The organism is Streptomyces sp. NBC_01454, from assembly GCF_036227565.1.
GTDB lineage: Bacteria > Actinomycetota > Actinomycetes > Streptomycetales > Streptomycetaceae > Streptomyces.
This window is the reverse complement of sequence record NZ_CP109460.1, coordinates 901855-957841: the sequence shown is the minus strand read 5'-3', so window position 1 is coordinate 957841 and position 55987 is coordinate 901855. Positions and strand designations below refer to the sequence as shown.

Here is a 55987-nt window from a genome sequence, read left to right as displayed (position 1 = left end):
TGCTGGCCGGGCGCCTGCTGGGGGTGGCCGTAGCCCTGCGCGCCGTACGGGGCGCCGCCTTGCTGCGGGCCCGGGTACGGAGCCTGGCCCGGCGCCTGTTGCGGCGGCAGCTGCTGCTGCGGAGCGGACTGGTGCGGCATCTGCTGCGGGGGCTGCTGGGTGGCCTGTTGCTGCGCCGCCTGCTGGGGCGCCGGCTGCTGTGGTGCCTGCTGGTGGCCCGGCTGGGGCGCCTGGTGCGGGGCCGGGGGCTGTTGTCCCGGGTGGGTGTGCTCCGTCCAGCGGGACCCGTCCCACCAGCGCAGTTGGTGGGGGGTGCCCTGTGGGTCGGCGTACCAACCCGCAGGGATGTTCGCATTCGTCATACGAGGCACACTATCGCCCGGTGTCAGGGCAGCCTCCAGTCGACGGGCTGGGCGCCCTGCCGTGCCAGCAGGTCGTTCACCCGGCTGAAGGGCCGTGAGCCGAAGAAGCCCCGGTCGGCGGACATGGGGGAGGGGTGCGAGGACTCGACGGCCGGCAGGTCGCCGAGCAGCGGCCGCAGATTGCGGGCATCGCGCCCCCACAGCACCGAGACCAGCGGGCGCCCGCGGGCCACCAGCGCGCGGATGGCCTGTTCGGTGACCTCTTCCCAGCCCTTGCCGCGGTGCGCGGCCGGTTTGCGGGGCGCCGTCGTCAGCGCTCTGTTCAGCAGGAGTACGCCCTGGCGCGTCCACGGGGTCAGATCGCCGTTCGACGGCCGGGGCAGTCCGAGGTCGGAGTGCAGCTCGCGGAAGATGTTCTCCAGGCTCGGCGGCAGCGGACGCACCTCCGGCGCCACGGAGAAGCTGAGCCCGACCGCATGCCCCGGTGTGGGGTAGGGGTCCTGCCCGACGATGAGCACCCGCACCTCGTCGAAGGGCTGTTGGAAGGCGCGCAGCACATCGGCGCCGGCCGGCAGATAGCTCCGTCCCGCGGCGATCTCCGCCCGCAGGAAGTCGCCCATCGCGGCGATCCGGTCGGCGACGGGCTCAAGTTCCTTGGCCCAGCCTGGTTCGACAATTTCTTGGAGAGGTCGTGCAGCCACGGGATCACCCTACTGGCCCGGACCCGCTCCCCTTCAACCAATGGCCCGGACTCCGGCGGCCCGCCCTACGCGGTCCCCAACTGCCACTCCCTCCCACCTCGTTGTCCGGCACCCGGATCGCCCCTCCCGTCCGCCTCTTCTCAGGCCACGGCGGCCGCCCGTACGCACAGCACATCCGGCAGATGGGAGGCGAGCTGCTGCCAGCTGTCGCCGTCGTCCGCGCTGGCGTAGACCTCGCCGTTGCGGTTGCCGAAATACACCCCGGCGGGATCGCTGTCATCGACGCAGAGGGCGTCCCTGAGCACCGTGCCGTAGTGGTCCTCCTGCGGCAGGCCGTCGCTCAGGGGCTCCCAGCTTCCGCCGGCGTCACAGGTGCGGTAGACCCGGCAGTGGTGCCCGGCCGGCACCCGGTCGATGTCGGCGGTGATCGGGAAGAGGTAGGCGACACCTCCCGTGTGCGGATGCGCGGCCACGGCGAAGCCGAAGTCGGAGGGCAGTCCGCCGCCGATGTCCTGCCACGTCGCACCCGCGTCATCGCTGCGGTAGACGCCCCAGTGGTTCTGCAGATACAGCCGGTCGCGGTCGACCGGGTCCGGTGCGATCTTGTGGACACACTGGCCGAACTCCGGATGCTGATCCGGCAGGAAGACCGCCTTCACGCCCTTGTTCGACGGCGTCCAGCTGGCGCCCCCGTCGAGGGTGCGGAAGACCCCGGCGGTCGAGACGGCGACGGTGACCGCGTCGGCGTCGCGCGGGTCGGTGAGCACCGTGTGGACGGCGAGCCCGCCGCCGCCCGGCACCCACTTCTCCCGGCTCGGGTGGTCCCACAGCTCCCGGACGAGGTCGAAGGTCTCGCCGCCGTCCTCGGAGCGGAACAGGCCGCCGGGCTCGGTGCCCGCGTAGACCACGTCGGGGGCGGCGGGGCCGGCCGGATGCAGCTGCCACACCCGCTCCAGCGAAGTCCCGGTGTACTCCGGGTACTTCACCGCGGGGCGGGCGGGTTCCTGCCAGGTCTCGCCCAGATCGTCGGAGTGGAACACCGACGGGCCCCAGTGGGCGCTGTCGGCCCCGGCCAGCAGCCGGGGCGTCGCACGCCGGGTGTCGATGCCGAGGGAGTACACCGCCTGGGCGGGGAAATGCGGTGCGCTCAGCTCCCAGCTGCCGTGCCGTCGACGGCCGAGGAAGAGCCCCTTGCGGGTGCCCACCGCGAGGAGTACGTCAGTCATGCCGGAACACCTCCGGGACGCCGTTGTCTCAGACAGAGGCAAGTCTGCACCCGACCACTGACAATGGCGCCCCGGTGTATGTCCGGGCAGGTCACACGGTGCGCCACCCGCTCCCCGCACGCCCTTCCGGCGCTCTCAGGCGGCCCGGAGGTACTGCGGCGGCACGGTGATCGGCGCACCCAGCTCCCGCGCCGCCTGCCGCGCGAAGCTGGGGTTGCGCAGGAGTTCCCGGCCGAGCAGCACGGCGTCGGCCTGGCCGTCCGTGAGGATCTTCTCGGCCTGCCGCGGCTCGGTGATCAGACCGACCGCGCCCACCGCCAGACCGCTCTCCTTCTTCACCCGCTCCGCGAACGGCACCTGGTAGCCGGGCCCGGTGGCGATCTTCGCGTCCGGTGCGTTGCCGCCCGTGGAGGTGTCCAGCAGATCGATGCCGCGCTCGCGCAGGTCACGGGCGAAGCGCACGGTGTCGTCGGCGGTCCAGCCCATGCGCGGGTCGCTCTCGTCCTCGGTGAGCCAGTCGGTCGCCGAGATCCGGAAGAAGACCGGCAGTTCGTCGGGCCACACCTCGCGCACGGCGTCCACGACCTCCCGTGCGAAGCGGGTCCGGTTCTCGTACGAACCGCCGTACCCGTCGGTGCGCCGGTTGGTGAACGGCGAGAGGAACTCATTGATCAGATAGCCGTGCGCACCGTGGATCTCGATCACCTCGAAGCCCGCGGCCAGCGCCCGTCGCGCGGTGGCGGCGAACTGCGCGACGATCTCCCCGATCTGCGCGACGGACAGCTCCGCGGGGGCCTGGTAGCCCTCGTCGAACGGCACCGGGCTCGGCCCGACCGGCTCCCAGCCGTGGCGCTGACCGGGGAGGATCGGCCCGCCACGGTTCACCCAGCCGCGCTCGGTGGACGCCTTCCGCCCGGCATGGGCGAGCTGGATCCCCGGCACCGTCCCCTGCTCCTTGAGGAAGCCGGTGATGCGCCGGAACGCCTCGGTCTGGGTGTCGTTCCACAGCCCGAGGTCGTACGGGCTGATGCGCCCCTCGGGGCTCACCGCGGTCGCCTCGACGAGGATCAGTCCGGTGCCGCCCACCGCTCGTGCGGCCAGATGCTGGAAGTGCCAGTCCCCGGGCGCGCCCGTGTCCGGACCCTCGGGGGCCGCGGAGTACTGGCACATGGGCGCCATCCAGAGACGGTTCGGGACGGTCAGCGAGCGGAGGGAGAGGGGCTCGAACAGTGCGCTCACAGCAGACTCCTGTGCCTGGGAAGGAGTGGGTCCGGTCGGATCCAGGACTCATACGATAAACGTCGTACTACGGTGGATGTCAAACTACGACGCTTCTCGTACAATGAACGCGCGGGCGGCAGACCAGGCCGAACCGAGCCCCGCAGAGTGAGTCAGGAGCCGTCATGCCGACCGATACGACCTCCGCGCGTGCCCCGTCGGGCCCCCGGTCGCTGGAGCATCCGGACCGGGCGGACATCCGGCTGGCCGAGGTGCTGCACGCGCTGGCCGACCCGATGCGCCTGCGGATCGTCCGCGCGCTGGCGGCCGCCGAGGGCGAGCTGAACTGCGCGGACATCGAACTCCCGGTCAGCAAGTCGACCTGCACCCACCACTTCCGGGTGCTGCGCGAGCACGGCGTCATCCATCAGCTCTACCGGGGCACGGCCAAGATGAACGGGCTGCGCCGGCAGGATCTGGAGGAGCTCTTCCCCGGTCTGATCGACGGCGTGCTGCGGGCGGCGGATCTCCAGGCCGGCCGCCTCGGCGAGGAGTGAGCGGACCCGTTCGGTGAGCCGCGGCTGACCGCCCGAGGCCCGGCCGGCGGCTCAACCCGTCGTGTGCGCCGCCTCCAACAGCCCCGCCCAGTCCGGCAGCTTGACCGTGCCACGCCCCAGGCCGTGACCCCACGCGGCCTCGGCGGCCTCGATCGCCAGCCACCCCGGCCAGGGGACCGGCCGCTGCCCCGCCCGTACCAGCGCCGCCACCGGATCCCCGGGCGTGCGGCCCCGCGCCAGCATCGGGGCGTCCGCCAGCAGTGACCCCGCGGTCTCCTTCGCGCACGGCCGGTTGGTGCCGATCACGCCCGTGGGGCCGCGCTTGATCCAGCCCGCCACGTAGACACCGGGGAGCGGCGCCCCGTCCCGCAGCACCCGGCCGGCCAGATGCGGAACCGTCCCGGTGGTCTGGTCGAACGGCAGACCCGGCTGCGGCGTCCCCCGGTAGCCGACCGAACGCAGCACCAACTGCCCCTCGATCTCCTCGAATTCACCGGTTCCCGCGACCCCGCCACGGCCGTCCGGCGCGGTCCGCTCGAACCGCACCCCGCGCACCCCCGAGGCGTCCCCGAGCACCTCGGCCGGCCGCAGGAAGAACCGCAGATGAATGCGGCGCCCGGCCCGGGGCGCGGATCCCGCGTCCGCCGCTGCGGCCGCCGTGCGCTCCGCCCAGCCGCGCAGCACCTCGACGTTCCGCCGCGCCGCTGCGGGCAGCGCGCCCGGATCCCGGTAGGCCGGATCCAGCGCCAGCTCCCCGGGCCGGACGCATACGTCCGTATCCGGCAGAGAGCCCAGCTCCCGCAGTTCCTTGGTGGTGAACTTGGCCTGCGAGGGGCCCCGTCTGCCGACCATCCAGACGTCCTCGACGCGGCTGTCCGCGAGGGCGCCGAGCGGGCCCTGCGGCATATCGGTGGCAGCGAGCTCCGCGGCGCCGCGCGAGAGCATCCGGGTCACGTCCACCGCCACGTTCCCCACACCGATCACGACCGCGGACCGCGCCGCGAGGGTGAAGCGGATCGCGGCCGCATCCGGATGCGCGCTGTACCAGGCGACGAACTCGGTCGCCGGATGGCTGCCGGGCAGCTCCTCACCGGGGATGCCGAGCTGCCGGTCGGTGGCGGCGCCCACGCAGAAGACCACCGCATCGAAGATCTCCCGCAGCTCCTCGACCCCCAGCCCGGGCGCCCCCGCCTGGACATTGCCCAGGAAGTGCACCCTGGGGTGCTCCAGGACCGTCCGCAGAGTGTTCTGCAGAGATTTGATCTTCTCGTGGTCCGGCGCGACGCCGTAGCGGACCAGGCCGTACGGGCAGGGCAGCCGGTCCAGGACGTAGACCTCGAGGTCCGGTACGGCCTGCTGCTCGATCAGGGACTGGGCGGTGTAGACGCCGCTGGGTCCGGAACCGATCACTGCGACACGAAGCACGGGTGGCCCCTTCCGCGGGATACCCCCAGGGTCGCACCGGCGGGCGCGCGACGGGAGATGCGCTATCGGGGTTGCTCCCGGTGGGATGAGCGTGCCGCGCTACTGGGCCGGGTGGGCTGGAGGCTAGGTTTTCAATGTGTCGGAAAGTGACTTTTATACCGTTAATCACCGATATGAAGCCCAGGGCGCGCCACTGGAGTGGCCCACATGGGAGGTGCGGGCGCACGGCTCCGCCGCGCCCGCCGTCGAGTCCGCCACCTCGTACGATCCGGCCGGCTCCGGCGGCCCCGGGTGCCCGCCGCCGCGGCTCGACCCGCTGGGCCCGTGGTGCAGCGCCCGGCTGACCTTCGCCGACGGCGCCCGGATCGATGTCCTGGTGACGGTCTCCGACGAACATCTCACCGTCGAGGACGTACGGGCCGACCCGCCGCTGACCCTGGCCGGCCTCGCCGCCCTGGCCCGCTGGATCGAAGGCCCCCTGGACGACACCTTCCGGGCGGCCACCGGCCGGCCGCAGAAGGCCCGGTCCGCACCCCGGCAGCCCGGCCCGGCGGCCGTCCCGGCGGCGGGGGACGGGGCCGGCGGGACGCTGCCGGCCGGGCCGGACGCGGGGTCGGCGGCCGGCGCGGCGCCCCGGCCGGCGTCGGGCCCGCGGCCCCTGTCGCCGCACCAGCCGGCGCCTTTGCAGCAGCCGGTGGACGCCCTGCTGCCGGACCGCGCGCCGGACCCCGTGGGTGCCGGGGCGGGGGAGGGCCCGGCACCCGCCGTGAGGGAGGCGGTGGCACCCCCGGAGACGCCGGCGGTGGCGACGGGCACGGTGACCGGCGACGACGTGGCCGACCCGACCACCACGGGCGCCGGCTGCCTCACCGGGGTGTCGGCCGACACCCCCTCCGACGCCTCCTCCGACACCTCCGACGCCTCCTCCGACACGGTGGCCGCATCGCCCGCCGGGGCGCCTGCCGGACCGGCCCCCACGCCGTCCGCGGCCGCGTCCTCCACCCCTGCGCCCGCGGTCTCCACGCCGCCCGCCGAGCCGGCGCGCTCCGCCGTCCTCTCCCGGTCGCGGTCCGGTGAGCGCCGCAGGATCGCCGCGGACGCCTACCGTCAGGCGCAGCAAGAAGGGCACGATCCCGTACTGGCCGTCATGCTGGCCACCGGCCGTAACCGCCGGAGGTCGCTGCGGCTGATCGCCGGCGCCCGCGACAAGGGCCTTCTGACGCCACGTCACAACAAGCGCTAGCGGAGCAACGCCCGCCCGCTCAACCGGCCGTCCGGCAAACCGGTCGGGGCATGCGTAACCGCCGCGATCCGCCCTGCCCGCCGCCCGCCGCCGGCGCTCACCATCGACCGGCTAGCCGCGTACCGGCCCCCGCGGGTGCGTCACCGGGGGTGGTTCCTCCTCCGGAGGGAGCCCCAACTCCCAAGCCAGTCCATACCGTTGGAACAACTCGGCGCGCAGGAGGCCGCGCGGCATCGGCGCTCCCGGCAGCAGCATCGGCACCACCGCGCCCATCAGCAGAGCCCTCAGCAGCGGATAGTCGGTATCGGGAGCCGGTGATCCGTACGCCACGACCGTCTCGCGCAGCAGGTGCGCCAGCCGTTGCTGCTCGGGGCACTGGATGAACCCCTCGGCCGTCAGAATTCCCGCCATATGTGTCCGCATCAGCAACGGGCGGTCGTGGGCGAGACCCAGGACGGCGTCGACGGCCCGGGCCAACCGCTCGCGTCCGGCGTCCGGTCCGCTCGGTCGCGGCTCCCGTTCCAGCGCCTCCCGCAGGGTCAGATGCATCAGCCGGTGCACGGCCGACTGGAAGAGTTGATGCTTGCCGGGGAAGTAGTAGGAGATCAACCCCCGTGCGGTTCCCGCCCGTTGGGCGATGTCGCTGAGTGTCGTGGCCTCGAAGCCACGCTCGCCCACCAGCTCGACGGTCGCCTGTAGCAGCCGCTCGCGGGAGCGCCGCCGCAATTGTTCATTGACCGAGGCGCTGCGGGGGGACATCCTGTACTCCTGCGTTGACTGGCTGCGAGCCAATATACTCAGGACGACTTCGGATATCTGTCCAGGCAGAAATCCGGTCAAGCTGCCCGGTTCGGGCGACGCGGGGGATCGCCCGAATCGGGCGTGGGCAAGGTGAAGGTAGCCTTCTCGATCTGCGTTGTCGCAGGTCGAGAAGGCCGGCTGAGCAATGCGCCCGCTCCGAGGAACCCGCCCCGCCAGGCGGATGCCGACCGTTCACCGGGCGCTGCCCGCACCCTTCCTGACGCGAAACGACCGGTGCGCCGCGCACCCCGGCACGGGCCCCGCCCGGTCCACCTGCCGGGCCGGGCCGCCCCCGCGGGCTCAGCCGACCGGCACCGCCGTGGCGTTCTGCCGCTCCATGGAGCCCGACCAGACGCGTCGCGGCGGACGGCCGACGAACTTCCCGAAGAGCAGCGCCGCCGCGGTGGCCGCGAGCACCCCGGGCACCATCTCGTAGATCCCCGACTGCAGCGGCCCGAGGAGCGGGTCGATCTGCTTCCACAGGACGACGGTGACCGCCCCCGTCACGATGCCCGCCATCGCCCCGGCCCGCGTCATCCGCGGCCAGTACAGCGACAGCAGGATCACCGGGCCGAAGGCGGCGCCGAATCCCGCCCAGGCGTACGCGACGATGTCCAGCACGGCGCCGCCGCTGAGCGCGATGACGTAGGCGACCACGGCGACGGCCACCACGGTCGCGCGGGCCGTCAGCACCAGCGCCGCGTCCGAGGCCTGCCGTCTGACGAACGCCCGGAAGAAGTCCTCGGTGAGCGCCATCGCCGAGACCAGCAGCTGGCTGTCCGCGGTGGACTTGATCGCGGCGAGTACGCCCAGCAGCAGGAGTCCGGCGATCCAGGGATTGACCAGCTGGGTGCAGAGCGCGATGAAGACCGTCTCGGGATTCTCCAGCGGCTGGTCGAGCGCGGCGATCCCCACCAGGCCCACGAGCGAGGCCCCGGCCAGACAGACGACCACCCAACTCACGCCGATCCGGCGGGCCTTGGGGATCTCGCGGGTGCTGCGGATGCTCATGAAGCGGACCAGGATGTGGGGCTGGCCGAAATAGCCCAGGCCCCAGGCGAGCAGGGAGATGACCGCCACGATGCCGAGCGGGTGCCCGGACGTCCAACGGCTGCCGTCGAAACCGGCCTTGGCCCCCATGTCCAGCAGTGCGGCGCTCTTGTGCGTGAGCAGCCCGTGCAGCGCACCGAACCCGCCCAGCAGCCCGACGCCGATCGCCGGGAGGGCCACCGCCGCGCCGAACATCACCGTGGCCTGCACCGAGTGCGTCAGGCTCACCGCCCGGAAACCGCCCAGGACGGTGTAGACGACGATCACCACGGCGAAGACGGTGAGCGCGAATTCGAAGCCGCCGCCGAAGATGCTCTCGAACAGCACCCCTCCGGCCAGGAGACCGCTCGCCACATAGACGGTGAAGAACACCACGGTGACGGTCGCCGAGAGCAGCCGCAGCATCCGGCTGCCGTCCTCGAACCGCTCCTCCAGATAGGCCGACAGTGTCTTGGCGTCCCCGGCCAGCTCGGTGTACGTCCGCAGCCTCGGGGCGACCAGCAGCCAGTTGAGATACGTGCCGAGGGCCAGACCGACGGCTATCCACGTCGCGCCGATGCCGGCCGCGTACACGGCACCCGGCAGGCCCAGGAACAGCCAGCCGGACATATCGCTGGCCCCGGCGGACAGCGCCGCGACCGTGGCGCTCAAACGGCGCCCGCCCAGCGCGAAATCGGAGAACGTCAAGGTGTCCTGATACGTCCAGAAGCCCACCGCCACCATGGCGAGCAGGAATATCCCAAATGTGATCATGACCGGTACGATCAGGTGTGTCACCACTGCTCCCTCGATGCAGGCGCTGCCATGTCGTGCACGGGCCCCCGATGGGGGATCCCACGAGGAAGTCCCGGGGCGGGAAGGCTCCGGCGCGAGCAGACGATACGGATCCACCGCCGGGAGCGGCACCCCTTTGGCAGATGTCCGTGGCAATCGCCGTTTCGCCGTCCCCGCAGGCCCGGGGCGGGTGCGGGGTTCAGGACCCTACCGTGGAATGGCCCTGTGGAGCGCCAACTCCTCCTGGGTGACCACGACTTGAGACGCGGGCCGACGTGCGCGGCCCGGCCCCGGGACGGCCCGTGCCGGACACGGGCGCCGGCGGGGGAGGGGTGCGCCTGCCGGGCGGGCGCCCCGGTATACCGCGCGCAGACGCAGACGCAGACGCAGACGCAGACGCAGACGCAGACGCAGACGCAGACGGTGGCGATGGCGATGGCGATGGCGATGGCGATTGCGTGGGCAAAGCTCTTTGCCTGACCGGCAAAGGGGGCGATCACGCCGCGCCGGGCCCGCAGCGACAGCCGCCGCCCGCTTCAGGAGGCAGCGTCACCCGTCCGGCCATAGCGTGAAGAGACGGGCCGAAGCTTCCCCGCAATCACAAGGGGTGATGGGCAATGACCGAGTTCGCAGAGCGCCGGCCGCGGAACACCGGTGACCTGGGGCGGACGACCATCGCCGACGGCGTGGTCGAGAAGATCGCCTACCTGGCGGCCGGTGACGTGGCAGGGGTGCACGCCCTGGGCAGCGGGCTCTCGCGCTCGGTGGGCGCCCTGCGCAAGCGCGTACCCGGCGGCGGGACGACCACCACGCACGGCGTGAAGGTCGAAGTGGGCGAGAAGCAGACGGCGGTGGATCTGGACATCGTCGTCGAGTACGGCGAGGTCATCCCCCAGGTGGCCAAGGCCGTGCGCGAGAACGTCATTTCCGCGGTGGAGCGGATGACCGGACTCGAAGTCGTGGAGGTCAACATCGCGGTCAGCGACGTGCGGCTGCCCGACGAGGAAGAGGAAACGCCGGACCGGGTGCAGTAGCCGTCCGGCCAGTAGCCGTCCGGCCGGGCCGGAACCTCGCGGGGGCGAGGCGCCGGCCCGGCCGGACGGCGACCGTGCTGGTGTGCCCGCCCCTCACGCCCCCGGTCCCGGTAGGCGGGCCACCTCGGGGGATTCGGTGTCCAGCGGTACCGACCAGGAGCTGACCAGACCCAGCTGGACGCCCTGCCGCGGCAGCACCGCGTCCAGGAGCCAGTCGGTGGCCACCCGCACGCGGTTGTCCGGCATCGCCATCAGGTGGTAGCCGCGGGTGACCAGGCCGGCGAGCGGGCCGGAGAGCGGGATGTGCAGGGGGTTGGCCGCGGCCTGGATCCCGCCCAGGTCGACCATGAAGCCCAGATCGTGGTGCCGGTAGGCGCGGGGCGTGCCCCGGCCGCAGGACGCCGCCACATTGCGCGCGGCGGCCTTGCCCTGCCGCTGGGCGTGCTGGGCCGTCATCGGCGTCACCTCACCGGGCCGGGTCAGGTCCGGGACGGCCGCGGCATCACCGCAGGCGAACACCTCCGGCCGGCCGGGCACGTTCAGGAATGCGTCGACGCACAGCCGCCCCTTGTCGGTGGGCAGCCCCAGCGAGTCGACCAGGGGGTCGGGCCGCACACCCACACACCACAGCAGGGAACGGGTGGCGACGAACTCGCCGTCGTCGAGCAGCACTCCGTCCGAGGTCGCCTCCTTGACGGAGGTGCCGGTGCGGACGTCGACGCCACGGGCGCGCAGCACCCGCTCGGCAGTGCGCGACAGCCGCTCGTCGAGCTCCGGGAGCAGCCGGTCGGCGATGTCCAGCAGCAGCCAGCGGGGGCGGGGGCCGTGCCGCAGCCCGGTGTTCTGGCGGGCCAGCGCATCGGTGAACCGCACGCCCTGGGCGGTGACTTCGGTACCGGTGTAGCCAGCGCCCACCACCACGAAGGTGGTGCGGGCGGACCGCTCGGCCGGGTCCTCGGCCGCGCCGGCCAGTTCCGTCTGCCGGGTGAGGTGATCGCGGAGGAACAGCGCTTCGGGCATCCCGCGGAAGCCGTGGGCGTGCTCGGCGACGCCGGGCACGGGCAGCAGCTTGTTGACGCTGCCGACGGTCAGGACCAGCCGGTCGTAGGACAGGGTGCCCTTGTGGTCCTCGGGGTCGGTGTAGTGCACCTGACGGGCGTCGAGGTCCAGGTCATGGGCGGCTCCCAGGACGAGGCGGACGCCCGGGAGGGTGCCGGTGAGCGAGACCGAGATCCGGCGGGGTTCCAGGATCCCGGTCGCCACTTCCGGCAGCAGCGGCACATACAGAAAGTAGTCATTCGGGTTGAGGAGCACGATCTCGGCGGCTCCTTTGGCCTGCCGGGAGAGCGTGCGGGCACACTCGTAGCCGGCGAATCCGGCTCCTACGATCACGATCCGAGGGCGACGTCGCTTCACGTGGGCTCCTGCGGTCGAGGAGGGTGCGCATGGTGCGCCGGGTGACCGCCGGGGCCTTGTGCGCGCGGCGATCCGCGTAGCCGCTCCGGCGGGGTCGATGCCTTGTCGGCTATCCCGCGTGCGGCCGGGTACACATGGATGCCGCTCTTCTCCTTCTGACGGGAACGGAGCCTCGGCGGTGCGCCGACGGCTGCCGGCACGCACCCGGCCCCGCGTCCTGCCGGCGCTACCTCTCGCGGTCCCCGTCCCCCGCATTGTCCCGGGCGATATGCACCGCCGCCTCCTCCGCCGAGGCGGCCCCGCCGTCGATGCCCACGTCGCGGGCGGCGATGTCATTGCTGCCGCCGCGCCAGAATCCCTCGTCGGAGCCCACCAGCCGGCCGGCCCGTTCCTCGCCGCATTCGAGATCCGTCGGTTCCCCCACCCCGTCGGGCAGGTCACCGATCCCGTCGCCGTCCGGTGCGCACACTTCCGGCACCTCCACCGACAGCCGGTGGTCGAGCGTCTCGCGGTCGTGCAGCTCCCGTGCGGTGGTTCCCTCGTGATTCACCACGAAGGGCCGCTCCGGGGGCGAATAGCCGGTGTCCAGGGTCGCATCGAGGTCCGGCTCGTCCAGGGCGTCTTCCATGTCGAGTTCGTTGGGGTTGTCCCGGGGATCGGACCTGGGCGGCTGGTAGACCTCATCGCCCATCGTCTCGTCGGACATAACCGCCCTCCCTCTTCCCGTCCACGTGCCCGGCCGCGGGGTGCGGCAGGTGCCGTACCACCAATTGTCCGCCTCCTGGCGCCGCGCGGCAGCGCCAGGAGGCGGAGCGGGGCCGGAGCTCAGGAACGCTGGTGTTCCGTGTGGATCCCGACGGCCTCCGCGATGCTCTGCACATTGCCGAACCGCTCGTGTGCGGGCAGCCGCTCGGCCATCGTGACCAGCCGGTCCGGGGCGTTGTTGCGCCGGAGGGTCTCGATCACCGCGTTCCGGTCGGCGGGGTACAGGCTGCGCCCGAGGTGCCGGGCGAGTTCGGAGCGCAGCCCGACGTCCTCCTCGGTCATCCCCCTCGGTGTGCCGCCCCGGAAGTCGCTCTCGGGCGACCACGCCGCCACCGGCTGGTCCTCGCCGGCCGGCTGGAGTTCGTGCTCCTCCTCCAGCCACAGGGAGCGCTCGGACGTCAATTGCCCCCGCAGTTGCCGCTTCATCACGTCGTCCCGGGCGGGGCCGGTCTTGTCCGTTCCGTGTTCCATGACCATGGGTGCCTCCGGCTCTACGGGTCGTACCGACCCGACGTGTTCCTCCCAGTTTCCCTGGTCCCCCAGCCCTAACAACCCGGCAGCCCTCGTTTCAACCATGCACACGAAAAGAGCGTGAACGGGCACGGAGTGTGAGGGCAGACGCATATGCCCGCATGCATACGCCTTTCCGGAACGGGAATTCGTAGGACAGTCGGCTGCTTACCGGCGACGGCTGCCTTCCGGAGACTGCCGGGCAGGCACGGACGCCGGCCACCGCGGCGCGACGAGCGCGCACCGCACCCCACGGGGAAAATCGCACCCATCGCACCCATCGCACCCCACAGGAGAATCCGCGGAATCCGAGGAAGCCAAGGAGGCAGCGCCATGCGACTCTCGCTCCTGCAACCGGTCATCGACCGGCCCGGCCCCTGGGCGTCCGTCTATGCCGATGTCTCGTACGGCACGGAGGACGCCGGAAGACAACTGGAGTTGACGGCGACGGCCACCACGGCGCAGTTGTTCGCCCTCGGCGCGGATGAGGCCACCTGTGGTGCGGTGCACGAGGCCCTGCTCACCCGCCGCGGCGACCCCGGGGCGCACGCCGGGCGGGCGCTGTTCGCCGCCCACGGAGCCCTCGTCCTCGACACCCCGCTCCCCGGCCCCCCTGCCGTCCCCTTCGCGGCATGGGGGCCGGTGCCCAGAGTCACCCCCTTGCTGGCGGCGATCGGCGACGACCCCGTCTGCCTCGTGGTCCGCCTGGGCCGGGCGGGAGCGGACTTCGCCGTACTCGGCGAACGGGCCGCCTCCGCCGACGGGAGCGCCCCCGGGGAACGGCCCGCACGGCACTTTTGCACCGCCGTGGACCACGGCGAACAGCGCGCCGAGGAGATCGCCGACACGGTGCGCAGGGAGTTCGAGAGCAGTGGCGCCGAGGCCGTCGTCCTGATCGGTGAGGAGCACGAACGGCGGCTGGTGCACGGCGCACTGCCCGAGCCGCTGCGCGCCCTGACCTACGAGAGCGAGCACGGCGGCCGGACGCCCGATGCCGAGAGCGATCTGGTGGAGCGCGACATCGCCCAGGTCAGGGCCGCCCAGGAGAGTGCCCATATCGCGCAGGTGGCGGACCGCTACCGCGCGGGCGCCGGCCCCGGCCGCAAGGACGTCCCGCACTCGGCGGCCGGTATCCCCGCCCTGGTCGAGGCGGCGCGGGAACACCGGATCGACACCCTGCTGGTCAGCCCGCACGGCGCGGACAGCGCCCGGCAGGTCTGGGTGGGCTCCGATGCCGACCAACTCGCCGTCCGGGGAATGGAGTTGCCCCAGCTGGGCGAGCTGCGTCCGGCCGCCGCACGGGCGGATGACGCCCTGGTGCGGTCGGCGGCCGCGCACGGCGCCGACATCGTGGTGGTCCTGGACCCCGAGCGGGCACCGGCCGGGGGGCTCGGCGCCATCCTGCGCTGAACGGACGCGGCGCGGGGGCACCTCATGCGGCCGCCCGCCGACCGGACTCCGGTCGGCGGGCGGCCGCATGACGGTGGATCGGTGGCCTCAGCCCTGTGCCTCGGCCGCCACCGGCTTCGGGATCAGGAACGACGTGGCAATGGCCGCCGCCAGGATGACCACCCCCGCGATCATGCCGGCGGTGTAGCCCCCGGACGACGCCGGGTCCGCCGGGGTGGCCGCCGTCTTGACCGCGTAGAGCACCGCGAAGCTCAGCCCCGCGCCGAGGTTGAAGGCACCCGCGTTCAGGCCGGGCAGAAAGCCCGGGTTCTCGCCGGGGGAGAGGACGATGCCCAGCCCGTTGAGGACGATGTTCGCCACGCCCGCGTAGGCGATGCCCACCATGACGGACGTCGCCACCAGCAGGAGCTGCGAGTGGCTGTGCATCGTGAGCAGCATCAGCACGACCGTGGCCGCCGAACCGGCCAGTCCCAGCCGCAGCACCCGGCCGTAGCCGAAGGTGGCGGCGAGCCGCCCGGCCAGCGGACCCATGGCCAGTCCGGCGAGCGCGTACGGGGACAGCGTCCACCAGGCGGACTGCTCCGCGCTCATCCCGAGGCCGGCCTGCGCGTCCTGGGCGAAGGCCGGGATCAGACCGTTCATGACGGCGAAGACGCCGGTCATGGTGAGCACGGTGGTCAGCAGGGTCGCCCAGGTCGCCCGCTGCTTGAGGTGCCGGGTGGCGACCAGCGGGTGCCCGCTGCGGTTCTCGGTCCGCCAGAACAGGGCGAACGCGGCCGCGGCGACCACGAGAAGGGCGGCGATCAGCGGCCAGTTGGCGGCGGCGAGCTTGCCCGCCTCGTTGAGCGCGGTGAGCAGCGAGCCGACCGAGAGCACGAGCAGCGCGACACCGGGCCAGTCCATCCGGCCGGCGACGGCTGCCTTGGACTCCGGGGTGAGCGTGGCGACCAGGACGGCGGCGACGGCCGCGACCACCGCCATCGCCCAGAAGACCGAGCCGAAGCCGTGACGGTCGGCGAGGTAGCCGCCGGCGAGGGAGTCGACACCGGCGATACCGCCGTTGACCGCGGTGATCACGCCGAGCAGGGTGCCGTAGCGCTTGGGCTCCCGCACCTCCACCCGCAGCATGATCAGACACAGCGGGACGACCGGACCGCTGATGCCCTGGATCACGCGCCCGGCGAACAGCATCGGCACGCTGGTCGCCAGCGCCGCGACGACACATCCGACGACCATCAGGCCGAGCATGCCGGTCAGCACCCGGCGGCGGCCGATGACATCGCCCAGCCGCGGCAGGAACAGCGAGAACAGCGCCGCCGAGGTGAAGAACGCGGTCTGGGTCAGGCCGATCTCCGCCGAGCTGGCGCCGAGGGAGTCCTCGATGTGCTTCAGCGCGGGGCTGAGCATGCTGGCGTTGAGCTGGAAGGCGAAGCAGGCCGCGAGCAGCGCGGTGACCAGCACACCGATGCGGACGCCGGAGCCGCCGGCCGGTGCCCCGACGGGGCGCGAGGAAGTGGAGACGCTCATGCCGCGACGTCACCGATCCGCTCGAGCGCGTCCACGACGAGGTTCCAGAACCGCTCGTGGTCGAGGGTGACCGCGACCTGGGTGGTGCAGTCGGGCGGGGCCGGTGCGCGGAAGTCCGTCACGGTCATCCCGACCGTGAGCGCGCCGCGCAGCTCGATGTCCACCGGGGCCTTGCGCACGGTCATCACATCGGGGTCGATGACATAGGCGACGGCGCACGGGTCGTGCACCGGCGGGTACGCGAAGCCCTGGTTCTCGCGGTAGGCCTCGCGGAAGAAGTCCAGGAGTTCCCCGACGAACCTGGCCGGGCCGGTGCCGACCGCGGCGATCCTGGCGTCGACCTCGGGCGTCGCCAGCGCCTGATGGGTCAGATCGAGCCCGACCATGGTGACCGGCCAGCGCTCGTTGAAGACGATGTGCGCGGCCTCGGGGTCGATGATGATGTTGAACTCGGCGACCGCGCTCCAGTTGCCCTCGTGGTAGCCGCCGCCCATCAGCACGACCTCGCGGACCCGCTCGGCGATCCGCGGCTCCTTGCGCACGGCCAGCGCGATGTTGGTCAGGCCGGCGGTCGGCACGAGGGTGATCTCGCCGGGCTCGTGGGACATCACCGTGTCGATGATCAGGTCCACCGCGTGCCGGTGGTCCAGCGCGAAGGCCGGCTCGGGCAGGTCCGGGCCGTCCAGCCCGGTCTCGCCGTGGATGTCCGGCGCCGTCTCGATGGCCCGCACCAGCGGACGCGGACAGCCGGCGGCGAAGGGCACCCCCGTGATCCCGGCGATCCGCGCCACGGACAGGGCGTTGCGGGTCACCTTCTCCAGCGTCTGGTTGCCGACCACGGTCGTCACGGCGACCAGCTCGACGTCGGGATTGCCGTGTGCCAGGAGCATGGCGATCGCATCGTCATGCCCCGGGTCGCAGTCGAGGATGATCTTTCTGGCCACGGAAGAGCCCCTTTGCTCTGCTTGCTCGGCTGCGTGGAGAGGCAGCGCGGAGTGGTGGTGTGTGCGGGCCGACGCGGGCTCCGGCGCACAGCGCGTCCGGCGGTCGCCCCATGGCGAGCCCGGGCGGGTGGTCAGCCGGCGAGCGAGCAGCATGGGAAAACGTTCTCCGGAAACTTGACCCATGGACCTGCCGGTTGTCAATGGTTCAATCTCTGGCCTTCCGGGTGTTTTCGGGACGAAAGGAGGGTTGGTTGACCAGGAGATCCCGCTCTCATGGGACAACGATTGCCGGATGGGCAAGGGGGCGTATGCTCCCTCCGGTTCGGGCGGGCCGGACGAAGGGAGCCGGAGACGGTGGCCGAAGTCACGTTGAGGGATGTCGCGCTGGCCTCGGGCTGCTCCATCGCCACGGTCTCCCGCGTCCTGGCCGGCACCCGCCCGGTCGGCGCCGAGACCGCACGCACCGTCCGCGCGGCGGCCGAGCGCCTGGGCTACCGGCCCAACGAGGTGGCCCGCGCCCTGCGCAGCCGCACCACCGGCACCGTCGGGCTGGTCCTGCCGCAGATCACCAACCCGTTCTTCCCCTCCCTCGTCCGGGAGCTGGAACACGCCCTGCACGCCGAGGGCCGGGCCGTACTCCTCGCCGACTGTGACGACGACCCGGTCACCGAAGCGGCCCGGATCGCCACGTTCCTCGGACGGCGGGTCGACGCCCTGCTCCTGATACCCGTCGATGAGCGGCGCAGCCGCGAGGCGGTGGCGAGCGCGGCCGACCGGGTGCCCCTGGTGCTGCTCGACCGCGGATGCGGCCCCGGCGTCGCCGACTCGGTGGCCGTCGACAACGCGGCCGGCATGGCGCTGGTACTCGATCATCTGGCGGCCACCGGCCGGCGCCGCCCCTGCTTCGTGGGGGCGGCCGGGACCGCGTCGGCGGCGGTCGAACGGCGCGCGGCCTACGAGGCGGGAGCCGCGGCCCTGGACCCCACCGCCCCCGGGCGGGTCGAGCTCGGCGACTTCTCGGTGGCGTGGGGCCGGGCCGCCGCCGACCGCGTCTGGCCCTCCCGGCCGGATGCCCTGATCTGCGCCAACGACCTGATCGCGGCCGGGGCGCTGCAACGTCTGCGGCAGCTGGGCGCGGACGTCCCCGGGGAGGTCGCCGTCACCGGCTTCGACGACATCCCGCTCGCGGGCCTCGCCGACCCGGCGCTGACCACCGTCCGCCAGCCGGTCGGTGAACTGGCCGCCGAGGCCGCCCGCCTGCTGAGCCGGCGCCCTTCCGATGGCGGGCCGGGGCCGCGGCGCACGGTACGGCTCGCCCCGCGGCTGGTCGTACGGGGCTCCAGCGTCCCGGCCTCCGCCACCGCGGACCGCTGACGGGAGCGGCTGGCTCCGGGAACGCCCGACCGCGCGAAGGCCGAAGCTCCTGCCGGTACTGTCGGTGCGTCAGACGTCAGATCTGATCCCTCGTCAAATTCAGTGCAGAAGCGAAGAGTTGACGAACGGGCGCCCTCAGCTGCCCGCATCGGCACACCTCTTGACCGCACCTGGCCGCGCGGTAAAGTCTAGACCAATTGCTGCACCCTCGCGTCATCCATCCCCCTCAATGAGGCCCCCCGGGACGGGCGTTCGGCGTCGTCGGCGTCGCCGGGTCCGCAGCTCTCGCGTGGGCGGCCTCCCTCGCGAAAGGGTTGACATGCACAAGAAAAGAAGGCTGGCCCTCGCCCTCGGTGCGGGCATCGCCCCGCTGCTCGTCGTCACCGTGCCGGTCGGCCCGGCAAGTGCGCACGGCTATGTGTCCGCACCGCCCAGCCGCCAGGCGCAGTGCGCGGCGGGCACGATCGAGTGCGGCGCGATCAAGTGGGAGCCGCAGAGCGTCGAAGGGCCCAAGGGGCTGACCAGCTGTAGCGGCGGCAACAGCCGGTTCGCCGAACTCGACGACGACGCCAAGGGGTGGCAGGTCACTCCGATCGGCCGCTCCCAGACCTTCAGCTGGCGGCTGACCGCACGTCATGCCACCAGCACCTGGCAGTACTTCGCCGGCGGGCGGAAGGTCGCCGAGTTCAACGACGGTGGTGCGCGGCCGTCCGACACGGTCTCGCACACCGTCGACTTCGGCGGCCTCACCGGACGGCAGAAGATCCTCGCGGTGTGGAACATCGCCGACACCGCGAACGCCTTCTACGCCTGCATCGACGTCACCATCGGCGGCTGACCCCGCCGTCCCTTCCCTCCCCGTTCCCCCTCCCGCCCCCGACACCCCGTCTCCCCGCGCCGGTCACAGCGGTGCACAGCACCGGCAGCGGGGCGACGGGGCCGGCGCCGCACCCGTTACGATCGGCCCATTCATGGCCGATGTGCGTGGCCGCTGCCGGGAGGAAGAGATGGGCCTGTTCCGCCGAGGACCGAAGCGGGATTCCCGCGACCTGGCACGCGACGGGGAGTTCAGCTTCTTCTCCGAGCGCGAGGGCGGGCTCTTCCGCGCACAGGTCCGGCAGGCCTTCGCGGAAGCGGGGCTCGAAGTCACCGCGTACGCGGGCGTGGTCACCGATTCCGCGGGCCGGCAGTTCGGCCTGGGCAACCTCGCCGCGGTGTGCCACCGCGACCGGCGGGGGGAGCGCAGCTGGCCCGCGCTGATCCGGGACCACGTCGGCAAGGTGCTCCGTACGATGGACGGACCACAGCCCCTGGAGATCCTCAGCGAGGACGAGATCCGGGCCTGCCTCTACCCCCGTGTCGTCGCCCAGGAGACGCTGCCCGCCTCGGACTCCTTCCGGTACGGCCGGGCGCCGGCGCCGGGGCTGCGGGAGGTGCTCGCCCTCGATCTGCCGGAGGCGGTGCAGATGCTGAGCGAGGACTCGCTGACGGACCTGGGGGACGTGGCCGAACTCCGGATCCGGGCGATGAACAATCTGCGGGCGCTGCCGGTCGAGGGGCATGAGACGGTGCGGCGCGGCGACGGCTCCGCGTTCGAGGTGCTGCTCGGCGACTCCTTCTTCACCGCGAGCCGCGTGCTGGTCCTGGACGAGCTGGTGCAGCGGCTCATGGGCACCGGACTCACCCCGGACGGTGCGCTGGTCGCCATGCCCTTCCGGCACCAGCTGGCGTTCCACCGCATCCATGACGCCCGGGTCATTCCGGCCCTGCAGGCCATGGCGCAGTTCGCGGCGGCCGGTCACGAGGATGCGGCGGGGGCCATCAGCCCCAGGGTGTTCTGGTGGCGCCGGGGGGTGATGACCCCGCTGAGCGAACCGGACGGCGACGGGTTGCGGGTGGTGGCGGACGCGGACTTCCACGCGATGCTGGAACGCCTGGTGCAGCGGGACGGCTGACCGGTGAGGCCGCACACCGGGGCTGCCGACCGTGCCCTGCGCACCGCGCTCAAAAATTTTCTCGCGCATTTTGCACGGTGCGGGAACCCGAACGCTCTCCCACCCGTTTATCTGTGTGAGGCCCCACGCTCTCCCCCGTGCGTGGGGCCTCACTATGTTCCCCGGGCCCGCCGACCATCCGCCCGTACGGGCCGGCCTCAGCCGTCGAGACGCGCCCGTTCCTCCTCGGTGAACAGCCGCGAGCGGATCAGGAAGCGCACACCCTCGGGTGCCTCCAGGGAGAAGCCGCTGCCCCGCCCCGGTACGACGTCCACCGTCAGATGCGTGTGCCGCCAGCGCGCGAACTGGTCGCCCGACATCCAGAATTCCACCGGCTCCGGCACGCCCTCCACGGACAGCCGGCCCAGCAGCACATCCGACGACCCCGTACGGAATTCTCCGTCCGGGTAGCACATGGGGGCACTGCCGTCGCAGCAGCCGCCGGACTGGTGGAACATCAGCGGGCCGTGCCGGGCGTGCAGCAGACGCAGCAGCTCCGTCGCGGCCGCGGAGAGCGCGATCCGCGCGACGCCCGTGTCGGCCGGTGCGTCCGGAGCGGTCATCTCCCGCTCGTCACCGCTCATCAGAAGCGGCCCGATGTCATCGTCAAGCCGCTGACCAGCGGCTTCTTGCGCCGAGTTCGGTACATGTGGGTCCCTCTCTGCCCGGCCCCTACGGAGGTCAGTGTCCTGGTGGACGGCGGTGGTCCGGCCCGAAGCCGGCCCGGACCATGGCGCCGGGCCGCCACGGGGCACCACTGCAGTGAACGCCCCATGAGGTTGCGAGGTGGTTGCATACGGAGCCCCGGTGGCTCCGGCTTCCTCCTCGCGGTCACGGCACCAGATACGGCGGCGCGGGATGCTTGAGGGGATCGGGCAGTTGGATCACGGGGACCGGCTTGTTGTGGGGCCAGCCCTGGGAGGCGTCGTCGAAGCTCAGCTCTCCGCTCGCCGCGGGGACGGTGCTCGCGTCGTGCAGGTTGGTGAGTTCGTTGTACACATCCTGGACGTCGGGCGCCACCTTGCCCGTCTGGCCGGTGACATTGCGGGTGGCCCACACCGCGGTCAGCAGGGCGTCGTGATGCATGATCGCGTAACCGTCGTCCAGCACCGCGTCGGAGAACTTCAGGTCCCGCAGGGCCTGGAGGAACGGCCGGAAGCCGGACGGGGCGTGGATGCCGCTGATCCACTGGGCGGGGCTCGTCGCCGAGACATCGAGGACGGTGATCTTGTTGGCCCTGAGCAGTCCGCGCACCGCCGATCCCTGGGTGAACGCGCCGGTCGCCCCCGTCATGATCGTGATCTGCTTGTCGTGACCGCACTGGCTGCGGGTGGACAGGGCACGGACGAGGTCGGCGAGATCGCGGTCCCGGCCGGCGTAGAAGATCACCTGTGCCTTGGTCAGACAGATGTTGTTGACGGCGTTGTAGAAGAGCTTCGGGATGCCCGCGGGTTTGTGCCCCGTCGTACCCACGAACGAGGCGCGCCGCCGGCCGATGTAGTCGCCGAACTCGGCGTCGAACGCCTTGCGCATGGTCTTGACGTAGTTGTCGTCCCGGCTGTCGAAGACGAGGTAGCCGCGCTGCTTCGCCAGCGGGGATCCGGTCAGGAAGCGGCGGAGTGCCTTGGCGTATTCGACGTTGGACGGGGACACCTTGAACAGACGTGGCGCGTTGAGGTCGGTGGCCGTCAGGACCGCGCCGATCGAGGGGATCTTCAGCCGGCTGAGTGCGTCGGCCGCCGCCTGGGTCTCCGGGATGCTGACACCCATCCCCGTGACCGCGACCAGCGGATGTTCGCCGTTGACCAGTGCGGACAGCTGTTTCACCACCGGCTGCCAATGGGTCTCGTTGCGGCCCTCGTTGGCCAGGACGAGTTCGATCTGCGGGGTCTTGCCCTGGATGCCGGTGGAGCCGGCCGGGGACAGCTGCGGGCAGCCGTTCGCCCGGCACTGCCCGATGAAGGAGCCTTCCAGGCTGGTGAGGATCTCCGCCATGGGCAGCGCGCTGGTGTCGCTGTCCGTCATGGGCGTCAGCAGGGCGACCTTGACGTACGGGACGCGGCTCTTGCCCTTGTCGGGCTTGTCCCACTGCTGACGGACCCTCCGGTTCTCCTGCGCGATCCGGTCGGTGATCCCCTTGAGCCGCGGATCGAAGGAGTACGCCGTTTCGTCCATGAGACCGACGCACTCACGCTGCGCGCCCCGGCCGGCCCAGTGCAGCCCCGGAACGCCCGTCGCGCAACCGGTGTCCTCCTCGGCGGGCCAGAAGTACCAGAGGCCGCCGGCTATGAGGACGAGGGCGAGCGCCACGGCGCCGATGCCCTGCCACCCCTTCCACCAGGGGGGAAGCGCGTCGGCGGGCTGCGGGGTCAGATGCATGGTGCCAACTCCTAGGGGAGGGGATGCGCCGGTGCGCTCACACGTACTTCGCGGCCTCGTGCATGAGCCCGACCCGGGTGGGCACGGAACGCATGGCCAGGTACTGGAACATCGCGTTGATCGTGCGGTTGAGCTCGGGGTGCGCACCGGGCAGCCGATTGCGCGGATCGGACGCCAGCCACAGCGAGATCACCAGCAGGGCCAGGGGGGTGTGCGCCGCGAACGCGCGCGGCGCGAGCTCCGCGGCCAGCTGCTCCGCCCGCAGCGTGGCGGACTGCTCCGGCAGCACCGGTTCACGCAGCGGTGCGGCGGTGATGGCGTACAGCTCGTACAGCCAGACATCGGTGTCGGAGAGTTCGGCCAGCCGCCGGGCGAGATGCTCGATGACCTCGTCCACCCGGTGCAGCGCCAGTGAGTGGTAGAGCACTTCCAGCGGGTGGCCGTGCTCGGTGTGCCAGGTCCGCAGCGTTCCGTGGACGGCCATCCAGCGGTCCGGGACGGCGGCCAGCTCCCGCAACAGCAGCAGGCGCGGCCACGGGTGCAGCACGGAGCCGCCCCGCAACGGGTGCGGGTGGACCCGCTCCAGATATCCCGAGCCGCGGCCGCCACGGGTCTCGGCATCCTGCGGGACCGGGTCGGTCAGCAATAATCGGGTCGCGACCACACGGGCCAGCGAATCGCGGGTGTGCAGCGGGAAGCGGTCGAGGAGGCCCGCGTCGCACGCCGCGTCGAACTCGCGGGCGGCACAGCACTCGACGAGCGCACGGTACTGGTCGTCGGTCAGATCGCGGAGCAGATACTCCCGCGCCGCGGCCTCCAGCGACGGCCCTTCGTCGGCGTCCGCCGTGGCCGGTGTGGTGCGGGAGAGCACCCCGCGCAACAGCGCCTCCGGCCCCTCGCGGCCCGCGATGCGGGCCGAGGCGGTCAGCAGCTGCCGCACGCCCCACGGATGTCCGTCGGTCAACTGGTGTGCCAGCAGCGGCGCGTCCGGCAGCCGGGTGACGATGTTCGTGCCGAGCCGGGCGGTCTCGCCGGCCGTCAGTCCGCGCAGCTGGACGCAGTACCAGCGCCAGGAGCGATTCGGCGGCGGGTCCGGGATGGACCGTTCCCAGTCGGCGTAGCCGGCCTGTTCGGGGGAGCGGAGCTGCACGCCCGCCGGCCCGATCGCGAACATTCCCGGCACCCGGCCGACGTTCGAGGCCCCGGCCACGGCCAGCAGCGGATCGGGTTCGCCGGCGGCGTCCCGGAGCTCCATCAGCAGGTCGAGGAACTCCCGCCCGCCGGGAGCGTCGATGTTGTCCAGCAACACCACACAGTTGCGGTCGCGTTGACGCCGGGCGTACTCGCCGCGCAGATCGGCCAGGAACGCCTCGCACAGCCGACGGTCCACCGCGGTCCGGTCCGCGGGATCCTCGCTCTTGCTGAGCTGGTTGAGTTCGACCAGCGCGTCCAACGCGGCCAGCGGGCCGGCGTACCAGGCGAATCCGGTGTGCCGGGTCACGCCCAGCGGCATGCTGGGCGGCTGCCGGATGAGGCTGGCCAGCAGGCTGATGCCGGGGATCCGGACGAGGTTGATGTCCTGGAGCAGCCCGGCGACCGCGACCACCCGCTCGGCCGCGGGGTGGGGGTCGCGGGGCCCGCGCAGCGCCTGGCGCAACTGCTTCTTGGCCCGCTCGGGATCCGTCGCGTCCAGGAACAGCTCGGGGTCCACCACGAACAGGCCCAGTGTCAGCCGCGGGAAGAGCAGTGGGGTCTGCCGGGGAAGGCGGTGGGACAGGCCGTAGGCGAGGCGGCCGGCGACCTCGTGGGGGCGGCGGGGCGCGGCGGAGTCGAAGTCGAAGTACGCGTGGGGGCGCCGCGAGCCGAGGTAGCCGAGCCATTTCAGAGTGGCGGTCTTGCCACTGCCGCGCGGTCCGACGAGGACGATCGCGGGGAGCCCGTGCCCCGCCGGCGCGGTCTTGTTGTCCGGTACCCGTGTGCGGCACTCTTCGTACAGGGCCTCGATCCCCTGTATGCCCAACGGACGCTCCGTCACGGCTTATCCCCCTGTCCCGGCCGGCGACAGGACCGCCGGCTGATTACAGAAGGTTGGCACGCGTATGCGCAACGTGCCACCGGTTCACCCAAGGTGCTGACGGTGACTCACGTTCCGGGGTGGAGGGGTGGGGTCACCGGGCGCCGGCCGGCCGTGCGGGCCGGGGCACCCCGGTGAACTCCCATGTCGCGAGCCCCCGGGTCGGACCGCCGAGCAGGACCACCGAGGCGGCCTCCGCCACGCAGGGCGGAACGGGCAGCGCCGCGCGGTGCGCGGGTGCCCCGGGTGCCTCGGCGGCGGCGGGCGGGCCGGCGGCCGGGGGCGGGCCGTCGGCAGCGGCCCGGGACAGCCGGCCGAGGAGCCGGTCCAGGCCCCGGTGGTGCCGCGCGAACGCGCGTCGCGGTGCGCGCCGCCCGCGGGACTCCTGGCCGGACAGGGCTTCGGCCGTGCCCACGTCCAGCAGGACCAGATGCAGCGGGCGGCCCCGGCGCCCCGCCGCCCGGGCCATCCAGCGGCGCACCCAGGGGCGGCTGCCGCAGTCGTGGACCAACAGCGGCCCGTCACCCCGCAGTTCGCGGTGTAGCCAGCGGATGTGCTTCCACCGCGCCCAGGGCCGGTAGAGGCCGTACGGCAGCCAGTCGGGCATCACCGTTTCGCAGGCGACGTGGACGGCCCGCGGGTCGATGACCGTCGCCTGTGCGGGGGCGCGGCGCAGCAGCGTGCTCTTGCCGCTGCCGGGCAGGCCGGACACCACCACCACGGCGTTCGCCGGATAGGCCAGGGTGAACGGGGACGACGGCACCGGCCGGGCACCGGCCCGTCCGCGCAGGTCGAGCAGTCCGCCGTGCGCCGCGAGGACCGGTGATCGCGGGGGAGGGGGCCCCGACGGTGCGGCACCCACGTCCGGCACACCAGAACATCCGCCTTGCACCGCTGCCTCCCCCGATTCCCCTTCGGCGTCATCGTCCCACGGTGCGGCGGGCGGCGCGGCCGCGTCCGGGAGGCGTGCGGAAGCCGCGGGCGCGTGGGTGAGCCGTGTCTCACCCACGCGGAGCCCCTTGTTTATGCAACTCGTTGCATAGAAGGATCGGGGTATGGCGCTCGACCACGCGATCCTCGTCTCCCTGCTGGAGCAGCCGGGCTCCGGCTATGAGCTGGCCCGGCGGTTCGAGCGGTCCATCGGCTACTTCTGGACCGCCACCCACCAGCAGATCTACCGCGTTCTCAAGCGCATGGAGAGCGACGGCTGGATCGATGTCCGGGAGGTGCCGCAGCAGGCCCGGCCGGACAAGAAGGAGTACTCCGTCGCCGCGCCCGGCCGGGCCGCCCTCGCCGAGTGGCTGCACGAGCCGATCGAACCGGAGAGCGTCCGGCACGACCTCGCGGTGAAGATTCGCGGTGCCGCCTTCGACGACCCGGCCGCCCTGATCCGCGAGGTCGAGCGGCACCACCACAAGCACACCGACCGGCTCGCGCACTATCTCGCGGGCGAGCGGCGTGACTTCACCGGACCCGATGCCCCCGAGGATCCCGATGCCGGACAGGAACTCCAGCACGTCGTGCTGCGCGGCGGCATCGCGTACGAGCGGATGACGATCGCCTGGCTGGAGGACGTGCTCGCCACCCTCCGCCGGCTCGCCGCCGCGCACGGAACCCGGTGCCGGTGAGCCGCCCGCCTGCCCGGGCCGCTCACCGGCACCGCCCGCACGTTTCTTGACCCTCCCTCTCCCCGACGAACCGGAAAGGCGAACACCATGGCCGACCCGCTGCTGTTCAACCCGCGCACCTATGACCCCGCACACTTCGACCCCGAGACCCGCCGGCTGCTGCGCGCCACCGTCGACTGGTTCGAGGACCGCGGCAAGCGCCGGCTGATCGAGGACTACCGCTCCCGTGCCTGGCTGGCGGATTTCCTCGCCTTCTCCGCCAAGGAGGGGCTGTTCGCCACCTTCCTCACCCCGGCCTCCGCCGCCGGCGGCCAGCAGGACAAGCGCTGGGACACCGCCCGGATCGCCGCCCTCAACGAGATCTTCGGCTTCTACGGGCTCGACTACTGGTACGCCTGGCAGGTCACCATCCTGGGCCTCGGCCCGATCTGGCAGAGCGACAACGCCACCGTCCGCGCCCGCGCGGCCGAACTCCTCGAACAGGGCGAGGTGTTCGCCTTCGGCCTGTCCGAGAAGGCGCACGGCGCCGACATCTACTCCACCGACATGCTCCTGGAGCCGGACGGTGACGGCGGCTTCCGCGCCAGCGGCTCCAAGTACTACATCGGCAACGGCAACGCCGCCGGACTCGTCTCCGTCTTCGGCCGCCGCACCGACATCGAGGGCCCCGACGGCTATGTCTTCTTCGCCGCCGACAGCAGCCACCCGGACTACCACCTGGTGAAGAACGTCGTCGACTCCTCGAAGTACGTCAGCGAGTTCCGGCTCGACAACTACCCGGTCGGCGCGGACGACATCCTGCACACCGGCCGCGCGGCCTTCGACGCCGCCCTCAACACCGTCAACGTCGGCAAGTTCAACCTCTGCACGGGCGCGATCGGCATCTGCGAGCACGCGATGTACGAGGCCGTCACCCATGCGCAGAACCGCATCCTCTACGGCCGGCCCGTCACCGCGTTCCCGCATGTGCGCCGCGAACTGACCGACGCCTACGTCCGCCTCGTCGGAATGAAGCTGTTCAGCGACCGCGCCGTCGACTACTTCCGCTCCGCGGGCCCCGACGACCGCCGCTACCTCCTCTTCAACCCGATGACGAAGATGAAGGTGACCACCGAGGGCGAGAAGGTCATCGACCTGATGTGGGACGTCATCGCGGCCAAGGGCTTCGAGAAGGACACCTACTTCTCCCAGGCCGCCACCGAGATCCGCGGCCTGCCGAAGCTGGAGGGCACGGTCCACGTCAACCTCGCCCTGATCCTCAAGTTCATGGGCAACCACCTGCTGAACCCGGCCGAGTACGAGCCGGTGCCCACCCGCCTCGACGCGGCGGACGACGCGTTCCTCTTCCGGCAGGGCCCGGCCCGCGGCCTGAGCGGTATCCGCTTCCACGACTGGCGCACCGCCTACGATGCCTACGCCGCCGTCCCCAACGTCGGCCGCCTGCGCGAACAGGCCGACGCCCTCTGCGAGTTCATCACCACCGCCGCCCCCGACGAGGAGCAGAGCCGCGACCTCGACCTCCTCCTGGCCATCGGCCAGCTGTTCGCGCTGGTCGTCCACGGCCAGCTGATCCTGGAGCAGGCGCGGCTGACCGGGCTCGACGAGGAGGTGCTCGACGAGCTGTTCGCCGTCCTCGTCCGTGACTTCTCCGCGCACGCCGTCGAGCTGCACGGCAAGGACTCCGCCACGCAGGAGCAGCAGCGCTGGGCACTGGGCGCGGTCCGGCGCCCGGTCGTCGACGAGGCCCGCTCGGCGCGCGTCTGGGAGCGCGTCGCGGCGCTCGCCGGCGCGTACGAGATGGCCCCGTAACCAGCCGGCACCCGGACCCGTCCGGCGCCGCACCCACAGACTCAGCCGGCCCCGCACGGGGTCGGCTGAGCGCTGCTGTCACGGGTGCTGCCGTCACGGGTGTGCGCCGCGGAAGTCATATCCGGTTAGCGCCCATTGCAGCCCACGCTGCCGCGGAAGGTGCATTCGCTTCCGCCGGAGTGGGCGTCGCTCCAGATCTACGCGGCGTACCCGAACCGGGTTACCTACCCGCCCGGACCACCCCGGCACCCTCCTCGGGACACCCGCGGAAGCACCGCCCCCCGACGCCGCCGCCGACGCGCCGGACCGTGCCCGCGGCATGGGCTGACGGTGCCGCACGGGCCGTGCGATGCGCCCTCTGCACTCCCCGCATTCACCACGAACGCGCTGTTCACCACCGTTCTCCGCGGGCGGCGCGGACCAGGGTTCGCTTGCCGGTCCGGGCCTTCACACCTTCTGCTGAAGGCTCGTGGCGCCGGCCGTGATGCCGGACGGAATCAGCAGATCCTTCTCTGGACCGGGCGCACCGGGCGCCCACGACGGAAGGACACGGCCATGCGACGCACCCTCCTCGGTACCTGCGCTGCCCTCGCGACTCTGGGAGTCGGGCCGGCCGCCCCGGCCGTCGCGGCCCCCGTTCCGGTGACCGCGCTCAGCTGCGACGGGGACACCTACAAGTGCACGGCCAACCTCCGCTACGGCGACAACAATTGGAAGGCCAGGTGGGGGGCGACCATCTTCCACGAGGCGGCCCGGTCCGCCTCGCGCGCTCCCGTACCGGCGACGAGCCTCTCCTGCGACGGCGACAACGGCACCTGCGTGGCCCATCTGATGTTCGGTGACGGGCGCTGGCGGGCGAGCTGGCCCGCGACCGTGTTCCATCCGGCGCTCCGGTCCGCCGGCAGGCTCGTGGCCCCCGTACCGGCCGGCAGCCTGAACTGCGACGGCGACACCGGCAGGTGCACCGTCAACCTCCGGTTCGGCGACGGAGGCTGGAAGGCCGGCTGGAGCGCCACCCTCTACCACCAGCCGTAGCCGGCAGGCTCGGATGAGGACACCGCGGGACAACGGCGCGCGCCGTTGCTGGCCGCGGGAGTGACGCTCATCTACCTATTGTCATTTTGATCGCCGAACGCACCATTGCTGTCACGTACGCGCCTTTTTCCCCTCGGTCGGGAACCCTACTGTCGCAGGCATCCACCAATCGACGGCAGCAACGTCCGCTCCGGACGCATCCGTTCACGAATTGGCTCGTGCGCGGAAACGGGGCGGAGGCTGCCCAGGGAGATGCCATGTCCGCAGTCGTACAGCAGGCAGCACTCGCGCAGTCCACGGATTCCTGGCCCGGCGGGGACGGGGGCGGGGGAAACTGGCCCAGATATCCCAGACTCTTCGACGTCACCCCCCAGCAGGGGCCGATCGCCGGAGGAAACACCGTCTTGCTCACCGGGTCCGGTCTGCAGGGCGCAAACCTGGTCACCTTCGGCGGCACCCCCGCCACCATCGTCGCCGTCGACCCCTACGGCGGCTCGATCACCGTGCTCGCACCGGCGCACCCGGCGGGCGTCGTCCAGGTCGTCGCCACCACGCCCCGGGGCGTCTCCAACCCGGTGTATTACACCTATGTGGTCGTCCCGCCGCCCGGCCCGACCGTCACCGCTCTCGTGCCCAACACCGGGCCCACCACCGGCGGCACGGCGTTCGCCATCACCGGCACCGGCCTCACCGGCGCGACGGTCACCTTCAACGGGGTGCCGGCCACCGGAGTGTCCGTCAACCCGGCCGGCACCCTGCTCACCGGCATCACCCCGCCCGGCCCGGCCGGCAATGTGCCCGTCGTGGTCACCACTCCGGCCGGGAGCGCCATCGTCCCCGGCGGGTTCACCTACACCGCGCCCCCGCCGGTGGCCACATCGATCACGCCTGCCTCGGGGAGCGCGACGGGTGGTACGGCGTTCGTGATCTCGGGGAGTTCTCTGAACGGGGCGTCGGTCACGTTCAACGGGGTGCCGGCGACGGGGGTCGCGGTGAATGCCGCGGGGACGTCCCTGGTGGGCTTCACCCCGGCCGGAGTCGTCGGCACCGTACCGGTCGTGGTCACCACACCGACGGGCTCCACCGCCGTCCCCGGCGGCTACACCTACACCCCGCCGCCCCCGCCGGTCGCGACGTCGATCACTCCGACCTCGGGGAGTACGGCGGGTGGTACGGCGTTCGTGATCTCGGGGAGTTCTCTGAACGGGGCGTCGGTCACGTTCAACGGGGTGCCGGCTACGGGGGTCGCGGTGAATGCCGCGGGGACGTCCCTCGTGGGCTTCACGCCGCCCGGGGCCGCCGGCAACGTGCCGGTCGCGGTCACCACCGCGGGCGGCAGCACGCTCGTCCCCGGCGGCTACACCTACGTGTGAGCGGCGACCGCGCCGCCCTCGTACGAGGACCGGCGGCGGCCTCGTAAGGGCCGGCGCCCAGAGCCCCCGGGTGGGCGGACGAGGTCGGTCCGCTCACCCGGCCGGGACATCCCGGAGGCGGCTGCGGCCCGTCAGACGAGGGGCCGCAGCCGTACGGGCAGGTCCTTGTGCCCATAGGTGATCAGTGAAGGCACCAGCTCCAACTCCGCGACGGAAACGGCCAGTTCGGCATCAGGGAAGCGCGCGAACAGGGCCCGCAGCGCGGTGACGGCCTCGAGGCGGGCCAGCGGTGCCCCCAGGCAGTAGTGGGCACCGTGGCCGAACGCCAGATGCTCCGGTCCCGGTGCGGTGCGGGTGAGGTCGAAGACGCCGGTGCTGTCGCCGTGCCGGCCGGGATGGCGGTTGGCCGCGGCGTACGAGGCGAGGATCGCCTCGCCCGCGGCGATGACCTGGCCGTCGGGCAGCGGAATGTCACGGACCGCGAAGCGCAGGGGCAGGTGCTTGATGGCCGGCTTCAGACGCAGGGTCTCCTCGACGACATCCGCCCAGCCGGCCCGCCCGGCTCGCACCTGGGCGAGCTGGTCGGGGTGGGTCAGCAGTGCCGTGACGGCCTGGTCGATCAGGTTGACGGTGGTCTCGTAGCCCGCCGAGACCATCAGCAGGAGCGTGTCGCGCAACTCCTCGTCGGACAGCGCCGATTCCTCGCCGTCCTCGTCCCGCGCGGCGATGAGCAGGGAGGTCATGTCCTCACCGGGAGCGGCCCGCTTGGCCGCGATGAGCCGGTCGAGCACGGTGTACAGGCGCGCCGTGTTCGCGGCCGACTCCTCGGAGGTGAGCGTGGTGGCGAACACCCCGTCGACGACGCTGCGGAAGCCCTCGCGCTGATCCGGGGGCAGCCCCATGAGATGGCTGATGACCTGGATCGGCAGCGGGTAGGCGAAGCGCTCCCGCAGGTCGATCGGCTCGCCGGGCGCGGTGGCCGCCAGGTCGTCGAGCAGGCCGCAGACGATGGCCTCGATGGTCCCGGCGAGCGCGGCCACCCGGCGCGGGGCGAAGGCGGGCGCCACCAGGCGGCGCAGCCTGTGGTGCTCGCTGCCGTAGGCGGTGAACATGTTCTTCACCGAGACCCACAAGGCGAGTGGCCAGGTCCCGCCGACCTCCGCGAAGCGCGGCCAGTGCCGCCGCGCGTCCTTGGACACGTCCGGGCTGGTCAGCAGCCTTCTCAGCAGGGTGGGTTCGCTGACGGCCCACGCGGTCACGCCGAGGATGTCGACGCGCGACGCGGGCCCCCGGGAGTGCAGCGCGCGGATTTCGGCGTCCGGGTCGGCGCCGTGGGCGTCGAGGACGAGGAGTTCGGGCTCATGGGGCATGACGGGACTTCCTTGTCCTCGACGGTCCGGTGGGTGCACCTGCCGGGCGGCTCCGCCGTTCGCCTCAGCGGTGCGACGGCCGCGACAGGCAGGGCGCCGGCGGTCGTCCCGCTCACCACGAGTTGATAGCGCCGCTCCACGGGCCGCCACGCGGGTAACGCGAGGGCGCTCACCCCGGAGGGTGGCAAGTCATACCGGTGGTGGTTTCCCCGGCCCGGACCCGGCGCCTTCGCCGCCGTGTCGGATGCCACCGGGGCCCGTTCGGCCCCGCTTCCGAGCTGCGCCAAACGGGTGAAGAAGGGGAACGTGACCTCGCCCCGTTCTCACGATCCTGCCTAACTGGTGAGTGACAGGCAGAGCACGGGCGTTGCCGGGGGACAGGTGGCGAGGACATGCCGATCAATCCGAACCAGGGCTCCACCGGCGGCGGTTCCGTCGTGATCCTGACCGGCACCCATCTCGCCGATGCCACCACGGTGCGCTTCGGCACCAAGTCCGCCACCATCACGGCCAATACGGACACCTCCGTGTCGGTACTGGCCCCCTCGGGAGCCGGCGTGGTCGACACCAGGGTCAGCACGCCCGGGGGCACCAGCAACCCGGTGCCCTTCTACTACATCCCCCCGCCCGTCATCGTCGACGTGTCACCGTCGTCCGGACCCGTGGCGGGCGGCGCCACCATCACCGTCACCGGGCGCGGGCTCGCCACCACCACGTCCGTGGCGTTCGGCGCGACGGTCGTGACGCCGACGGTGCTGTCCGACAGCGAACTCACCGTCGTGAGCCCGGCCCACGCGGCGGGCGTGGTGTCGCTGGTCGTCACCGCGCGCGGCGGCACCGCCACCGCGTCCGTGTCCTTCCTCGTCGTGGGCGCACCGACCGTCACGGGCTTCAGCCCGCTCACCGGCCTCCCGGCGGGCGGCACGCTCGTCGACATCACCGGAACGGGGCTGTTGACGACCACCGGCGTGACCTTCGGGGGCGTTCCCGCCGTGTTCGCCGTGCTGTCCAGCACCCGGGTCGCGGCCATCGCTCCCACCCACTCCCTGGGCGCCGTCTCCCTCGCGGTCACCACCACGGGCGGCAGCGCCACCGCACCCGGGGTGTTCGTCTATCTGCTCGGCTGACGGGGCGGACGCCGCCCCCGGCCACCGCTGTCGAGGACCGGCTGTTCGGCCGGGGGTGGTTAGTGGCCCCGGCGCCGGGGAGGGATGCCCCGTACGTGGCCGGCCGTACCGGGACAAGGGCACGACGGGGAGGAGGCCGGATGGCAACGCAACCGGTGGAGACACTCGATCTGGCAGCGATGGGGGAGGACTTCGTCCGCGATCCGTACGAGGTGTACGCGGCGCTGCGCGCGCAGAGGCCGGTCCACCGGGTACGTCTCCCGGAGGGCCCGGTCGTCTGGCTGGTCGTCGGGTACGACGAGGTGCGCGCGGCGCTCAGCGACCCGCGGCTGTCTAAGGAGTGGCGGCACGCCACGTCCACGCAGCCGATGCAGCCGGTGACCCTGGGCGTGACGATGCTGCGCTCCAACGCGCCGCACCACACCCGGCTGCGCGGCCTGGTCGCCCGCGCCTTCACGGCGCGCCGGATGGCGTCCCTCGCGCCGCGCGTCCAAGAGCTGACCGACGGGCTGCTGGAGGCGATGCTCGCCGCCCCCGACGGCCGCGCCGACCTCGTCGACGCGCTCGCCTTCCCGCTGCCGATCACCGTCATCTGCGAGCTGTTGGGTGTGCCGTTCCTGGACCGGGAGGCCTTCCGCGCCTGGACCGACGTCCTGCTCGTCGGCGCCGCGACGCCGGAGGCCGGGGAAGCGCTGGTGGCCATGACCGACTATCTCGACGGTCTGATGAAGACGATGCGTGCCTGCCCCGGCGACGACCTGCTGAGCGATCTGATCGCGGTGAGCGATGAGGACGGTGACCGGCTCAGCGCGCAGGAACTCCTGGGAATGGCCCAGCTGTTGCTGATCGCGGGCTATGAGACCACCGCCAATCTCATCTCCAACGGCGTCCTCGCGCTGCTCACCCACCCGGCGCAACTCGCCGCGCTGCGCGCCGATCTGTCCCTCATCGACAACGCGGTCGAAGAGATGCTGCGCTACGAGGGACCGATCGAGACCTCCACCTTCCGCTTCACCACCGCGGCGACCGAGATCGCGGGCACGGTGATCCCCGGCGGCGGCGAGGTCGTGCTCCCCGTGATCGCGGACGCGGGACGGGACCCCGTCCGGTTCGGTGACCCCGGGCGCTTCGACATCACCCGCGACGCCCGCGGCCATGTGGCCTTCGGCCATGGCATCCACTTCTGTCTCGGCGCCCCGCTGGCACGCATGGAGGCGCGGATCGCGGTGCGCACGCTCCTGGAGCGCTGCCCGGCGCTGGAATTGGACGCGCATCCGGCCGATCTGCGCTGGCGGTTGGGTGCGTTGCTCCGGGGCCCGCGGCGCCTTCCGGTCCGCTGGTCGCCGACGGCCGGGTGACGGCCGGCCGGGTCCGCGGAGCACCGCGGGCGAGGCGTAGCCCCTTGGCAGGCAGTGATCCGCGTGCGTCCAGCTACACTCCGTAGTCGCTCCGCTGCTTCGGGTGCGCGGTCTTTGTGAATCGAGCCGCCGGCGGGACGCGGGCGCCCCGTGCCGCCGGGCGGAGATGCGGATGCCTCGGCAGGCACGCAGCCTGAAGGTAGCGGACCCGCCAGCACAGGGGCCGAGCTGGCATGGACATGGTGCCGCGGCCGGGGTCCGCAGGCGGGAGATCCGGACTGCCGCACGCTGCACGGGGCAGTCAGCGCCGCCCGTGGGTGACGCCAACACGAGGAGCCGATGTGTCTGACAAGCGGAAGTCTTCGCACCCCAAGATGGGCGAGGGTCCCAGTGCGCACAAGGGGACCGAACAGCACGGGTGGTCGCCCGACGTCGACCAGACCGAACAGCAGGAGAACAAGAGCGCCCACCGCTCCTTCCACCCCGAGCGCTACGCACCCGAAAGGGACCGCAGCAAGGAGGGCACCGGGCAGGAGAAGGTGCCGCCGGCCAGCGAGGTGAAGAGCGAGACGGAGAGTGGCGAGCGCCGAGCCGCCAAGACAGACGAGAAGGGCATGCGCGACATGGGCCCCAAGGGCCGCTCGCGCCGGCCGAGCGGGGGCAGGGACGCGGAGGCGCACACCGGTGTCGATCCGCAGGAGCCCGAGTGAGGTGAGCCCGCTCGGCCCGGGGCGCCCTCACGAAACGGAGGGGCCCCGGGCCGAGCCGTGTCGTATGTCCGCGGCCGAGCCGTGGCGTAATCCGCTACCTGTGGCGTATATCCGCTATCCGCTATCCGCTACACCGTCACGATCACCGCGTAGGCGATGAAGAAGGCCGCGCAGAGCACGACGATGATGCCAAGGATGATCACCGGGCCCTTGGCCCATCCGCGTGTCTGCTGGTCACGAGGGCCGGTCTCGGCGCCCGTGCTGCCCTCACCCGCGGGGGTTTCGCCGGGCGGCACCCCGCCGACGGGGCCGGGGCGGTTGCGGGGACCAGGATCCTGCGTCTGTTCGTCCATACCGGAAAGCTCTTCCTTGAGTACGGGACGCGTCGGCCGGTGCGGGCGGGGCTACCAGTAGTGCCGTCGCCCGAAGACTGCGTGCCCCAGCGAGCCGAGGATCCAGCAGATCGCGCCGAGGACGGCCAGTACGATCCCGATCGTCCACAGGATCCCGATGCCGGTCACGAAACCGATGATGAGCAAGATGACTCCGAGAATGATCATGATTGCTCTCCGATCTCGTACAGGTCTCCTCTCTCACTGTGATCCGACCTCGTCGCAAGGGCAACCGCTGACCTGCGCGGTCGGGGCTTCCGCCCAGGTCGGGCCGGGCCTTCCTGAGAGCGACGGGGGGAGCGGGCCGGGCCGGGTCGGCCACCCTCGGACCGCTGCCGCGCACCCCGGTGCGAGCGGCGCCCCGGGAACCGCCCTCCTCGCCGCCGGCGCCAACTCCGCTCCCTGTCACGCCTCTTGACGTCCCGGGAATCGATTGGTTGAGTGGCTCATCCACTGAGCCACTGTGATCGACCCACGTCGGTGAGGAGCTGTCGGATGCAGCGCACCCGCATGCAGGAAGGCGCCCGATGACGAAGCGCCGCACACGCTTCACCGAGACCATGACCGGCACCGTGCGGCTGACCGGGGAGCGGGAGGCCCGGCCGGTCCGCCTGGATCTGGAGGTCCGCACCGACACCGTCCTGCTGCCGTGGCGTACCACCCGCGCACACGCCCGCGGCCGGCTGCGGGTGCGCGGCTGGGAGGGGGACACCTCGGTGGAGGGCGAGATGGAGATCTCGCCGCTCGCCCGGCGGCGTATCCGCTACCGCCTCTCTTTCCGTAGGGCCGGGCGCACCTACCGGCTGGACGGCTGGAAGTCCCTCTCGCCGCGTCACCCGCTGGCCTCCCTGACCGTCCTGCCCTTCACCGTCCACGACGACGCGCGGCGGGAGGCCGGGCGCGGCACCGTGCGCTTCTCGCTCGCCGGCGCCCTGCTGCCGTTCCTCGCGAGCTTCCGGTCCCCGGCCGTGGATCCCGGGCCGGCGCAGCTGGCGCCACGGTGGAACGGCCGGCCCGGCCGGACGGAGGTCTGGTACACCACGATCACCGAGCCCGCGACCGGCACCGGGCTCTGGCTGCACCACGAGATCACCGCCCCCGAGGACGGCGGTGGCGCCTACGCGCACGGCTGGGTGGCCGTGTGCCCGCCCGGCGGCCCGGTCGCCCACGCCCGCTTCGGGCCCGAACCGGTCACGCCCGATGCCACCGGGTTCCGGGCCACGGCCGCCGTGGCCGGACCCGGCCGGCTGCGCGGGAGCTGCGGCCCCTACGCCTGGGACCTGACGGAGCATCAAGAGGGCGCCACGCTGCACACCTTCCCGGCCTGGGCATGGCGCCGCCCCCTGCTGCCGGCCGCGCAGATCGTCCCGGGCGGCCGGGCCCGCTACACCGGGACGGTCCGCGGCCCCGGCACCGACCTCACCCTGGCCGGGGCGCCCGGTGCCACCGGACGGATCTACGGCCACGGCAACGCCCGGCGCTGGGCCTGGCTGCACGCCGACCTCGGCGGCGGTGACGTCCTGGAGGTGGTGGCCGCGGTGGCCCGCCGCCCGGGGCTGGACCGGCTGCCCCCACTGGTGTTCCTGCGGCTGCGCCGGGCGGGCCGCGACTGGCCCCGGCGCGGCACCCGCACCGCGGCCGGCTGGTTCGGGCTCGGCCGCTTCCGCGCGGAGGTGGGACTGCCCTCGTGGACCGTCACCGGACGGGCCGGCCCGCGCCGGATCCGGGTCACGGTGCACCAGCCCGATGAGCGCACCCTGGCGCTGGAGTACACCGATCCGGACGGCAGTCGTGCGGTGTGCCGCAACAGCGTCACCGCCGATGCCCGGGTCGTCCTGGAGCGGTGGTGGGGCGGCTGGCGCCCGGAGGCCGCCTGGACCCTGCGCGGCACCGCGCACGCGGAGGTGGGGGAGCGATGAACACCGCGACCGAGGGGCTGTTGGCCGCGCTGCTGGCCGAGGACGATCCGGCGACGGTCCGCGCGGTGGCCGGCCGCCTCGACGCGGCCCTCGCCGCCATGCCGGGTGCCACCCGTGCCGCGATGGCCGCGGCGGCGCGGGCCGTCGATGTCTGCGCCCGGGCCCGGCACGGCCGCCCGCTCGCCCGCCTCACCCCCGAGGAGCGGGAGCGCACCGTCACCGGGCTGGTGAGCCGGCCGGGCACGGCGCACCTCATGGACCTGGTCAAGATCCCGGTGCTGCTCGCGGCCGGTACGGAGTACCACGCGCGCCGTACCACCCCGGCGGCCCGCCCGGTGGCGCCCGCGGACCCGCCGCTGGACTGCACGCCCTCGGCGGAGTGGCCCGACCGGCACAGTGCCGACGCCGTCGTCGTCGGCTCCGGTGCCGGTGGCGCCGTCGCCGCCCGCACCCTGGCCCGGGCCGGACTGCGGGCGCGGGTGCTGGAGGAGGGGCGTCATCACCCCACCGCCGAGTTCGCCCGGCGTACTCCGCTCGACCGGTTCGGCGCGCTCTACCGTGACGGCGGCGCGAGCGTCATGCTGGGCGCGCCCGGCGTGCTCCTGCCGACCGGACGGGCGGTGGGCGGCACCACGCTCGTCAACTCCGGGACCTGCTACCGCACTCCGGACCGGGTGCTGGCGCGCTGGCGGCACGACTTCGGTCTGCCGCTCGCCGACGCCACGGAGTTCGGACGGCAGCTGGACGAGGTCGAGCGCACCCTGTCCGTGGCCCGGCAGCCGGCCGAGGTGCTGGGGACCAACGGCCGTCTCGCCCTGCTCGGCGCCGAGCGGCTGGGCTGGCGGGCGGATGCCCTGCGCCGCAACGCCCCCGGGTGCCAGGGCTCTTGCGAGTGTGTCGTGGGGTGCCCGACGGGGGCCAAGCAGAGCGTGCAGCTGTCGGTGCTGCCCGACGCCTGCGCGCACGGCGCCCGCATCGTCACCTCGGCCCGGGCGGATCGTCTGCTCGTCGAGCGGGACCGCCCGGGCGGCCCCCGGGTGGCCGGGGTCGCCGCCCGGCGGCCGGACGGCTCCACCTTCGAGATCCTCGCCCCGTTGGTGGTCGTGGCCGCCGGTGCGCTCCAGTCACCGCTGCTGCTGCGCCGGTCGGGCCTCGGCGGCCATCCGATGACCGGCCGCAATCTCGCGGTCCACCCGGCCACCAGCGTGGCGGGCCGCTTCGCCGAGCCGGTCGCCGGGACACCGTCGGTGCTGCAGAGCGCCGGCGTGGAGGAACTGCACGACCGGGGCATCCTGTTGGAGGCCACCGCCCCGCCGCCGGGACTGAGTTCCTTCGTGCTGCCCGGTGCGGGCCGGGCGCTGCGCTCCGGCCTCGAGGGCGCCGGCCATCTCGCCACCCTCGGCGCCATGATCGCCGACCGGCCCGGCGGGCGGGTGACGGGCCGGGAGCGGGCGGTCTCCTGGTACCGCCTCGATCCGCGCGACGGCCGGCGGCTGCTGCATGCCGTACGGGCCATGGGCGAGCTGCTGCTGGCGGCCGGCGCCGAGGAGGTGTTCACGGGGGTGCCGGGCGCCCCGGCCGTCCGCACCACCCGCGAGCTGGACGCCGTCCTGGAACCGGTCACCCCGCGGCAACTCCATCTGTCGGCCTTCCACCCGACCGGCACCGTAGCCCTGGGGGCCGACGCCCGGCGGGCACCCGCGGATCCCCTCGGCCGGCTGCGCGGTGTGCGGGGCGTGCTGATCGCGGACGGCTCCGCGCTGCCCAGCTGCCCCGAGGTCAATCCGCAGCTCACCATCATGGCGTGGGCCCTGGCCGTGTCGGAGGCCGCCTGCCGGACGGAGGGTGGCTGAGACCCGGGCCGGCCGGGCGCCCTTGTACGGTGGGGCGCGCACGACAACGTCGGACGGCCGCCCGGGCGGCGTGGGGGTGGGGGAGCGGTGGTGGCACCGATGGACGATCCGATCACTCGTGACACGACGGTCGACGCCCTGGAGCGCCGGCTGCGGGACGCGATCATCGACGGCCGGCACCCGGTGGGTGCCTTGCTGCCGCCCGAGCGCGAGCTGGCCGCCTCCTACGGGGTCAACCGCACCACGCTCAAGCACGCGTTCGTCCGGCTGATGCAGGCGGGCCTGGTCGAGACCCGGCACGGGGTGGGCACGCGGGTCCGGGACTTCTGGCGGCTGGGGACGGCAGAGCTGCTGCCGTCCCTGGTGCGGCGGGACGGCGCCTGGCTGGGGGAGATCTTCGAGGTACGGCGCCAAGTGGGCACCCTGATCGGGGGGTTGGCCGCGCGCCGGGCCACCGCGCGGGACGTCGCGGCGCTGCGGCAGCAGGTCGCCGCCGTACGGGCCGGCAGCGACGGTGACCAGGTGCAGCTCGCCGACGCGGAGTTCCACCGCACCCTGGCCCGCGCCACCGGCAACCGCGTCTATCTGCTCATGACCAACACCCTGCTCGGCGGCTACCTCCCGGTGCGCCAGGCGCTCGCCCGGCCGTTCCAGGACGCCGCTGCCGCGGCGGACCGCCTCCACCCGGTGGCGGAGGCGGTGGCCGCGGGCGACGAGGACGCCGCCCGCCGGGCCGTCGAGGCCTATATGACGGGTACCGAAGCCCTCATGCGCGCCCCGGACGGGCGGGTGTCCTGACCCGACGGGTGTGACTCAGGAGACGGCGGTCCCAGGGGCGGCGGGCCCGGTGTCCTGGGCCGGAATGCGGGCGTCCGCCCACCCCTGCACCGTCGGCTCCTCCAGTGAGTCGACCCACCAATCGGCCAGCGCCTGCTCCTTCTCGCCGGGCTGGGCGCCCACCCCGAGCACCCGCATGCCGGCGGCCGCCGCGGCCTGCACGCCGCAGTGGGAGTCCTCGACGGCCAGCGCGTCCCCCGGATCGACTCCGCAGAGCCGGGCGGCGGTGACGTACACATCGGGATGCGGCTTGGGCCTGATGGCGGCGTCGGGCACCACGATGTGGCGGAAGCACTCCCGGAGTCCGGCCATGTCCAGGCAGGACTCGACGACTTCCAGCGGGCAGTTGCTGGCCACCGCCAGCGGGGCGAACTGCACGGCCGAATGCACCAGTTCCGGTGCGCCGGGCATGGTGGTGGGGTTGGCGGCCACGAGGTCACGGAAGCGGTCGAGCAGGGTGTCCGTCATGGTCTTGGTCAGGTCCGGGCGGTCGGCCGCCTCGGCCATCAGGCGCCCGCATTCGGTGTAATGCAGTCCGCGGGCCTGTTCGGAGAATTCGGCCGAGGGGGTGCAGCCGTATTCGCGCAGCACCATGTCGCGGGCGTCCTGCCAGTGGCGTTCGGTGTCCATGAGGGTGCCGTCGCAGTCGAAGACGACGGCGGCGGGTGTCCAGGAGAAAAGGCGATGTGCGGTCATCCGGGTTTCCGTTCCGACAGGGCCCGGGGCGGCGAAATGACCGGTCGCGTGCGGGGCGAGGCAGCGTCGGATGACGGCCGCCGGGCACCGGGCTGGGGGTTTCCGGCAGAGGGCAGCCACCGCGAAAGGGGGAACCTGGTGCGCTCTGCATCGGAAAATAACGATCATTACGTTACGGACGGCAACTCGCTGCGGTCAATAGGCTCCTAATTGTCCATATTTTATGTTCTATTGGTAACTGAGGGTCCCGTAGGCCGTCCGTGTGCCGCCCTGGGTGACGCGGAAGACGCAGAGCGAGTCGTACTGCGTGCACAGCACCCGGGCGGGCGGGGCGAGTTCGGTGAACCGGACGGCCTTCATGCGGCCGGCGCGCGGCCGGCGCAGGGTGCCCCCGCTGCTGTACGAGGCGGCCTGCCGTGCGGCCTCCAGGAGCGCCATGCCCGGCACATGATCGGTCGGGTGGTCGAAGAGGAACGGGTGCAGCGGGTCGGCCGGCGCGAGGAGCAGCCCGTCCCCGGCGACGGCAAGCACCGCGTCCTGCGGGTGGTTCACGGCCAGTACCGCGGCCGGCGGCCGGTGAGCCCCGTCCGGGGACGGGACGGCCACCGCGACCTGGGCGGTCCTGCCGCGCAGCGCCCGGTACTGCGCCTCGCTCAGGAACCGCACACCGCCGCCCCCCTGCCCGAAGGGCAGTCCACAGACGGTGAAGACGGCGTCCAGGCGCAGTGCGCACACGCCGTGGTGCGTGGAGCGCCGTACGGCGCTCACCCGCGCGTGACAGGTGACCTCGGTCGCGCCGGAGTGAGCCGGCGGCGCACTGCCGGGCGCGAGGCGGAAGTACAGGTCGGTGATGACCGCGTGGCACGCCGCGGGAACGGCGTAGAACCGCAGGGGGATGTACAGACCGAGCTGACGCAGCGTTTCCACCAGGATCAACGGGCTGTGCCGCTGTGACCCGTCGCGGGGGAACGTCGCATGGGCGCGCGGCCACGACGCGGCCGCGGCGAAGAGGTCGGGGGTGTCCGTCCGCCGTACATCCGTGAGGAGGACCTCCGCCACGGAAGTCCGGTGCACCAGTTCCCGCGCGACGGTGCGGGACCGGCTGAGCGGCTCACTCTTTCCGGCAGTGCCAGCAGTTGAGGAACTCATACGACCAGGGAATATCGAAATTCGAACATCCGCACCTGTTCATTCCGGGTGGCGCAGCGCGATAGATTGCGGGCCGCCGGCACGAGAACGACGTCTGAGGTGTACGTGCAGATCCGGGCGAAGACGACACGCAGGTTCCTTCTGGAGGCGGCGGCGGCCCTGTTCGACGAGCGGGGTTACGCCGGCACCAGCATCAGCGATATCAGCGCACATTCCGGCCGCACCAGCGGTGCCATCTATTTTCATTTCGCCAGCAAGGAGAAACTCGCCCTCGCCATCGTCGAGGAGCATTTCGCCACCTGGCCGCAATTGATCACCCGCAACCGGAAGCCCGGCCTGCCCGCCCTGGAGAAGCTCGTCGGTCTGAGCTTCGACGTGGCCCGGTCGTTCCGTGACGACATCGTCGTACGGGCCGGATCCCGTCTCTGGGCCGAACGCAAGGCCATCGAGACCGAGCTACCCGCCCCGTTCCTGGGCTGGATCGACGCGGTCACCCAGCTCCTCGAAGAGGCCGGCGACAACGGCGAACTCGCCGCCGGGGTGTCGCCCGCCGCGACCGCCCACAGCGTCGTCTGCGCCTTCTTCGGGCTGCACACCGTCTCCGACGCGCTGGAGGGGCGCCGGCACATCGAGGCCCATCTGCACGACCTGTGGCTGCTGCTGCTCCGCGCCCTCCAGGCCGAACCGGACCCCGCCGGCCTGCTCGACCGGGTCCGCCGCCGGGCCCGTGCCGGCACCCAGGCACCCGAACCGGCGTAGGCGCCGCGTCCGTGCGCGGACCGGCGCGGGGCGGCGAGAGGGATGGGCCGGGGCGGGCATGGGCACCTCAGAAGTGGCGCCGCGCCCGGCCTCGTGGGGCCCGCTACCACAGGCGGTGGTGCAATTTATTGCATGACACCGGCAGTTAGTTGCACCACGGTGCGCTTGTGTCTATCGTCTCGAAGCGGAGCCTTCGAAAGATGGCCAAAGGGGGACGACCAGTGACCGTCATAGCTTCTGCGGCCCAGCCGGACACGGCTGTTGCCGCCTGCCGAACCGCGACGGGAGACCCGCATGGCGGCTGAGCGCAGCAGTTCTCTCTCCGGCAGCCGCCGAGGACGCATTCCCTTCCTTGTGGACGTCGACGTCGACCGCGAAAATCCGGCGGGCGACACGGCATTGCACACGCTTCTTCCCGTCGCCGCGCACAAAGGCGCAACGGCCGCTCAGGAGGCGCCGTTCGGTATCGGCGCGGCCTGGCAGCTCGGGGAGAGCCTCTACACGCAGGTGCAGGACAATTCCACCGGGCGGCTGGCCGTATTCGCCACGCGCGGCTCCGGGCACATAGAACGCGTCACCGGCTACAGCTGGAACATCGGCCCCGTCTGGCGCCTGCTCACCGGACCGGCCGCCCCGCGTGATCTGTGGTCCCAACTGCACCACGAACACCTCCTGCGGCACTCTCCCGTGACGGGCCCTGTCCCGGAGTGTGCGCAGCACTGCGGTGGCCGCCCCGAGGGCGGTGCGCCCTTCCCGGCCGCGGCGGACGAATCCCCGTGCGGGGAGGCGCCCGCACCGCCGTTGTCCCGGGACGGTGACCCGCTCGAAGAGCTCTGGGAGGTGTCGTGCCCGAAGGGCTCGGCGCCCCAGCCGCTCAAGGACGGTGCGGAGTTGCTGCTCCGGCGGGTGGCGCACCTGCTGGAGGACTGCCCGGTTCCGCCACCGCACGAGCGTCCGCACGCCCAGCATCCCGACGCCGAACTGTCCCGCCAACTTCTGCGGGCCTATGACGCGTTGCGGGGGGCGCTGGCGCTGCACTGCCCACGGCAGAGCGGCTGGCTCGGCTCCTGGGCCTATGGCATCGCCGAAGAACTGATCTGGCGGGGCCGCCTGGGCCCGGCCCGCAGCGAGGCCGAACGGGCCGACCGGGAGTCGAGGGCGGTGGAATCCGCGCTGTCCTCGCCGTGGCCGCCGCCGGCCCCGCACATCTGCCCCGGGCTGCACATCGTCCACGACGCGAGCGCGGGCATCTGACCGGCACGTTCGTTCCGGCCAGGGACCACGTCGTTCCGGCCGCACCGCACTCCGCCGGGGTGCCGGCCGTGGCCGGGGCCGGGCGTCTCCGCTCTCCGTACGCAGGTCAGCGGCGCCGCGTACCCTGCACCGGGGGCATCGTGCCGCGTGCGATCCTGTAGTGCACACGCCATGGAGGGACAAGGGTGGACCGTCACGAACTCGCCAGGGCGGCAGGGATGTCCGCCGGTCCGGACGAGACCGCGCACGCCGCCAAGACCGCCATCGCCCGCAGGCTCCGGCACATTCGCCAGCACCACCCCGAAGGCCCCGTCACCCTGGCCCGGCTCGCGGAAATCGCCGGGGTCTCGAAGCGCACCCTGGCCGCGGCCGAATCCGCGGACGGGACCAACCTGACCGTGGAGACCCTCGTCAAGGTGGCCCACAGTCTGGGCATCTCCCGCGTGGCCTACTTCCTCGACGAGCAGGTCTTCCACGACGTCAACTCCGAGCTGGAGCTGCTCAGGAAGCTGCGCACCCATCGCGTGGAGAGCGTGGCGCTGCGCCAGACAGGCCCCGCCGAGCCCGCCTCCTCGCTGACCGAACTGAGCCATCTCATCACCCGGTTGGTCACCACCGCCGAAGCCGCTCGGGCGACCCTAGAGGACCTTCCGGGGCAGGGTGGCGACGACCGTACTCCGCAGTGATGGTGATGCGCTGGCGGCACAAGCACGTGGATCCGCAGGCGATACGGCTGCGCGAGGCGTGCGAACGTCGGGTCGACGAGCTGGAGCTGCCCGCCCGCGCCGAGCTGTCCGTCGACGACCTGTGCGCGCACCTCAGCCGGCGCTCCGGGCGGCCCATCCAGCTCCTGCCCTGCCCGCTGCCGCTGGGCAGCCCCGACGGCCTCTGGGTCTCCACGGCGAGCGCGGAGTACGTCGTCTACGAGCAGCGGCTCGCACCGGTGCACCAGCAGCAGGTCATCCTGCACGAGCTGGGCCACCTCATCTGCGACCACGAGGCGAGCCCGGTCCTCACCCCCGAGGCATCCCGGCTGCTGCTGCCCTCGCTCGACCCCACACTGATCCGCCGGACCCTGGGACGTGAACACGCCCGGTCCTGGGCGGAGACCGAAGCCGAGTACATCGGCTCCCTGATCGGGCGCCGGATCGGCAGCTGGACCGCCGACCAGGTCCGGCCCGTCCCACCCGCCATGCAGGAGCTGGTCGCCCGGCTCGGTGCGCTGGACAATCCCGCCTTCCGAGGAAGTCATGAATAGCGTTCTCTACCCCTTGTGCGCCGTCGTCGCAGGCCTGGCGCTGCTGTACAAACTGCGCGTGCTGCGCACGGACCGATCCGTGACGCAGGTCGCGCTGCTCGGCAACTTCTTCTTCCTGTTCGTCACCTATACCGTCTCCACCCCCGCGGTCTGGGCGGCCACCAGCAGCGCCGTCGGCATCGTCAACTTCTCCGGGCTGCTGTCGCAGAGCTGCGTCATCCTGCTGACGGCGTGCCAGCAGATCGTGCTGCTCCACCTCACCCATGAAGCCCCCCTCGCCTGGCGCAAGGCACGGCCACGGCTGATCGGGCTCGGGCTCGTACTCGTCGCCATGGTGGCGCTGTTCGCCGTGGCCACCAGTCGCGGCGAGAAGCCCGACGACTTCGCCATCGACAGCGCCACGTACTACCCGGCCTACCTCACCCTCTATCTGCTCGCCTACGCCGCGAACCAGGTCGATGTGGGCGTCCTCGGCTGGCGCTACGCCAGGATCGCCCCGCACCCCTGGATGCGCCGCGGGCTGTACCTCATCGCCGCCACACTGCCCTTCGCCCTCCTCTACACCGGCTGCCGGGCCGCCGACATCGTCGCCGCCCAGTTCGGCGTCAGCGGGCAGGCCTGGGAGCCCGTGGCGCAGGTCGCCGTCACCATCGCGACCCTCAGCAAGACGCTGGGCTGGATCCTCCCCGACTGGGGCCGCCATCTCACCGCGCTGTGGCGGCGGTTCACCGACTACCGCGCCTTTCGGGAGCTGGGCCCGCTGCACCGCGAGGTCACCTCCCGGATCCCCGAACCGGTGCTGCACCTCGAACCCGACACGGATCTGCGCACCCGGCTCTACCGCAGACTCGTGGAGATCCGTGACGCCCAGTGGGCGCTGCGCGTCTGGACCCCGGCCGCGGTGGCCGGCGCCGCCGAAGAACACGCCCGGGCGGCCGGCCTGGCCGGCACCGACCTGGCGGCCACCGTCGAGGCGGCACAGCTCAGGGCCGCCCTGGAGGCGCTGGCCGCACAACGACGGCCCGCCGTCCACGCGCAGACGCCCCGCGTGGCGGAGCCCCAGGACCTCGCCGCCGAACTCGCCTTCCAGCGCCAACTGGCGCGCGCCTTCACCACGTCCCCGATCGTGCGGGCCGCGGCCGCGCACTCCGCCGCCGACCCGGCAACCCAGGAACGCACATGACACAGCAGACCCCGGCCCCGTCCCTCAGCCGGCCCTTCGACCAGGAGTTCTTCCAGGACCCCTACCCCACCTACGCCCGGCTGCGCGGCGCAGGGCCGGTGCACAGGATCGCGCTGCCCGACGGCTCCCCCGTCTGGCTCGTCACCCGGGAGCGCGACGTCCGGGCCGGGCTCACCGACGCACGGCTGTCGGTGAACAAGGCACACTCCACGAACGGTTACCAGGGCTTCTCCCTGCCGCCCGCGCTGGACGCCAACCTCCTCAACATCGACCCGGCCGATCATCTGCGGCTGCGCCGGCTGGTCTCCAAGGGCTTCACGCCACGGCACGTCGAGCAACTCCGCGAGCGGGTGGCCGCCGTGGCCGGTCAGCTCGCCGACCGGCTGGCCGAGTCGGGGCAGGCCGACCTGGTCACGGCGTTCGCCAACCCCCTGCCCCTGGTCATCATCGGCGACCTGCTGGCCGTGCCCGAGGCGGACAGCCGGACGTTCTCCGGCTGGGTCGGTGCCATGTTCGCCCCCGAGTACCCGGGGCACACCGCCGAAGCGATCGGGCACATCCACCGCTACCTCGTGGACCTCATCGCCTCCCGCCGCGCCCGTCCCGCGGACGACCTGCTGTCCTCCCTGATCGCCACCCGGGACGACGGTGCCCGGCTCAGCGAGGACGAACTGGTCTCGCTGGCCTTCCTCATCCTCATGGCGGGCAGCGAGAACACCCAGCACCTGATCAGCGGCGGACTGCTCACCCTGCTCCGCCACCCCGACCAGCTGCGCACCCTGCGCGCGCGGCCCGCGCTGATGCCCGAGGCCGTCGAGGAACTGTTCCGCTTCGCCCATCCCAACCAGATGGCCATCCGGCGCTTTCCCACCGAGCCCGTCGACATCGGTGGCGTACGGATTCCGACCGGTGACACCGTGCTGCTCGGCCTCGCGTCCGCCCACCGCGACCCGGCCCGCTACCCCGAACCGGACCGCTTCGACCTCCACCGCGCCGACAAGGCACATCTCGCCCTCGGCCACGGCGTCCACTACTGCCTGGGCGCCGCCCTGGCCCGGCTGGAAATCCGCACCGCCCTGACCACCCTCCTCGACAGGTTCCCGCGGCTGCGGCTCGCCGTACCGGACGAACAGCTGGAGTGGCGTGCGTCGTTCCGGTCGCACGCGCTCAAGCGGCTACCCGTCGCTGTCGGGTAGCCGCCTCGGGGTGCCAGCGGGGTCAGAGGCGGTGCGCGAAGAGCTCCAGCAGATTGCGCCAGTGCCGTTCGTCCGCCCCGGCGTCGTACGCGGCGGTGTCGGCCTGGGTGTAGCCGTGGGGGGCGCCTTCGTACCGTTCGCTGCGGTAGGTCACGCCCGCGGTGTCCAGGGCCTGCTCCAGGGTCGTGATCTGGTCGGCCGGCATCGACGGGTCCTGGTCGGCGTGGCCGAAGTACAGCTCCGCCGTGATGCGGCCGACGAGCCGGTGCGGGCTGTCCTCGGCCTCGGTGACCAGACGGCCGGCGTGGAAGGAGGCCACGGCCGCGATCCGGTCGGGGTGGGCCGCGGCGGTGCGCAGGCCGAGGACGCCGCCCATGCAGTAGCCGGCGGTGCCCACCGGTCCCTCGGCGACCAGCGGGGAGGCGGCCAGCCAGTCGAGGTAGGCGCCGGCGTCCCGCATCGCCAGGTCGGGGCTGAGCGACTGGACCAGAGCGAAGAGCGGCTTGAAGAGCTCCGGCCGCTGGGAAGGATCGATGAAGTCCGGCAGGTCCACCACGGGGGCGCGCCCGGCCCGGTACAGGACGTTGGGCACCAGCACCGTGTAGCCGTGCCCGGCCAGGCGCCGGGCGATCTCCTCCAGTGCGGGACGCAGGCCGAAGGCGTCCATGTAGAGCAGGACGCCGGGGTGCGGCGCGCCGTCGCCGGGGTGCGCGAGGAAGGCGTCGGCGATCCCGTCCGGGGTGGGGATGTCCAGGGAAGTTCCGTGCACGCTTGTCATGCTCGCTCCTTACATAAGGCTGCCGGTCAAGGTGCTGTCCGTCACGGGGGCCGCCGGGCGACGCGTGAAACGCGGCAGCCCGCCGGCCGGTCACCACGCCGGCGGATCACCCCACAGTAGCGACCGCCCGCAGCGGCTCGGCTGCGGGCCGTGCCCGTGCGCCGCCTGCGGTGAAGGGCGATTCTTGACCAGCGAAAAAGGATGCGATTGCCTTGGGCCGAGGGAAGTTGATCCGGAACGCGTCCGGATCGCGGTCCGCTCCCGGGGCGGTGGGGGAGGACCGCGGCTGCCGTGCGGGACCCAGGTCCCGACACCACCGCCCACCCCCCCACAAAGGATGCAGCCCGACGATGACGAAGCACTCACAACAGTTCGCCGTGCGCAGGAGCCGCACCCGGATACCGGCCGCCACGGCGGCGGCGGCGGCCGCGGCACTCGCGGCGTCGCTGCTCGCCGGCTGCTCGGCCGGCGAGCCGGACGAGGCCACGAGCCCGGGGCCGGCGGCGTCCCGGCCGCACAAGAGCAACGGCCCCGCGACCAAGGCGCCCTCTCCGCACGCCCCCTCCGCGCCCGCCGGCGCGTCCGGCGCCTTCGCCCCGTACGTCGACACCTCGCTCAGGCCCTCCTACGATCTCCTCAAGGGCGCCCGGGAGGCCGGTGTGAAGGAGTACAACCTGGCGTTCGTCTCCCCGGGCGGCGGCTGTGTGCCCAAGTGGGGCGGCCGGCAGGATCTGGCCGACAATCCGGTGGCGGGACAGGCGGACCAACTGCGCGACCGGGGCGGCGAGGTGCGGATCTCCTTCGGCGGCCAGAGCGGAAACGAACTGGCCCGGACCTGCGGCTCGGTGGACAAGCTGGTGGACGCCTACCGCAAGGTCATCGACGCCTACCACCTGACCAAGGCCGACTTCGACATCGAGGGCCCCGCCCTGACCGACACCAAGGCCAACGACCTGCGCGCCCGGGCGATCGCCCGGCTCCAGCAGAGCCGGAAGCTGGACGTCTCCTACACCCTGCCGGTGATGCCCTCGGGCCTGAACCGGGACTCCGTCGCCGTGCTGAAGAGCGCGAAGAAGAACGGCGTCCAGGTCTCCGCCGTGAACATCATGGCCATGGACTACGGCACCTCCTACGACGGCGACATGGGCAAGTACGCCATCGACGCCGCCACCGCCACCCACAAGCAGGTCAAGTCGGCGCTGGGCCTGCGCGGTGAGGCCGCGGCATGGAAGGCGGTCGGGGTCACGCCGATGATCGGGGTGAACGACGTCAAGGGCGAGGTCTTCACGCCCGGCGACGCGGCCGAACTCCGGGCGTTCGCCCGGCAAAAGGGGCTCGGCCGGCTGTCGATGTGGTCCGCCACCCGCGACAAGCCGTGCCCGGAGGGCACCAACATCCAGGCGCAGGCGACGTGTTCCAGCACGGGGAAGAACACGAACGAGTTCCTGCGGGCCTTCACCGGCTGAAGCTGACGTGTGGTGGCCGCGACCCGTGCGGCCCCGCCCGGCCGGAACTCCGGCCGGGCGAACGACGGCCCCGGGCCGCTTCGTTCACACCATTGGGAACTTTTCGTCCCCGCGGGGCATCTCACCACTCGTACGGCCCATGCCCCGTTGAGAGGAGTTGTTCCGGATGGTGCGTCGCGTTCGTGTGCTGCTGGTGACCGCGTTATTGCTGGTGACGGGTGCGGTGATGTCGTCCGCGCCGGCCTCCGCCGTCATCGGCGGATCGAAGAGCACCTACGGCCCGTGGGCGGTGCGCATGCTCATCGACGGCAAGCCGACGTGCACCGGGACCGCCGTCACAGCACAGTGGATCATCAGCGCCTCGCACTGCTTCTACGAGCAGGCGCAGCCGGTCGCCGACAAGCGGATCTCGTTCCGGGTCGGCAACCTCGACATGCGGAAGGGCACCACGGTCCGCCCGGTCCCCGGCAGGCGCGTCGGAAGCGCGCACGCCGACATGATGCTCATCAAGGTCCCGCCGATGAAGATCCGCACGGCGCCCTTGGCCACGGCCGGGGTCCACCCCGGCCAGGTCGTACGGCAGTACGGGTGGGGCGCCACCTGCACCGAGGACGAAAACACCTGCCAGTCTCCCGTACTCAAGCAGTCGGACCTTCGGGTCGTACGGCCGGACGACCCTCGTTGCAAGGGCTTCACCGCCCCGGGCGGCCCGGACTTCTGCATGGAAAAGGTGTCCGGGATTCCCGCCGGCGGCGATTCCGGCGGCCCGGTGATGAGCATCTCCCCGCGCGGCACCGAAACCCTCCTCGGCGTCTTCAACGGCTCCGACCGGGAGCAGACCGCCCAGGCCGGGGAGATCTCCCAGCAGCTCGCCTGGATCCGCTCGGTCACCCGGCGCTAGCACCGCGCGCGGGCAGGACGCGGGTGCTTACGGGTGGTACTTCTCCTCGACCGTCTCGCCACCGCCGGACTTGGGGTCCATGGTGACGCGGACGGTCACGCGGACTTGCCGCCGTCCTGGCCCCGCGAGCCGGAGGTGGCGGGGCCTGGCTACCCGCTACGGCAAGACATCCGCGAGCTACCTGGCAGGGCTCCGGCTACGCGGATCCCTCATCTGGATGCGCAGCCTCAACCCGGGCCGCGGTAGCGGCACCCGATGGGCAGACCGGATGCCGCTGCCGCTCACTTTCAGGCCGGTGAGGTGACCGCCCGGCCAAGATGCCGGGCGAAGAACCGGGCCGCGCTGTCGGCCTCGAACCTGGGCAGTTCCATGTGTGTGCCCGCGTTGGCGTGCAACGTCTTCTCCTTCGAGGCGAAGGCGTCGAACAGCGCGAGACCGGCCTCGCGCGGGATGCGCTCGTCGTCCCACTGCAGGTCGAACTCGATCGGGATGGTGATCTGCTGCGCCTTCTCGACCAGGACATCGGGCCAGTGCGGGCCGAAGACCGCGGCCGTGATCCTGGGCTCGATCGCCACCAGCGGCAACCCGATCGCGGTGCCCAGGCCGATGCCGACGTAGCCCACCGGCCCCTCGGCGCCGATCTCCGGCAGTTCCTGGAGGGCGTCCAGGGTCGCCTGCCACTCGGGCACGGCGAGCTCCGCCAGGTGGGCGTTGTAACGGACGATGATCGGCCCTTCCGGCTCGCCCGCCGCCCTCGCCCGGTACAGCGCGGCGATCTCCTGCTCGTCGTGCGCGGTGCGCGGTCGGTCGCCGTGACCGGGCGCGTCGAGGACGGCGACATGGAAGCCGCAGCCGGTCACGAGGCGCTGTGCCCGGCCGGCCATCGACGGATGCTTCTTGTGGGTGCCGCCGCCGTGGCCCATCAGGACCAGGGGCGCGCGATCGGCGCCGGAGGCCGGCGACCAGAGAACTCCGGGGACGTCGCCCACGGTGAAGTCGCGCTCGACCATACCGTTCGACGACGGTTCGGCGGTGAACTGCAGAGAGTGCATAGGTGTTGCCTTTCGGGAGTGCCTTGTTGTCGAGGCGCTCCCGGCGACACCTGCATCAATCGCCGGCCGTGACGGGAAGGGGGAGCACCCACGTCGATACAGCGTTCATGGGTCTCACCTCCTCGGGCGGTGTCACGGTCAACGGCAAGCTAACAGCCCCGACCATCATCCCTCCAACCCTTTTCCTCGCCACGTGATCACGACGCCGGACAGGCCCTCCTGCGGTGCTTCGGCGCACCGAAGGGTGCTCGCCGTCGCCGACCTTGACACCACGCGGCGTGTATCCACGCAGTGCGTCACAGATCGTCGATAGCGCAACCGAACAGGCAGGTTCCCCGTTCTTGCAGGGCGGAGTGCCAGCCCCTGTCCACTGCCTGCACCAGCCGAGGAGATACCAGCTATGTCCGAGACATCAACTTCCGTGATGCGGCGCCTTCATGGCCGTGTCATGGGACTCGCCGTGGCCGGTACGGCCCTCGTCCTCGCTGTCCCGATCCCGGCGACGGCCGTGGCCGGTCAGCCGGCCCGTGCCGCCTCGGCCGACCCGGTTTCCGTCCTGGCGTACACGGCCAAGGAGCGCCAGGAAGCACTCGCCTACTGGACGCCCGCCCGCATCAAGGCCGTTGGGAAGTCCGTGGACCTCGGTCCGACCGGACCGAAGGCCAAGCCGTGGCAGGGCACCGTCTTAAAGACCGTCGGGCGGCTCTTCTTCGTCAATGCGAACGGTGCCGATACCTGGTGCACGGCCACCGCCGTGAAAAGCGCCAACCGCTCCGCCGTCATGACCGCGGCACACTGCGTGCGCCGGGGCTCCTCTCCCGGCAACACCCACCTCTTGATGGTGTTCGTCCCCGGCTACAGCAAGGGCACCATGCCCTACGGCGCGTTCGCCGTCCGCACCGCAGTGACTCCGCGCACCTGGGAGAACGACTCCACCGACGACCTGTCCACGCTGGTCGTCGACGACGGCAAAAGTGGCCGCAAGCTCACCGATGTCGTGGGTGGCCAGGACATCGCCTTCAACCGCCCCGTTGGCGGCACCCTCTCCGCCTTCGGCTACTCCGCCACCCGCCCGCAGCTCGGCGAGGAGCTCCTGCGCTGCGTCGGTACGGCGAAGAAGCAGAGCGGCCTGCAGGCCATCCCCTGCGACATGAGCGGCGGCGCAAGCGGCGGGCCGTGGCTGGCCGACTTCAACGCCACCACCGGCAAGGGCACGCTGGTCTCGGTCAACAGTTCACTGGACTCCCTGACTCCGACCGTGATGCAGGGGGAAGTGCTGGGAGCCACGGCCAAGAAGGTGTACGACCGGGCACAGCACGGCTGACGCGAGGGGGCGGCCATGTGCCTACGCCTTCCACGACACCGTGACCGTCACAGATCGTCGGCGTGAAGGACGGGTCACCGGTTCCGTGGCCTTGTGAAGAGCCCGAGCGCATGGACGAACTCCGTGCGGAGGCCGGCATCGAGCCCTTCGACGCGTACGTTGCCAAGTTCGCGATGACCTGACCACCAGTCCCCAGTCGCGTCCCCGGATCATCGCTCAAGGCTGCCGGGCCCTCGGGCGATGATCCGCCGGACCGGCCCTCAGATGTGCCAGCTGACGGTTCCGCCGGCCGAGGTCAGGACGAAGAGCAGGACGAGGTCGAGCACGCCGAAGGCCACGCCCAGCCAGGCGCGCAGGCGGCGGATCGTGCCACGGGCCAGCGCCAGGATGCCGAACAGGACAGCGCACGGCCCGAAGAAGATATTGAAGACCACGGTCCCCACCAGGCCGCAGACGAACGCGGCGACGGCCATCCGGTCGGCCTGCGGGCGGGGACCGGTCTTCAGCGGGATCCAGGTCGAGGTCATCGCGAGGCTCCCTTCATGCCGCTCTTGCGGCGTTCGCGCCAGAAGAACACCGTGAGCCAGGCCGTGATGGCGATCCCGCCGAGCACCGTGACGGGTACCGGGACATGACCTGCCGTCCCGAGCAACGCACCGAAGAGAAAGAGGGATACGACCAGAAAGAGCATGCTGTGCCTTTCGTGCGAAGGCCGGCCAATGCCGCAGCCGGCCCGGGCGGGCACCTGCCGCTCCGTTGCGGCGGCTTGCGTGTACCGGGTACCCGGTACACGCACACTTACGGCCGTGAGGGTGCATCGGTCCCCGGGGCGGGCCGGGGCGTGTGCCGGTAGTGGTCGAGTTGGGTGACGCCGTTGTAGCCGTAGCTCTCGGGGTGGAGTTCGTACAGGGCGACCCCGGCGACCGGGGGCAGTACGCCCAGGGTTTCCCGCAGCAGCGCGTACGCCCCGGCGAGGAACCGGGCCTTCTCCTCGGCGCTGTTGGTGCCCGCGGTGATGCTTGCTTCCACGTGAGCGCCGGTGGCCTCGCGGACCGGGCGGCCGGCGACGAAGAAGTGGTCGGCCGGGACCGGGTGCACGTGGACCGTGGTGCGCGCCGCGGACTTTCCGAGGGCGGAGACGGCCAGGTCCGTCAGGCCCTCCGCGAGGGCGTAATGGCGGGCGGGGGCCAGGTCCGGGTCGGAGACGGTGACGCGGATGTACGGCATGGGACGACGCCTTTCCAGGAGCGGAGTGAATGCTCATGAGCCTCTCCGGTCAGGGAAGATGGGTCCAACGAGGATCATCGATGGACTCATGAGGGGCCTTCATAAGAGGCCCTCATGAGGGGACTGGTGCCGTATGAAGGGCCTCATGACGGGGAGGGAAAGGCATCGTGGCGTTGAATCTGCCGCAGTTGCGGGCGTTCGTCGCGGTGGTCGACGCGGGGGGCTTCGGTAGGGCGGCGGACGAGCTGGGGCTGAGCCAGTCGGCGGTCTCGCATGCCGTCGCCTCGCTGGAGCGCACCCTCGCCGGGCCGTTGCTGGTGCGCTCATCTCCCGTACGGATGACGGGACTTGGTGAGAGGGTGCTGTCCCATGCCCGTTCGGCTCTCGCGGCGGCGGACGCGGTCCTCGACGCCGCGGCCCGGCACCGGGCGACGCCGGGCGGCACGGTACGCCTCGCCGCCACCCCCACGGTCTGCCAGGGACTGCTGCCCTCGCTGCTGCGCCACTGGGCGGAGCGGCTGCCGGCGCTTCACCTCCGTGTTTTCGAGGGCAGCGGCGAGGAGACCGAGGCCTGGCTCGCCGGCGCGGCGGCGGACGCCGCCATCGTGGTCGACCCCGCGCCGGCCACCGGCCGGGGGGATGGCCATGGCGGCGGTGGCGCGCTGCTGGTGACCGACCCCTTCCTCGCCCTGCTCCCGCAGGACCACCCCTTGGCGGGGGAGGAGAGCGTCCATGTCGCGGACCTCGCGGACGACCCGCTGGTCCTCTCGCCGAACGGCTGCGAGCGGCACATCCGCACCATCCACCGGCTGGCGGGGGAGGAGTACACCCCGGCCCATCGCGTACGGGACCTCGGCACGCTCCTCAGCATGGTCCAGGCCGGCCTCGGCGTCTCGATCCTGCCGGAGGTCTCACGTTCGGTGGTCCCCGACGACCTCGTCCTGGTGCCGATCACCCCGCACCACAGCAGGAACCTGGTGCTGTGCGGTCCGCGGGAGCGCCCCTGGCTGCCGGCCGTGCACGCCCTCGTGGACCCCGTGGCGCAACTGCCGCCGCCGGTTCCGCTCGGCGGCGTATGACCTCCCCCGGCTCTCCCCGGTGTTCGGGCCCGGCGGTGCGGGAGGCCGGCCCGACTCACTTCCCCCAGATCTTCAGATACGCCGCGCGGTAGCCCGGCGGGTTCCATGTCGTGGCGCCGCCGCTGTTGGCGGCCGTGGCGATGTGCACGGGGGCGACGTAGCCGCTGGCCGGCCTGCCGGCGAAGGCGCGGTTGAACTCGTCGAGGATCTGCCAGCCCTGCTGGGCGAACGGTTCAGGAACGGTGGCGGCCTGGAACTGACCGCTGTTGATGCGCTGGAAGGCGGACGGATCGCCGTCGCCGGCACCGATGTTGAAGGGGACGCCGCCGCCCTTCTTGCGTGCGGCGCGCAGTGCCGGGGCGGCATCGGCGAAGTACACATCGTTGATGGCGGCGGAGTGGGTCCAGCTGTCCCGGAAGCGGGAGAGCAGCGAGGAGACCTCCTGGGGGGTCCGGCTGCTGGTGTCCGCG

General features: G+C 72.1%; 54 protein-coding genes and 1 pseudogene (2 of these 55 running past the window's edge). 28 read left to right on the top strand and 27 right to left on the bottom strand.

What is annotated here, in order from left to right; genetic code table 11:
- The 4 genes from OIU81_RS04110 to OIU81_RS04095 all read right to left on the bottom strand — a co-directional run.
- Positions 1-362 carry the 5' end (the start) of a phospholipid scramblase-related protein gene (locus OIU81_RS04110; RefSeq protein ID WP_329143915.1) on the bottom strand. The gene continues 730 nt to the left of window position 1, outside the view, so 362 of the gene's 1092 nt are visible here — the first part of the coding sequence; it begins with the start codon at positions 360-362; its stop codon lies off the left edge, out of view.
- Between the two features lie 23 nt (positions 363-385).
- Complete coding sequence (locus OIU81_RS04105; protein ID WP_329143913.1) at positions 386-1063, bottom strand: uracil-DNA glycosylase; 678 nt, start codon at positions 1061-1063, stop codon at positions 386-388.
- A gap of 140 nt (positions 1064-1203) precedes the next feature.
- Positions 1204-2289 carry a WD40/YVTN/BNR-like repeat-containing protein gene (locus OIU81_RS04100; RefSeq protein WP_329143911.1) on the bottom strand — a complete coding sequence of 362 codons (1086 nt, stop codon included), beginning with the start codon at positions 2287-2289 and terminating at the stop codon, positions 1204-1206.
- Between the two features lie 135 nt (positions 2290-2424).
- Positions 2425-3528, bottom strand: coding sequence for an NADH:flavin oxidoreductase/NADH oxidase (locus OIU81_RS04095; RefSeq protein WP_329143909.1), 1104 nt, complete (start codon positions 3526-3528; stop codon positions 2425-2427).
- A gap of 164 nt (positions 3529-3692) precedes the next feature.
- Between OIU81_RS04095 and OIU81_RS04090 the strand changes: the two genes are divergently transcribed.
- Complete coding sequence (locus OIU81_RS04090; protein ID WP_329143907.1) at positions 3693-4064, top strand: ArsR/SmtB family transcription factor; 372 nt, start codon at positions 3693-3695, stop codon at positions 4062-4064.
- A 51-nt stretch (positions 4065-4115) separates the two neighbouring features.
- On the opposite strand, the gene OIU81_RS04085 is transcribed toward OIU81_RS04090, so the two are convergent.
- Positions 4116-5489, bottom strand: coding sequence for an FAD-dependent oxidoreductase (locus OIU81_RS04085; protein WP_329143905.1), 1374 nt, complete (start codon positions 5487-5489; stop codon positions 4116-4118).
- A gap of 136 nt (positions 5490-5625) precedes the next feature.
- On the opposite strand from OIU81_RS04085, the gene OIU81_RS42235 reads away from it, so the two are divergent.
- A complete protein-coding gene (locus OIU81_RS42235) occupies positions 5626-6732 on the top strand; it encodes a DUF6214 family protein (protein ID WP_443073923.1) in 1107 nt (368 codons plus the stop codon).
- A 111-nt stretch (positions 6733-6843) separates the two neighbouring features.
- Here OIU81_RS42235 and OIU81_RS04070 read toward each other — a convergent pair whose 3' ends face one another.
- Positions 6844-7491 carry a TetR/AcrR family transcriptional regulator gene (locus OIU81_RS04070; RefSeq protein WP_329143903.1) on the bottom strand — a complete coding sequence of 216 codons (648 nt, stop codon included), beginning with the start codon at positions 7489-7491 and terminating at the stop codon, positions 6844-6846.
- Positions 7492-7833: 342 nt separating this feature from the next.
- On the bottom strand, positions 7834-9336 hold the full coding sequence (gene putP / locus OIU81_RS04065; protein ID WP_329143901.1) for a sodium/proline symporter PutP: 1503 nt from the start codon (positions 9334-9336) through the stop codon (positions 7834-7836).
- Positions 9337-9974: 638 nt separating this feature from the next.
- Here putP and OIU81_RS04060 point away from each other — a divergent pair.
- Positions 9975-10391 carry an Asp23/Gls24 family envelope stress response protein gene (locus OIU81_RS04060; protein ID WP_329143899.1) on the top strand — a complete coding sequence of 139 codons (417 nt, stop codon included), beginning with the start codon at positions 9975-9977 and terminating at the stop codon, positions 10389-10391.
- A 93-nt stretch (positions 10392-10484) separates the two neighbouring features.
- Here the strand turns inward: OIU81_RS04060 and OIU81_RS04055 are convergent, their stop codons facing one another.
- The 3 genes from OIU81_RS04055 to OIU81_RS04045 all read right to left on the bottom strand — a co-directional run bounded on the left by OIU81_RS04055 (position 10485) and on the right by OIU81_RS04045 (position 13049).
- Positions 10485-11783: an NAD(P)/FAD-dependent oxidoreductase gene (locus OIU81_RS04055; RefSeq protein WP_329154874.1), complete on the bottom strand. Its 1299-nt coding sequence runs from the start codon at positions 11781-11783 to the stop codon at positions 10485-10487.
- A gap of 250 nt (positions 11784-12033) precedes the next feature.
- Complete coding sequence (locus OIU81_RS04050) at positions 12034-12513, bottom strand: DUF5709 domain-containing protein (protein ID WP_329143897.1); 480 nt, start codon at positions 12511-12513, stop codon at positions 12034-12036.
- 119 nt (positions 12514-12632) lie between these two features.
- Positions 12633-13049 carry a DUF2795 domain-containing protein gene (locus OIU81_RS04045; protein ID WP_329143895.1) on the bottom strand — a complete coding sequence of 139 codons (417 nt, stop codon included), beginning with the start codon at positions 13047-13049 and terminating at the stop codon, positions 12633-12635.
- 366 nt (positions 13050-13415) lie between these two features.
- On the opposite strand from OIU81_RS04045, the gene OIU81_RS04040 reads away from it, so the two are divergent.
- The gene (locus OIU81_RS04040; RefSeq protein WP_329143893.1) at positions 13416-14492 is read left to right on the top strand and encodes a baeRF2 domain-containing protein; all 1077 of its coding nucleotides are present in this window, start codon (positions 13416-13418) and stop codon (positions 14490-14492) included.
- 87 nt (positions 14493-14579) lie between these two features.
- Here the strand turns inward: OIU81_RS04040 and uriT are convergent, their stop codons facing one another.
- Both uriT and uriH read right to left on the bottom strand, forming a co-directional pair.
- Positions 14580-16019, bottom strand: coding sequence for a uridine transporter UriT (uriT, locus tag OIU81_RS04035; protein ID WP_329143891.1), 1440 nt, complete (start codon positions 16017-16019; stop codon positions 14580-14582).
- Positions 16016-16963 (bottom strand): uridine-preferring nucleoside hydrolase UriH, encoded by a 948-nt coding sequence (gene uriH, locus OIU81_RS04030; RefSeq protein ID WP_329143889.1) that lies wholly within the window; start codon positions 16961-16963, stop codon positions 16016-16018. The genes uriT and uriH overlap by 4 nt, the downstream gene beginning before the upstream one ends.
- A gap of 354 nt (positions 16964-17317) precedes the next feature.
- Here uriH and OIU81_RS04025 point away from each other — a divergent pair, with 354 nt between their 5' ends.
- The 3 genes from OIU81_RS04025 to OIU81_RS04015 all read left to right on the top strand — a co-directional run bounded on the left by OIU81_RS04025 (position 17318) and on the right by OIU81_RS04015 (position 20292).
- Entirely contained in the window at positions 17318-18337 is a 1020-nt protein-coding gene (locus OIU81_RS04025) for a LacI family DNA-binding transcriptional regulator (protein WP_329143887.1), read from the top strand.
- Positions 18338-18656: 319 nt separating this feature from the next.
- Positions 18657-19175: a lytic polysaccharide monooxygenase auxiliary activity family 9 protein gene (locus OIU81_RS04020; RefSeq protein WP_329143885.1), complete on the top strand. Its 519-nt coding sequence runs from the start codon at positions 18657-18659 to the stop codon at positions 19173-19175.
- Between the two features lie 169 nt (positions 19176-19344).
- Positions 19345-20292, top strand: coding sequence for a hypothetical protein (locus OIU81_RS04015; protein ID WP_329154873.1), 948 nt, complete (start codon positions 19345-19347; stop codon positions 20290-20292).
- A gap of 197 nt (positions 20293-20489) precedes the next feature.
- On the opposite strand, the gene OIU81_RS04010 is transcribed toward OIU81_RS04015, so the two are convergent.
- From OIU81_RS04010 to OIU81_RS03995, 4 genes are all read right to left on the bottom strand, one after another.
- The gene (locus OIU81_RS04010; RefSeq protein WP_329330879.1) at positions 20490-20894 is read right to left on the bottom strand and encodes a DUF779 domain-containing protein; all 405 of its coding nucleotides are present in this window, start codon (positions 20892-20894) and stop codon (positions 20490-20492) included.
- A 268-nt stretch (positions 20895-21162) separates the two neighbouring features.
- Positions 21163-22710 (bottom strand): ABC transporter substrate-binding protein, encoded by a 1548-nt coding sequence (locus tag OIU81_RS04005; RefSeq protein WP_329143881.1) that lies wholly within the window; start codon positions 22708-22710, stop codon positions 21163-21165.
- A 37-nt stretch (positions 22711-22747) separates the two neighbouring features.
- Positions 22748-24745, bottom strand: a complete 1998-nt coding sequence (locus tag OIU81_RS04000; protein ID WP_329143879.1) for a hypothetical protein — start codon at positions 24743-24745, stop codon at positions 22748-22750.
- 133 nt (positions 24746-24878) lie between these two features.
- Positions 24879-25646 (bottom strand): AAA family ATPase, encoded by a 768-nt coding sequence (locus OIU81_RS03995; protein ID WP_329143878.1) that lies wholly within the window; start codon positions 25644-25646, stop codon positions 24879-24881.
- A gap of 193 nt (positions 25647-25839) precedes the next feature.
- Between OIU81_RS03995 and OIU81_RS03990 the strand changes: the two genes are divergently transcribed.
- From OIU81_RS03990 to OIU81_RS03975, 4 genes are all read left to right on the top strand, one after another.
- Positions 25840-26412 (top strand): PadR family transcriptional regulator, encoded by a 573-nt coding sequence (locus tag OIU81_RS03990; protein ID WP_329143876.1) that lies wholly within the window; start codon positions 25840-25842, stop codon positions 26410-26412.
- 87 nt (positions 26413-26499) lie between these two features.
- Positions 26500-28221 carry an acyl-CoA dehydrogenase family protein gene (locus OIU81_RS03985; RefSeq protein WP_329143873.1) on the top strand — a complete coding sequence of 574 codons (1722 nt, stop codon included), beginning with the start codon at positions 26500-26502 and terminating at the stop codon, positions 28219-28221.
- Positions 28222-28776: 555 nt separating this feature from the next.
- Complete coding sequence (locus OIU81_RS03980) at positions 28777-29256, top strand: hypothetical protein (RefSeq protein ID WP_329143871.1); 480 nt, start codon at positions 28777-28779, stop codon at positions 29254-29256.
- A 257-nt stretch (positions 29257-29513) separates the two neighbouring features.
- Positions 29514-30629: an IPT/TIG domain-containing protein gene (locus OIU81_RS03975; protein WP_329143869.1), complete on the top strand. Its 1116-nt coding sequence runs from the start codon at positions 29514-29516 to the stop codon at positions 30627-30629.
- A 131-nt stretch (positions 30630-30760) separates the two neighbouring features.
- Here the strand turns inward: OIU81_RS03975 and OIU81_RS03970 are convergent, their stop codons facing one another.
- Positions 30761-31999, bottom strand: coding sequence for a cytochrome P450 family protein (locus tag OIU81_RS03970; RefSeq protein WP_329143867.1), 1239 nt, complete (start codon positions 31997-31999; stop codon positions 30761-30763).
- A gap of 392 nt (positions 32000-32391) precedes the next feature.
- On the opposite strand from OIU81_RS03970, the gene OIU81_RS03965 reads away from it, so the two are divergent.
- The 3 genes from OIU81_RS03965 to OIU81_RS03955 all read left to right on the top strand — a co-directional run bounded on the left by OIU81_RS03965 (position 32392) and on the right by OIU81_RS03955 (position 35194).
- On the top strand, positions 32392-33126 hold the full coding sequence (locus OIU81_RS03965; protein WP_329143864.1) for an IPT/TIG domain-containing protein: 735 nt from the start codon (positions 32392-32394) through the stop codon (positions 33124-33126).
- 140 nt (positions 33127-33266) lie between these two features.
- Positions 33267-34484: a cytochrome P450 family protein gene (locus OIU81_RS03960; RefSeq protein ID WP_329143862.1), complete on the top strand. Its 1218-nt coding sequence runs from the start codon at positions 33267-33269 to the stop codon at positions 34482-34484.
- Positions 34485-34825: 341 nt separating this feature from the next.
- Positions 34826-35194, top strand: coding sequence for a hypothetical protein (locus tag OIU81_RS03955; protein WP_329143860.1), 369 nt, complete (start codon positions 34826-34828; stop codon positions 35192-35194).
- Between the two features lie 128 nt (positions 35195-35322).
- On the opposite strand, the gene OIU81_RS03950 is transcribed toward OIU81_RS03955, so the two are convergent.
- A complete protein-coding gene (locus OIU81_RS03950) occupies positions 35323-35547 on the bottom strand; it encodes a DUF6480 family protein (RefSeq protein ID WP_329143858.1) in 225 nt (74 codons plus the stop codon).
- A 51-nt stretch (positions 35548-35598) separates the two neighbouring features.
- A complete protein-coding gene (locus OIU81_RS03945) occupies positions 35599-35754 on the bottom strand; it encodes a hypothetical protein (RefSeq protein WP_329143856.1) in 156 nt (51 codons plus the stop codon).
- 359 nt (positions 35755-36113) lie between these two features.
- Between OIU81_RS03945 and OIU81_RS03940 the strand changes: the two genes are divergently transcribed.
- The 3 genes from OIU81_RS03940 (at position 36114) to OIU81_RS03930 (ending at position 40156) form a co-directional block, all read left to right on the top strand.
- Positions 36114-37505: a hypothetical protein gene (locus tag OIU81_RS03940; protein ID WP_329143854.1), complete on the top strand. Its 1392-nt coding sequence runs from the start codon at positions 36114-36116 to the stop codon at positions 37503-37505.
- On the top strand, positions 37502-39358 hold the full coding sequence (locus tag OIU81_RS03935) for a GMC family oxidoreductase (RefSeq protein WP_329143852.1): 1857 nt from the start codon (positions 37502-37504) through the stop codon (positions 39356-39358). Before OIU81_RS03940 ends, OIU81_RS03935 begins: the two co-directional genes overlap by 4 nt.
- A gap of 99 nt (positions 39359-39457) precedes the next feature.
- Positions 39458-40156, top strand: coding sequence for a FadR/GntR family transcriptional regulator (locus OIU81_RS03930; RefSeq protein ID WP_329143850.1), 699 nt, complete (start codon positions 39458-39460; stop codon positions 40154-40156).
- A 15-nt stretch (positions 40157-40171) separates the two neighbouring features.
- On the opposite strand, the gene OIU81_RS03925 is transcribed toward OIU81_RS03930, so the two are convergent.
- Together OIU81_RS03925 and OIU81_RS03920 are read right to left on the bottom strand one after the other, a co-directional pair.
- On the bottom strand, positions 40172-40891 hold the full coding sequence (locus OIU81_RS03925; RefSeq protein ID WP_329143848.1) for an HAD family hydrolase: 720 nt from the start codon (positions 40889-40891) through the stop codon (positions 40172-40174).
- A 228-nt stretch (positions 40892-41119) separates the two neighbouring features.
- Positions 41120-42040: a ScbA/BarX family gamma-butyrolactone biosynthesis protein gene (locus OIU81_RS03920; protein WP_329143846.1), complete on the bottom strand. Its 921-nt coding sequence runs from the start codon at positions 42038-42040 to the stop codon at positions 41120-41122.
- A gap of 99 nt (positions 42041-42139) precedes the next feature.
- Between OIU81_RS03920 and OIU81_RS03915 the strand changes: the two genes are divergently transcribed.
- From OIU81_RS03915 to OIU81_RS03890, 6 genes are all read left to right on the top strand, one after another.
- Positions 42140-42799, top strand: coding sequence for a ScbR family autoregulator-binding transcription factor (locus tag OIU81_RS03915; protein ID WP_329143845.1), 660 nt, complete (start codon positions 42140-42142; stop codon positions 42797-42799).
- A gap of 294 nt (positions 42800-43093) precedes the next feature.
- Positions 43094-44053, top strand: a complete 960-nt coding sequence (locus OIU81_RS03910; protein WP_329143843.1) for a hypothetical protein — start codon at positions 43094-43096, stop codon at positions 44051-44053.
- 185 nt (positions 44054-44238) lie between these two features.
- Entirely contained in the window at positions 44239-44739 is a 501-nt protein-coding gene (locus tag OIU81_RS03905) for a helix-turn-helix domain-containing protein (RefSeq protein ID WP_329143841.1), read from the top strand.
- The gene (locus OIU81_RS03900) at positions 44739-45311 is read left to right on the top strand and encodes an ImmA/IrrE family metallo-endopeptidase (protein WP_329143839.1); all 573 of its coding nucleotides are present in this window, start codon (positions 44739-44741) and stop codon (positions 45309-45311) included. The genes OIU81_RS03905 and OIU81_RS03900 overlap by 1 nt, the downstream gene beginning before the upstream one ends.
- Complete coding sequence (locus OIU81_RS03895) at positions 45304-46494, top strand: MAB_1171c family putative transporter (RefSeq protein WP_329143837.1); 1191 nt, start codon at positions 45304-45306, stop codon at positions 46492-46494. Before OIU81_RS03900 ends, OIU81_RS03895 begins: the two co-directional genes overlap by 8 nt.
- Positions 46491-47690, top strand: a complete 1200-nt coding sequence (locus OIU81_RS03890) for a cytochrome P450 family protein (RefSeq protein WP_329143836.1) — start codon at positions 46491-46493, stop codon at positions 47688-47690. Before OIU81_RS03895 ends, OIU81_RS03890 begins: the two co-directional genes overlap by 4 nt.
- Positions 47691-47712: 22 nt before the next feature.
- Here OIU81_RS03890 and OIU81_RS03885 read toward each other — a convergent pair whose 3' ends face one another.
- On the bottom strand, positions 47713-48468 hold the full coding sequence (locus OIU81_RS03885; RefSeq protein WP_329143834.1) for a dienelactone hydrolase family protein: 756 nt from the start codon (positions 48466-48468) through the stop codon (positions 47713-47715).
- A 350-nt stretch (positions 48469-48818) separates the two neighbouring features.
- Between OIU81_RS03885 and OIU81_RS03880 the strand changes: the two genes are divergently transcribed.
- The gene (locus tag OIU81_RS03880) at positions 48819-49934 is read left to right on the top strand and encodes a chitinase (protein ID WP_329143833.1); all 1116 of its coding nucleotides are present in this window, start codon (positions 48819-48821) and stop codon (positions 49932-49934) included.
- A 166-nt stretch (positions 49935-50100) separates the two neighbouring features.
- On the top strand, positions 50101-50835 hold the full coding sequence (locus tag OIU81_RS03875) for a S1 family peptidase (protein ID WP_329143831.1): 735 nt from the start codon (positions 50101-50103) through the stop codon (positions 50833-50835).
- Positions 50836-51122: 287 nt separating this feature from the next.
- On the opposite strand, the gene OIU81_RS03865 is transcribed toward OIU81_RS03875, so the two are convergent.
- Positions 51123-51887: an alpha/beta hydrolase gene (locus OIU81_RS03865; RefSeq protein WP_329143829.1), complete on the bottom strand. Its 765-nt coding sequence runs from the start codon at positions 51885-51887 to the stop codon at positions 51123-51125.
- A gap of 448 nt (positions 51888-52335) precedes the next feature.
- Between OIU81_RS03865 and OIU81_RS03860 the strand changes: the two genes are divergently transcribed.
- Both OIU81_RS03860 and OIU81_RS42230 read left to right on the top strand, forming a co-directional pair.
- Positions 52336-53211, top strand: a complete 876-nt coding sequence (locus tag OIU81_RS03860) for a trypsin-like serine peptidase (protein WP_329143827.1) — start codon at positions 52336-52338, stop codon at positions 53209-53211.
- Positions 53212-53258: 47 nt separating this feature from the next.
- Positions 53259-53393, top strand: a pseudogene (locus OIU81_RS42230) (DUF6624 domain-containing protein); the annotation flags it as partial.
- A gap of 78 nt (positions 53394-53471) precedes the next feature.
- Here OIU81_RS42230 and OIU81_RS03855 read toward each other — a convergent pair.
- The 3 genes from OIU81_RS03855 to OIU81_RS03845 are packed head-to-tail and all read right to left on the bottom strand — an operon-like array spanning position 53472 to position 54438.
- Positions 53472-53738, bottom strand: a complete 267-nt coding sequence (locus OIU81_RS03855) for a DUF4190 domain-containing protein (RefSeq protein ID WP_329143825.1) — start codon at positions 53736-53738, stop codon at positions 53472-53474.
- Positions 53735-53956 (bottom strand): hypothetical protein, encoded by a 222-nt coding sequence (locus tag OIU81_RS03850; protein ID WP_329330869.1) that lies wholly within the window; start codon positions 53954-53956, stop codon positions 53735-53737. Before OIU81_RS03850 ends, OIU81_RS03855 begins: the two co-directional genes overlap by 4 nt.
- A gap of 53 nt (positions 53957-54009) precedes the next feature.
- Positions 54010-54438, bottom strand: coding sequence for a tautomerase family protein (locus OIU81_RS03845; protein ID WP_329143821.1), 429 nt, complete (start codon positions 54436-54438; stop codon positions 54010-54012).
- 167 nt (positions 54439-54605) lie between these two features.
- Here OIU81_RS03845 and OIU81_RS03840 point away from each other — a divergent pair, with 167 nt between their 5' ends.
- The gene (locus tag OIU81_RS03840) at positions 54606-55517 is read left to right on the top strand and encodes a LysR family transcriptional regulator (protein WP_329143819.1); all 912 of its coding nucleotides are present in this window, start codon (positions 54606-54608) and stop codon (positions 55515-55517) included.
- Positions 55518-55572: 55 nt separating this feature from the next.
- On the opposite strand, the gene OIU81_RS03835 is transcribed toward OIU81_RS03840, so the two are convergent.
- Positions 55573-55987 carry the end of a substrate-binding domain-containing protein gene (locus OIU81_RS03835; RefSeq protein ID WP_329143818.1) on the bottom strand. The gene runs 737 nt beyond the window's last position, so only the last 415 of its 1152 coding nucleotides appear in the window; its start codon lies beyond the right edge, outside the window; the stop codon is at positions 55573-55575.

Excerpts from the sequence above, each read along its gene's own strand:
- OIU81_RS04100 (WP_329143911.1), bottom strand. The coding sequence starts at position 2,289 with ATGACTGACGTACTCCTCGCGGTGGGCACCCGCAAGGGGCTCTTCCTC.
- OIU81_RS04090 (WP_329143907.1), top strand. The coding sequence starts at position 3,693 with ATGCCGACCGATACGACCTCCGCGCGTGCCCCGTCGGGCCCCCGGTCG.
- OIU81_RS04070 (WP_329143903.1), bottom strand. The coding sequence starts at position 7,491 with ATGTCCCCCCGCAGCGCCTCGGTCAATGAACAATTGCGGCGGCGCTCC.
- putP (WP_329143901.1), bottom strand. The coding sequence starts at position 9,336 with ATGATCACATTTGGGATATTCCTGCTCGCCATGGTGGCGGTGGGCTTC.
- OIU81_RS04060 (WP_329143899.1), top strand. The coding sequence starts at position 9,975 with ATGACCGAGTTCGCAGAGCGCCGGCCGCGGAACACCGGTGACCTGGGG.
- OIU81_RS04050 (WP_329143897.1), bottom strand. The coding sequence starts at position 12,513 with ATGTCCGACGAGACGATGGGCGATGAGGTCTACCAGCCGCCCAGGTCC.
- OIU81_RS04045 (WP_329143895.1), bottom strand. The coding sequence starts at position 13,049 with ATGGTCATGGAACACGGAACGGACAAGACCGGCCCCGCCCGGGACGAC.
- OIU81_RS04040 (WP_329143893.1), top strand. The coding sequence starts at position 13,416 with ATGCGACTCTCGCTCCTGCAACCGGTCATCGACCGGCCCGGCCCCTGG.
- uriT (WP_329143891.1), bottom strand. The coding sequence starts at position 16,019 with ATGAGCGTCTCCACTTCCTCGCGCCCCGTCGGGGCACCGGCCGGCGGC.
- OIU81_RS04020 (WP_329143885.1), top strand. The coding sequence starts at position 18,657 with ATGCACAAGAAAAGAAGGCTGGCCCTCGCCCTCGGTGCGGGCATCGCC.
- OIU81_RS04015 (WP_329154873.1), top strand. The coding sequence starts at position 19,345 with ATGGGCCTGTTCCGCCGAGGACCGAAGCGGGATTCCCGCGACCTGGCA.
- OIU81_RS04010 (WP_329330879.1), bottom strand. The coding sequence starts at position 20,894 with ATGACCGCTCCGGACGCACCGGCCGACACGGGCGTCGCGCGGATCGCG.
- OIU81_RS04005 (WP_329143881.1), bottom strand. The coding sequence starts at position 22,710 with ATGCATCTGACCCCGCAGCCCGCCGACGCGCTTCCCCCCTGGTGGAAG.
- OIU81_RS03990 (WP_329143876.1), top strand. The coding sequence starts at position 25,840 with ATGGCGCTCGACCACGCGATCCTCGTCTCCCTGCTGGAGCAGCCGGGC.
- OIU81_RS03985 (WP_329143873.1), top strand. The coding sequence starts at position 26,500 with ATGGCCGACCCGCTGCTGTTCAACCCGCGCACCTATGACCCCGCACAC.
- OIU81_RS03980 (WP_329143871.1), top strand. The coding sequence starts at position 28,777 with ATGCGACGCACCCTCCTCGGTACCTGCGCTGCCCTCGCGACTCTGGGA.
- OIU81_RS03975 (WP_329143869.1), top strand. The coding sequence starts at position 29,514 with ATGTCCGCAGTCGTACAGCAGGCAGCACTCGCGCAGTCCACGGATTCC.
- OIU81_RS03970 (WP_329143867.1), bottom strand. The coding sequence starts at position 31,999 with ATGCCCCATGAGCCCGAACTCCTCGTCCTCGACGCCCACGGCGCCGAC.
- OIU81_RS03965 (WP_329143864.1), top strand. The coding sequence starts at position 32,392 with ATGCCGATCAATCCGAACCAGGGCTCCACCGGCGGCGGTTCCGTCGTG.
- OIU81_RS03960 (WP_329143862.1), top strand. The coding sequence starts at position 33,267 with ATGGCAACGCAACCGGTGGAGACACTCGATCTGGCAGCGATGGGGGAG.
- OIU81_RS03950 (WP_329143858.1), bottom strand. The coding sequence starts at position 35,547 with ATGGACGAACAGACGCAGGATCCTGGTCCCCGCAACCGCCCCGGCCCC.
- OIU81_RS03945 (WP_329143856.1), bottom strand. The coding sequence starts at position 35,754 with ATGATCATTCTCGGAGTCATCTTGCTCATCATCGGTTTCGTGACCGGC.
- OIU81_RS03940 (WP_329143854.1), top strand. The coding sequence starts at position 36,114 with ATGACGAAGCGCCGCACACGCTTCACCGAGACCATGACCGGCACCGTG.
- OIU81_RS03935 (WP_329143852.1), top strand. The coding sequence starts at position 37,502 with ATGAACACCGCGACCGAGGGGCTGTTGGCCGCGCTGCTGGCCGAGGAC.
- OIU81_RS03930 (WP_329143850.1), top strand. The coding sequence starts at position 39,458 with ATGGACGATCCGATCACTCGTGACACGACGGTCGACGCCCTGGAGCGC.
- OIU81_RS03925 (WP_329143848.1), bottom strand. The coding sequence starts at position 40,891 with ATGACCGCACATCGCCTTTTCTCCTGGACACCCGCCGCCGTCGTCTTC.
- OIU81_RS03920 (WP_329143846.1), bottom strand. The coding sequence starts at position 42,040 with ATGAGTTCCTCAACTGCTGGCACTGCCGGAAAGAGTGAGCCGCTCAGC.
- OIU81_RS03910 (WP_329143843.1), top strand. The coding sequence starts at position 43,094 with ATGGCGGCTGAGCGCAGCAGTTCTCTCTCCGGCAGCCGCCGAGGACGC.
- OIU81_RS03900 (WP_329143839.1), top strand. The coding sequence starts at position 44,739 with ATGGTGATGCGCTGGCGGCACAAGCACGTGGATCCGCAGGCGATACGG.
- OIU81_RS03895 (WP_329143837.1), top strand. The coding sequence starts at position 45,304 with ATGAATAGCGTTCTCTACCCCTTGTGCGCCGTCGTCGCAGGCCTGGCG.
- OIU81_RS03890 (WP_329143836.1), top strand. The coding sequence starts at position 46,491 with ATGACACAGCAGACCCCGGCCCCGTCCCTCAGCCGGCCCTTCGACCAG.
- OIU81_RS03885 (WP_329143834.1), bottom strand. The coding sequence starts at position 48,468 with ATGACAAGCGTGCACGGAACTTCCCTGGACATCCCCACCCCGGACGGG.
- OIU81_RS03880 (WP_329143833.1), top strand. The coding sequence starts at position 48,819 with ATGACGAAGCACTCACAACAGTTCGCCGTGCGCAGGAGCCGCACCCGG.
- OIU81_RS03875 (WP_329143831.1), top strand. The coding sequence starts at position 50,101 with ATGGTGCGTCGCGTTCGTGTGCTGCTGGTGACCGCGTTATTGCTGGTG.
- OIU81_RS03865 (WP_329143829.1), bottom strand. The coding sequence starts at position 51,887 with ATGCACTCTCTGCAGTTCACCGCCGAACCGTCGTCGAACGGTATGGTC.
- OIU81_RS03860 (WP_329143827.1), top strand. The coding sequence starts at position 52,336 with ATGGGACTCGCCGTGGCCGGTACGGCCCTCGTCCTCGCTGTCCCGATC.
- OIU81_RS03855 (WP_329143825.1), bottom strand. The coding sequence starts at position 53,738 with ATGACCTCGACCTGGATCCCGCTGAAGACCGGTCCCCGCCCGCAGGCC.
- OIU81_RS03845 (WP_329143821.1), bottom strand. The coding sequence starts at position 54,438 with ATGCCGTACATCCGCGTCACCGTCTCCGACCCGGACCTGGCCCCCGCC.